44 protein-coding genes and 1 tRNA gene (1 of these 45 running past the window's edge) are annotated in these 51484 nt (G+C 31.9%); 25 read left to right on the top strand and 20 right to left on the bottom strand.

Annotated elements, in window-relative coordinates; all coding sequences use genetic code 11:
- Positions 1-175 precede the first annotated feature (175 nt).
- Positions 176-2623, top strand: coding sequence for a helix-turn-helix domain-containing protein (locus GN138_RS14225; protein WP_157364668.1), 2448 nt, complete (start codon positions 176-178; stop codon positions 2621-2623).
- 53 nt (positions 2624-2676) lie between these two features.
- Here GN138_RS14225 and GN138_RS14220 read toward each other — a convergent pair whose 3' ends face one another.
- Positions 2677-3819 carry an acyl-CoA dehydrogenase gene (locus GN138_RS14220; protein WP_157364667.1) on the bottom strand — a complete coding sequence of 381 codons (1143 nt, stop codon included), beginning with the start codon at positions 3817-3819 and terminating at the stop codon, positions 2677-2679.
- A 52-nt stretch (positions 3820-3871) separates the two neighbouring features.
- Here GN138_RS14220 and GN138_RS14215 point away from each other — a divergent pair, with 52 nt between their 5' ends.
- From GN138_RS14215 to GN138_RS14175, 9 genes are all read left to right on the top strand, one after another.
- Positions 3872-4981 carry an anhydro-N-acetylmuramic acid kinase gene (locus GN138_RS14215; RefSeq protein ID WP_231743087.1) on the top strand — a complete coding sequence of 370 codons (1110 nt, stop codon included), beginning with the start codon at positions 3872-3874 and terminating at the stop codon, positions 4979-4981.
- Between the two features lie 60 nt (positions 4982-5041).
- Entirely contained in the window at positions 5042-6268 is a 1227-nt protein-coding gene (locus GN138_RS14210; RefSeq protein WP_317162763.1) for a Glu/Leu/Phe/Val dehydrogenase dimerization domain-containing protein, read from the top strand.
- Between the two features lie 14 nt (positions 6269-6282).
- Positions 6283-7674, top strand: a complete 1392-nt coding sequence (gene nhaD, locus GN138_RS14205; RefSeq protein WP_157364665.1) for a sodium:proton antiporter NhaD — start codon at positions 6283-6285, stop codon at positions 7672-7674.
- A 78-nt stretch (positions 7675-7752) separates the two neighbouring features.
- Positions 7753-8448: a MotA/TolQ/ExbB proton channel family protein gene (locus GN138_RS14200; protein ID WP_157364664.1), complete on the top strand. Its 696-nt coding sequence runs from the start codon at positions 7753-7755 to the stop codon at positions 8446-8448.
- Between the two features lie 3 nt (positions 8449-8451).
- A complete protein-coding gene (locus GN138_RS14195; RefSeq protein ID WP_157364663.1) occupies positions 8452-8841 on the top strand; it encodes an ExbD/TolR family protein in 390 nt (129 codons plus the stop codon).
- Between the two features lie 79 nt (positions 8842-8920).
- A complete protein-coding gene (locus tag GN138_RS14190; protein WP_317162761.1) occupies positions 8921-9808 on the top strand; it encodes an energy transducer TonB in 888 nt (295 codons plus the stop codon).
- 1 nt (position 9809) lies between these two features.
- Positions 9810-11027, top strand: a complete 1218-nt coding sequence (locus GN138_RS14185; protein WP_157364662.1) for a bifunctional folylpolyglutamate synthase/dihydrofolate synthase — start codon at positions 9810-9812, stop codon at positions 11025-11027.
- A 65-nt stretch (positions 11028-11092) separates the two neighbouring features.
- Positions 11093-11167, top strand: a tRNA-Val gene (locus tag GN138_RS14180).
- A gap of 75 nt (positions 11168-11242) precedes the next feature.
- Positions 11243-13621, top strand: a complete 2379-nt coding sequence (locus tag GN138_RS14175; RefSeq protein WP_157364661.1) for a TonB-dependent receptor domain-containing protein — start codon at positions 11243-11245, stop codon at positions 13619-13621.
- Positions 13622-13641: 20 nt separating this feature from the next.
- Here the strand turns inward: GN138_RS14175 and GN138_RS14170 are convergent, their stop codons facing one another.
- Positions 13642-14922: a UDP-N-acetylmuramoyl-tripeptide--D-alanyl-D-alanine ligase gene (locus tag GN138_RS14170; RefSeq protein WP_157364660.1), complete on the bottom strand. Its 1281-nt coding sequence runs from the start codon at positions 14920-14922 to the stop codon at positions 13642-13644.
- Positions 14923-15010: 88 nt separating this feature from the next.
- The gene (gene gldJ, locus GN138_RS14165; RefSeq protein ID WP_157364659.1) at positions 15011-16693 is read right to left on the bottom strand and encodes a gliding motility lipoprotein GldJ; all 1683 of its coding nucleotides are present in this window, start codon (positions 16691-16693) and stop codon (positions 15011-15013) included.
- A 320-nt stretch (positions 16694-17013) separates the two neighbouring features.
- Between gldJ and porU the strand changes: the two genes are divergently transcribed.
- From porU to GN138_RS14110, 11 genes are all read left to right on the top strand, one after another.
- Entirely contained in the window at positions 17014-20880 is a 3867-nt protein-coding gene (gene porU / locus GN138_RS14160; protein ID WP_157364658.1) for a type IX secretion system sortase PorU, read from the top strand.
- Between the two features lie 129 nt (positions 20881-21009).
- On the top strand, positions 21010-22272 hold the full coding sequence (porV, locus tag GN138_RS14155) for a type IX secretion system outer membrane channel protein PorV (RefSeq protein ID WP_157364657.1): 1263 nt from the start codon (positions 21010-21012) through the stop codon (positions 22270-22272).
- A 79-nt stretch (positions 22273-22351) separates the two neighbouring features.
- Positions 22352-22834 carry a cytidine deaminase gene (cdd, locus tag GN138_RS14150; protein WP_157364656.1) on the top strand — a complete coding sequence of 161 codons (483 nt, stop codon included), beginning with the start codon at positions 22352-22354 and terminating at the stop codon, positions 22832-22834.
- Positions 22835-22945: 111 nt separating this feature from the next.
- The gene (pdhA, locus tag GN138_RS14145) at positions 22946-23947 is read left to right on the top strand and encodes a pyruvate dehydrogenase (acetyl-transferring) E1 component subunit alpha (RefSeq protein WP_157364655.1); all 1002 of its coding nucleotides are present in this window, start codon (positions 22946-22948) and stop codon (positions 23945-23947) included.
- Between the two features lie 3 nt (positions 23948-23950).
- Positions 23951-25570 (top strand): pyruvate dehydrogenase complex dihydrolipoamide acetyltransferase, encoded by a 1620-nt coding sequence (locus GN138_RS14140; protein ID WP_157364654.1) that lies wholly within the window; start codon positions 23951-23953, stop codon positions 25568-25570.
- A gap of 102 nt (positions 25571-25672) precedes the next feature.
- Complete coding sequence (locus GN138_RS14135; RefSeq protein WP_157364653.1) at positions 25673-26650, top strand: M28 family metallopeptidase; 978 nt, start codon at positions 25673-25675, stop codon at positions 26648-26650.
- Positions 26643-27326 (top strand): SDR family NAD(P)-dependent oxidoreductase, encoded by a 684-nt coding sequence (locus GN138_RS14130; RefSeq protein WP_157364652.1) that lies wholly within the window; start codon positions 26643-26645, stop codon positions 27324-27326. The genes GN138_RS14135 and GN138_RS14130 overlap by 8 nt, the downstream gene beginning before the upstream one ends.
- Positions 27327-27974 carry an HAD family hydrolase gene (locus GN138_RS14125; RefSeq protein ID WP_157364651.1) on the top strand — a complete coding sequence of 216 codons (648 nt, stop codon included), beginning with the start codon at positions 27327-27329 and terminating at the stop codon, positions 27972-27974.
- A gap of 22 nt (positions 27975-27996) precedes the next feature.
- Positions 27997-28593 carry a SprT-like domain-containing protein gene (locus GN138_RS14120; protein WP_157364650.1) on the top strand — a complete coding sequence of 199 codons (597 nt, stop codon included), beginning with the start codon at positions 27997-27999 and terminating at the stop codon, positions 28591-28593.
- A 12-nt stretch (positions 28594-28605) separates the two neighbouring features.
- On the top strand, positions 28606-29694 hold the full coding sequence (locus GN138_RS14115) for a mannose-1-phosphate guanylyltransferase (protein ID WP_197429357.1): 1089 nt from the start codon (positions 28606-28608) through the stop codon (positions 29692-29694).
- A gap of 6 nt (positions 29695-29700) precedes the next feature.
- The gene (locus GN138_RS14110; RefSeq protein ID WP_157364649.1) at positions 29701-31188 is read left to right on the top strand and encodes a DUF389 domain-containing protein; all 1488 of its coding nucleotides are present in this window, start codon (positions 29701-29703) and stop codon (positions 31186-31188) included.
- A 1-nt stretch (position 31189) separates the two neighbouring features.
- Here the strand turns inward: GN138_RS14110 and GN138_RS14105 are convergent, their stop codons facing one another.
- On the bottom strand, positions 31190-31957 hold the full coding sequence (locus tag GN138_RS14105) for an ABC transporter ATP-binding protein (protein ID WP_157364648.1): 768 nt from the start codon (positions 31955-31957) through the stop codon (positions 31190-31192).
- A 2-nt stretch (positions 31958-31959) separates the two neighbouring features.
- Positions 31960-32709 carry an MlaE family ABC transporter permease gene (locus GN138_RS14100; protein WP_157364647.1) on the bottom strand — a complete coding sequence of 250 codons (750 nt, stop codon included), beginning with the start codon at positions 32707-32709 and terminating at the stop codon, positions 31960-31962.
- A 189-nt stretch (positions 32710-32898) separates the two neighbouring features.
- On the opposite strand from GN138_RS14100, the gene pafA reads away from it, so the two are divergent.
- The gene (gene pafA / locus GN138_RS14095) at positions 32899-34581 is read left to right on the top strand and encodes an alkaline phosphatase PafA (RefSeq protein ID WP_157364646.1); all 1683 of its coding nucleotides are present in this window, start codon (positions 32899-32901) and stop codon (positions 34579-34581) included.
- Positions 34582-34590: 9 nt separating this feature from the next.
- Positions 34591-35397 carry a DNA/RNA non-specific endonuclease gene (locus GN138_RS14090; protein ID WP_157364645.1) on the top strand — a complete coding sequence of 269 codons (807 nt, stop codon included), beginning with the start codon at positions 34591-34593 and terminating at the stop codon, positions 35395-35397.
- Positions 35398-35556: 159 nt separating this feature from the next.
- On the opposite strand, the gene GN138_RS14085 is transcribed toward GN138_RS14090, so the two are convergent.
- The 4 genes from GN138_RS14085 to gcvP all read right to left on the bottom strand — a co-directional run bounded on the left by GN138_RS14085 (position 35557) and on the right by gcvP (position 41048).
- Complete coding sequence (locus tag GN138_RS14085; RefSeq protein WP_157364644.1) at positions 35557-36402, bottom strand: glycosyltransferase; 846 nt, start codon at positions 36400-36402, stop codon at positions 35557-35559.
- A gap of 23 nt (positions 36403-36425) precedes the next feature.
- Positions 36426-36947 carry a methyltransferase domain-containing protein gene (locus GN138_RS14080; RefSeq protein ID WP_157364643.1) on the bottom strand — a complete coding sequence of 174 codons (522 nt, stop codon included), beginning with the start codon at positions 36945-36947 and terminating at the stop codon, positions 36426-36428.
- 32 nt (positions 36948-36979) lie between these two features.
- Complete coding sequence (locus tag GN138_RS14075) at positions 36980-38038, bottom strand: 3-oxoacyl-ACP synthase III family protein (RefSeq protein WP_157364642.1); 1059 nt, start codon at positions 38036-38038, stop codon at positions 36980-36982.
- A gap of 160 nt (positions 38039-38198) precedes the next feature.
- Entirely contained in the window at positions 38199-41048 is a 2850-nt protein-coding gene (gene gcvP, locus GN138_RS14070; protein WP_157364669.1) for an aminomethyl-transferring glycine dehydrogenase, read from the bottom strand.
- 121 nt (positions 41049-41169) lie between these two features.
- On the opposite strand from gcvP, the gene GN138_RS14065 reads away from it, so the two are divergent.
- Positions 41170-42006, top strand: coding sequence for a UbiA prenyltransferase family protein (locus GN138_RS14065; RefSeq protein WP_157364641.1), 837 nt, complete (start codon positions 41170-41172; stop codon positions 42004-42006).
- On the opposite strand, the gene GN138_RS14060 is transcribed toward GN138_RS14065, so the two are convergent.
- The 11 genes from GN138_RS14060 to GN138_RS14010 all read right to left on the bottom strand — a co-directional run bounded on the left by GN138_RS14060 (position 41980) and on the right by GN138_RS14010 (position 50617).
- The gene (locus tag GN138_RS14060) at positions 41980-42246 is read right to left on the bottom strand and encodes a hypothetical protein (RefSeq protein ID WP_157364640.1); all 267 of its coding nucleotides are present in this window, start codon (positions 42244-42246) and stop codon (positions 41980-41982) included. The genes GN138_RS14065 and GN138_RS14060 overlap by 27 nt on opposite strands.
- A gap of 41 nt (positions 42247-42287) precedes the next feature.
- A complete protein-coding gene (locus GN138_RS14055) occupies positions 42288-42842 on the bottom strand; it encodes a sigma-70 family RNA polymerase sigma factor (protein WP_157364639.1) in 555 nt (184 codons plus the stop codon).
- Positions 42843-42899: 57 nt separating this feature from the next.
- Entirely contained in the window at positions 42900-43793 is an 894-nt protein-coding gene (locus GN138_RS14050; RefSeq protein ID WP_157364638.1) for a TIGR01777 family oxidoreductase, read from the bottom strand.
- A 2-nt stretch (positions 43794-43795) separates the two neighbouring features.
- A complete protein-coding gene (locus GN138_RS14045) occupies positions 43796-44182 on the bottom strand; it encodes a hypothetical protein (RefSeq protein WP_157364637.1) in 387 nt (128 codons plus the stop codon).
- A gap of 3 nt (positions 44183-44185) precedes the next feature.
- Positions 44186-44539 (bottom strand): hypothetical protein, encoded by a 354-nt coding sequence (locus GN138_RS14040; protein WP_157364636.1) that lies wholly within the window; start codon positions 44537-44539, stop codon positions 44186-44188.
- A gap of 2 nt (positions 44540-44541) precedes the next feature.
- Positions 44542-45363 carry a DCC1-like thiol-disulfide oxidoreductase family protein gene (locus tag GN138_RS14035; RefSeq protein WP_157364635.1) on the bottom strand — a complete coding sequence of 274 codons (822 nt, stop codon included), beginning with the start codon at positions 45361-45363 and terminating at the stop codon, positions 44542-44544.
- Between the two features lie 62 nt (positions 45364-45425).
- Complete coding sequence (locus GN138_RS14030) at positions 45426-45929, bottom strand: GbsR/MarR family transcriptional regulator (protein WP_157364634.1); 504 nt, start codon at positions 45927-45929, stop codon at positions 45426-45428.
- Positions 45930-45976: 47 nt separating this feature from the next.
- Complete coding sequence (locus tag GN138_RS14025) at positions 45977-46759, bottom strand: hypothetical protein (RefSeq protein WP_157364633.1); 783 nt, start codon at positions 46757-46759, stop codon at positions 45977-45979.
- A 27-nt stretch (positions 46760-46786) separates the two neighbouring features.
- Positions 46787-48817, bottom strand: a complete 2031-nt coding sequence (locus GN138_RS14020) for a M3 family metallopeptidase (protein ID WP_157364632.1) — start codon at positions 48815-48817, stop codon at positions 46787-46789.
- Between the two features lie 163 nt (positions 48818-48980).
- Positions 48981-49460, bottom strand: a complete 480-nt coding sequence (gene purE / locus GN138_RS14015) for a 5-(carboxyamino)imidazole ribonucleotide mutase (protein WP_157364631.1) — start codon at positions 49458-49460, stop codon at positions 48981-48983.
- A gap of 2 nt (positions 49461-49462) precedes the next feature.
- Positions 49463-50617 (bottom strand): 5-(carboxyamino)imidazole ribonucleotide synthase, encoded by a 1155-nt coding sequence (locus GN138_RS14010; protein ID WP_157364630.1) that lies wholly within the window; start codon positions 50615-50617, stop codon positions 49463-49465.
- Positions 50618-50781: 164 nt separating this feature from the next.
- Between GN138_RS14010 and GN138_RS14005 the strand changes: the two genes are divergently transcribed.
- Positions 50782-51484 carry the 5' portion of an adenylate kinase gene (locus tag GN138_RS14005; protein ID WP_157364629.1) on the top strand. Its footprint extends 407 nt past the window's final position, so 703 of the gene's 1110 nt are visible here — the first part of the coding sequence; the start codon lies at positions 50782-50784; the stop codon falls past the right edge of the window.

The following is a 51484-nucleotide window of genomic DNA, read 5'->3' as shown; positions in this document are numbered from 1 at the left end:
GCCGATGGTACTGCTTGACTGTGGAAGAGTAGGTCGCCGCCTTTTTTATCGATTTATTCGATTTAAATTAAACCCTTACTAGACAACTAGTAAGGGTTTTTTCGTTTTTATACCGTTTTTGGTGAATATAGTTATTTAAACGATAGTTTTAGTATATTCATAGTTTATTTTAATTATGGATAAGGTAGTAAATAAAGAAATTGATTTAGCTTGGAATTTTGTTACAAAAACAAATAGGAATATCTTTTTAACTGGTAAAGCTGGCACTGGAAAAACCACCTTTCTTCATAAATTAAAACTTCTAACTAATAAAAGAATGGTTATTGTGGCTCCGACTGGTGTTGCTGCTATTAATGCTAAAGGTGTAACTATACATTCCTTTTTTCAGTTACCATTTGGTCCTATTTTACCTAATGAAAGCTTGTCTAATACTTCCAATAGATTTAATAGGAAATTTAGTAAAACTAAAATTGATATTATAAAATCTTTAGATTTACTTGTTATTGATGAGATTAGTATGGTTAGGGCTGATTTATTAGATGGTATTGATAAAACGTTAAGACGTTTTAAAAATAGGAATGAAGTTTTTGGAGGAGCTCAAATATTAATGATAGGAGATTTAAGCCAACTCTCACCCGTTATTAAGGATTACGAATGGCAAGTTTTAAAAACATTTTATAAAAATGCTTATTTTTTTAGTAGTATATCTTATCAGCAAAGTTCCCCAATTACAATTGAATTAAAACATATTTATAGGCAAGATAATCCTATATTTATAAATATCTTAAACGAAATTAGAAATAATAAGTTAAGTGATAATTCGGTAAAGGAACTAAACAAAAGATATATACCTGATTTTATTCCGAATAAACATGATAGGTATATTTCGCTCACAACACACAATAATAAGGCTACACAAAATAATTTACAAGAACTTGAAAAACTTATCGGTAATGAGTATAGCTATAAGGCAATAGTAGAGGGTAAATTCTATGAAAATTCCTATCCTAACAAAGAAGAATTGATTCTTAAGAAAGGCGCTCAAGTTATGTTTATAAAGAACGATAGTTCGCCAGAGAAACGCTATTTTAATGGTAAAATAGGAACGGTAATTTCATTAACAATTGATGAAGTAGTAGTTAATTGTCCTGGGGATGATTTTAATATTATTACTAAAGCTGAAACTTGGGAGAATATTAAATATAATGTAGATTCCGAAACTAAGGCTATTTCAGAAGAAAAAATAGGTAGTTTTTCCCAAATTCCCTTGAGGTTAGCTTGGTCAATAACAATTCATAAAAGTCAGGGTTTAACTTTTGATAAAGCAATAATAGATGCGAAAGGAGCTTTTGCTCATGGACAAACTTATGTTGCTCTAAGTCGTTGTAAATCTTTAGAAGGACTTGTTTTAACTAATAGAATAGAATCTAATCAAATAATTAGTGATCAAAATGTTATTTCTTTTAACGAAAAGGCAGAAGAAAATCAACCAAATGAGTCTATTCTATTAGAATCTGAACGCAACTATCAACTGACATTAATATCTGAAATTTTTAATTATTATAAATTTCTATTTCCTATTAATCGTTTGTTAGATATCTATTATAAAAATAGAAGTAGTATTAAAGGCAATATTGAGGAGCCATTAATTACTATTAAAGATACTGTAACGAATTTATTAAAAGTAAGTAATAGTTTTAATAACCAACTAAGTTGCTTGTCTGATTCACAGCTATTACCAGAAGTTAACTCTCATATACAAGAAAGGTTTAATAAGGCATTGATTTATTTCCGTGATAAAACAAAAAATATATTTGTAGAATCATTTAAAAGAATATCAGTAACTACAGATAATAAAGCAATCGAAAAGGATTTAGACAAACATTTAGATGCATTAGAAGATAACTTTACCAGTAAAGCATTATTTTTTGAAGGATTAAAAGATGGATTTACTACAGAGAAATTCTTAAAACTTAGGGTTCAGGCCGTTTTTTTAGGAAAAGAAAAACCTACAAGGAAAAGAAAAACAGTAGTAGATGGTACTACTAATGTTGAGCTATTTGAATTATTAAGAGAATTAAGAAATGAAATTGCAAATAGAGAAGATTTAGTTCACTTTCAAGTTTTTACCCAAAAGTCTTTGTATGCTATGTGTGAAATTCTACCAATAAATAAGAAAGAATTACAACAAATCCATGGCATGGGTAAAACAAGAATTCAAAAATATGGCACCGAAATATTAAATGTGATTATTTCGTATTGTGAGGAAAATAATATTGATACTAAATCTAAAGAGAACATTTTAGATATAATTAAACCTAAAAAGAAAGTTGGCAATACCAAATTAGAGTCTTTAAAATATTTTCAAGAAGAAAAAACCATTAAAGAAATTGCTACAATTCGTGACTTAACGGAGAATACTATATTAGGTCATTTGTCTAGTTTTATTTCTTCTGGAGAAGTTAAAGTAACTGATTTAATAGATGCTAAACATTATAAAGAACTTAAAGAGCTAATACCAACTAAAATTTTTGAAAATCTTACCGATTTAAAACAGCAATTAGATGATAAATATTCTTATAGTGAATTGCGCTTAGTTATAAATGAACTTTCTGAAAACTAAAAAGCTTCAAAAGTTAATTTGAAGCTTTTACATTATTATTAATTTAAAGTAAACTATTCTTTAATTAATCCTCTAGAAATTACAATTTTTTGAATTTCTGAAGTACCTTCATATATCTGAGTAATTTTAGCATCACGCATTAATCGCTCCACATGGTATTCTTTTACAAAACCATTACCACCATGTATTTGCACAGCCTCTACGGTTTGTTCCATAGCAACTTTACTAGCATATAATTTTGCCATTGCACTAGATTTATCGTAATTATTACCTTGGTCTTTATCCCAAGCAGCTTTCAACACTAACATTCTAGCCGCTTCAATTTCTGTATACATATCAGCTAATTTAAATGCAATAGCCTGATGATTACATATTTCTGTACCAAATGCTTTTCGCTCTTTAGAATATTTAAGAGCCAGTTCATAAGCGCCTGATGCAATACCTAATGCTTGTGCAGCTATACCAATTCGTCCACCAGAAAGTGTTTTCATAGCAAATCTAAAACCAGAACCATCATCACCAATTCTATTTTCTTTAGGTACTTTAACATCGTTAAATTGAAGTGTATGTGTATCACTTCCTCTAATTCCTAATTTATCTTCTTTTGGTCCTATATCAAATCCTGGTGTCCCTTTTTCAACTATAAAGGCATTTATGCCATGAGAACCTTTATGTTTATCGGTCTGTGCAATTACTAAGTAGAAATCGGCGCGTCCACCATTTGTAATCCAATTTTTCGTTCCGTTAATTAAATAGTAATCACCTTTATCAATTGCTGTAGTTCTTTGTGAAGTAGCGTCGCTACCTGCTTCTGGTTCACTTAAGCAAAATGCACCAATACTTTCTCCAGTTGCTAATTTTGTAAGATACTTTTGTTTTTGTGCTTCGCTTCCAAAAGCTTCAAGCCCGTAACAGACTAAAGAATTATTAACAGAGACCATTACTGAAGCAGAGGCATCTATTTTAGATAATTCCTCCATAATAAGCACGTAAGAAATAGTATCCATACCACTACCTCCATATTTTGGGTCTACCATAATACCTAAAAATCCTAATTCGCCCATTTTTCTTACTAACGAATCTGGAAATTTCTGAGCATTATCACGTTCAATTACACCAGGAAGTAATTCTGTTTGTGCAAAATCTCTCGCTGCATCACGTATCATTAAATGCTCTTCTGTTAAACTAAAGTTCATATTTATAAATTGTTGATTTAATAAAAAATTCAAGCAAATATAATTTTTTCTTATGGTATTTTCAATAGGTAATATTATTTTTACTAATATGATAAAATCTAATTACAATATTATTGCATTAATGTCTGGCACCTCATTAGATGGGATTGATATTATTAAGGTGAATTTTTCATTAATCGATAAATGGATGTTTAATATTAGTGATGCCAAAACCGTAAAATATCCAAAAGAATGGAAAATTAGACTGAGCCAATTAGTAGCACTGAATTCGGATGAGTTAAAAGAAATTGATTTGGAGTATTCTTCATATTTAGCTTTGGTTATTTCTAATTTTATAGATGAGCATAATTTGCAGGCAATTGATTTTATTGCTTCTCATGGCCATACGGCTTTACACCAACCAGAAAGAGGTTTAACCTACCAAATTGGAAATAATCAAATTTTAGCAGATCAATTAAATCAAAAAGTTATTTGTGATTTTAGAGTTCAAGATGTAAAATTTGGTGGACAAGGAGCGCCTTTGGTACCTATAGGTGATCAACTTTTATTTAGTGAATTTGAATATTGTTTAAACTTAGGAGGTTTTGCCAATGTTTCTTACAGATTGAATGATGTAAGAATAGCGTTTGACATTTGTCCTGTAAACATTGTTTTAAATTATTATGTTTCTAAAATTAATTTAGAATATGATGATAAAGGGGAACTTGCTTCAAATGGAAAAATAAATGAGTCATTATTAGCAGAACTTAATCAACTTCAATTTTACATTGAAGAACCTCCAAAATCCTTAGGTTTAGAATGGGTTGATATAAATGTTATTCCATTAATAGACTCTTTTAAGCTTCAAATTAAAGATGTTTTAAGAACCTTTATAGAACATATAGCTATTCAAATTTCAAAAATTTTAAATCTAAAAAATTCAAAAGTTTTGGTCACAGGAGGTGGTGTTTACAATGAATTTCTAATGCATAGAATAAAATATTATTCACATTCAAAAATTATAATACCAGATAATGAAATCGTAGAATTTAAAGAAGCATTAATTTTTGGGTTATTAGGTGTCTTAAAAGAGCGAAATGAAGTGAATTGTTTGAGGAGTGTAACAGGCGCAAATAGAGATCATTCTTCAGGAAAAATTTTAATGCCTAAAAATCAACTTTAATTAACATTAAGAGGTTTTAGTTTTTTATATTTGTTACAAGAAATTAAACTCAAAAAATTGATCAAAGAATTACTTCATACCTACGAAAATAAAAGCCCCGAAATTGTATTCCATTGGAATGATTCTGAAACAGACGCAGAAGGCTGGACAGTTATAAATTCTCTTAGAGGAGGAGCAGCGGGAGGAGGAACCAGAATGCGTAAAGGTTTAGATAGAAATGAAGTACTATCCCTTGCTAAAACCATGGAGGTTAAGTTTACCGTATCTGGACCTTCTATTGGTGGTGCAAAGTCTGGTATTAATTTTGATCCACAAGACCCAAGAAAAAAAGGAGTTTTAGAACGTTGGTATGCTGCAGTTTCACCTTTACTTAAAAGTTATTATGGTACAGGTGGAGATTTAAATGTAGATGAAATCCACGAGGTAATTCCTATTACAGAAGAAAGTGGGGTTTGGCATCCGCAAGAAGGTGTTTTTGAAGGTCACTTTAAACCTACCATTGCAGATAAAATTAATAGAATTGGTCAATTAAGACAAGGTGTAATTAAGGTTATAGAAAACCCAGAGTATTCTCCAGATGTTAGCAAAAAATATACAGTTGCAGATATGATTACGGGTTATGGTGTTGCTGTAGCTGCAAAACATTTTTACGATATCAATGATAGTTCAATTAAAGGAAAAAGGGTAGTTGTACAAGGTTTTGGTAACGTTGGTGCTGCTGCAGCTTTCTATTTTGCTCAAATGGGAGCAAAAGTTGTTGGCATTATAGATAGAGTTGGTGGTTTAATAAATAAAGATGGATTTTCGTTTAAGCAAATCACGGATTTATATCTTAATAAAAATGGTAATACACTTATTGCAGATTCATTAATTCCTTTTGAAGAGATTAATGAAAAAATATGGTCATTGCAAACAGAAATTTTTGCGCCTTGTGCAGCTTCTAGGTTAGTAACTCAGAATCAAATAGATCAAATGATTTCTACAGGTTTAGAAGTAATTACTTGTGGTGCTAATGTGCCATTTGCAGATAAAGAAATATTTTTTGGTTCAATTATGGAAGATACGGATCAAAAGGTAAGTTTAATTCCAGACTTTATATCAAATTGTGGAATGGCAAGGGTCTTTGCATACTTTATGGAACGTAAAGTACAAATGACAGATGAAGCCATTTTTAACGATACATCAGAAGTTATAAAAAAAGCATTACAAACAGTACATAATAATAATCCCAAAAAAACAGGCATAAGCGAAACAGCTTTTGAAATTGCCCTTAGACAACTAATTTAATAAAATCCCTTATAATGGAAACAGTAATAATTCTTGTATTTGTATTAGGCTATTTGGCCATAACGTTAGAGCATAATATTAAAATCGATAAATTAATTCCGGCATTAGTAATGATGGCTATTAGTTGGGCGTTAATTTCTTTAGGTATTGATGATTTTGGTCAGTGGTTTAATTCTGCTCAACATAGTTTAATGGAAAACTTTGGTTTACTTCCGCATGAAGAAAAAATGCATTTAATGGAAGAAACCTTACTACACCATTTAGGTAAGACCGCTGAAATTCTTGTTTTTCTTTTAGGTGCAATGACCATAGTAGAAATCATTGATTATTTCGATGGGTTCTCTACAATAAAAAATGCTGTAAAGTTCAATAGTAGAAAAAAACTATTATGGATGTTTGCTATCTTAGCCTTTATCCTCTCTGCTATTATAGACAACCTTACTGCTACTATTGTATTAATCTCTATTCTTCAAAAAATTGTTAAAGAAAGAGATGTTAGAATTTGGTATGCAGGTCTAATTATTATTGCTGCCAATGCAGGTGGTGCATGGTCACCTATTGGTGATGTTACAACAACAATGTTATGGATTGGTAACAAAGTTTCTACAGGTAAATTATTATCATATTTATTTATTCCATCTTTATTATGTATGGTTGTACCAACTTTAATTGCATCGTTTTTAAAACCGTTTAAGGGTGATTTAGAATTACAAGAATCTGATGGAAAAACAAAAAGTAAGTTTAGTTCTACAATGTTATTTCTAGGATTAGGTGCTATTATTTTTGTGCCAATTTTTAAAGTAGTAACACATTTACCACCATATGTAGGTATGATGCTTTCTTTAGGTGTGGTAGCAATTTTTGCAGAAGTATATAGTAATTCTAAGTTTGCTATATCAGGGGTTGGCTCAGATGAACATGATTCTCACGCTAGTCATAGTCCTGTTCACTATTCATTATCAAAAATAGAATTGCCAAGTATCTTATTTTTCTTGGGTATTTTAATGGCAGTTGCCGCATTAGAATCTCTAGGAATTTTGTTTGGCTTTGCAGGATCTTTACAAGAAAGCATGCCAATGTTAGGAACAGAATTACATCATGAAGGGGTTTCTGATCTAGTAGTATTATTATTAGGTATTGGTTCTGCTGTAATAGATAATGTACCTCTGGTTGCTGCTAGTTTAGGTATGTTCTCAGAACCTATAGATAACGAACTTTGGCACTTTATTGCTTACTCTGCAGGTACAGGTGGAAGTATGTTAATTATTGGTTCTGCTGCAGGAGTTGTAGCAATGGGAATGGAAAAAATAGATTTCTTCTGGTATTTAAAGAAAATATCTTGGTTAGCATTTGTTGGTTTTATTGCTGGTGCTGCTGCTTTTATGGTAACAAGAGCAATTTTTTAACATAGAAAACACACAATTATACTTAAGTTAAAAACTTAACGTTATTAAAACAACAACTTAAAAATTAAATAATTTAGTATGATATCATTAAGTGCTATTCAAGATGAAATAGATGTTTTAGCTGAAGGCGAACCAGTTGAAAAAACGTTGTCTATAATAGAATTGATTTCAAGTGGAGGAACTTCAGGAATAGTCATTATTCTTATTTTATTTGTACTCCTTATTCTAGCCATATACATTTATTTTGAACGTATTTTTGCGATTAAAGCAGCTTCTAAGGTCGATTCTAATTTTATGAATCAAATAAAAGACCATGTAAGTAATGGTAAAATTGACTCAGCACAAATGTTATGTGCGCAACAAAACTCCCCAGTTTCTAGATTAATTAATAAAGGAATTACAAGAATTGGTAAACCTTTAGATGATATTAATACAGCAATTGAAAATGCAGGCCGTTTAGAAATTTATAATCTAGAAAAGAATGTAAATGTTTTAGCAACCATTTCTGGTGTGGCACCAATGATTGGTTTCTTAGGAACTGTAGTTGGTATGATTATCTCAATTTTTGAACTTGCAAATGCAGGAGGAACTATACAAATGGATGTTTTAGCAAGTGGTTTATATACAGCAATGACAACAACCGTTGGTGGTTTAATTGTAGGTATTGTAGCTTATGTAGCATTTAACCACGTTGTTGGTAAGACTAATAAAGTAGTATACCAAATGGAAGCTAATTCTATTGAATTTTTAGATCACTTAAACGAACCTATCTAATTTATGAATATTAGAGGACGAAATAAAATAACACCAGAATTCAATTTTGCGTCAATGACGGATATTGTATTCTTGTTATTAATCTTTTTTATGATAGCGTCTACATTGGTAAGTACTAATGCTATTGATATTGTTTTACCTAAAGCAAGTGGTAAAACAGAAAATAAAAAATCAACAGCAGTAAGTATCAAAAAGGATTTGACCTATTATATAGACCAGAAACGTGTAAGTGAAGCGATGTTAGAAACACAGTTATTAGCCATATTTGCTAATCAAGATGCACCTACAATTGTTTTACGTGCAGAAAAATCCGTACCAGTAGAAAATGTAGTAAAGGTGATGGATATAGCCAATAGAAACAAATTTAAAGTAATATTAGCTGTGCAGCCGTAAATAACGGCATCGTTATTGAGAATAAATTATTATCTAATAGGTTAAACTACTTAATAGGTATAACGAATTTAATTATAAAGTGAAATTTTTAGAGACTAAACACGAACGTAATTCAGCAAGAATCACCTTACTCATTACTGTGATTCTGTTATTGTTATTATTTGTGGTTGGTCCTGATTATATGGATCCGCCAGAAGAATATGGTGTTGCAGTTAATTTTGGAACTACGGACTTTGGCAGTGGTAATAAAGCATTAAGTGAACCAAGAAAATCAGTTGAAGATGAAGTGGTAGAAGAGGAAGTTGTAGAAGAGGTAGTACCACAAGAATCTGAAACAACACCAACTGAAGCAGCAACAAAAGCTGAAGAAGTGATGACCCAAGAAAACGCCGAAGAAATAGCAATAAAAAAGCAAAAAGAAGCAGAAGCAAAAGCTAAAGCAGCTGCCGAAGCAAAAGCTAAAGCGGAAGCAGAGCGTGTAGAAAAAGAAAAACGCGAAGCTGCAGAAAAGAAACGACAAGAAGAGGCCGAGAAAAAACGTAAACTAGACAATCTTATTGGTGGCGTAAAAAACGCAGATGGAGATACTGATGGAGGAGAAGGTCCAGATAATCAAGGTGGAAATAAAGGCCAGTTAGATGGTGATCCATATGCAACAAGTTATTTTGGCGGTTCTGGACCAGGAAAAGGTGGAGTTGGTTATGGTTTAGGAGGAAGAGGCAGACCTTCTAAACAAATCTATAAGCAAGAATGCAATGAATACGGATTGGTTGTGGTTAAAATTGAAGTGAATAGACAAGGGAAGGTTATTAATGCGGTTCCAGGTATTAAAGGGTCAACAAATACTCATCCATGTTTATTAGGGCCTGCTAAAAAAATTGCCATGTCTCATAAGTGGCCAGCAGATTCAAATGCACCAACCACACAAGTGGGTTTTGTAAGTATTAATTTTGATGTAGGTCAATAATATGAACTATCAAGATACAGTGAATTGGATGTTTCAACAGCTTCCAATGTATCAGAATAAAGGGAACTCAGCCTTTAAAAAAGACTTATCTAATACCTTAAATTTAGCAGAACATTTACAGCATCCAGAAAATGGATTTAAATCCATACATGTTGGCGGCACAAATGGAAAAGGGTCAACAAGCCATATGATGGCATCTGTTTTACAAGAAGCAGGCTATAAAGTGGGTTTGTATACATCACCACATTTAAAAGATTTTAGAGAACGAATTAGAATAAACGGTACTGTTATTAGTAAACATGCCGTAATCGGTTTTATTAAGAGAAATAAGTGCTTTTTAGAAGCAAATAGCTTGTCCTTTTTTGAAATGACTGTTGGAATGGCTTTCGAATATTTTGCAAAACAGAAAGTTGATATTGCTGTTATTGAAGTCGGTTTAGGTGGCCGATTAGATTCTACTAATATTATTACGCCAGAATTAGCTGTAATAACAAATATTGGAATTGATCATACACAGTTTTTAGGAGATACATTAGAAAAAATAGCAGGCGAGAAAGCTGGTATTATAAAGAATAATATCCCTGTTGTTATTGGAGAAACACATCCTGATACTAAAATGGTATTTCAGAATAAAGCAAATGAAACAGCCTCTCATATCTACTTCGCCGACCAAGAGGTTAAAAACATATTAGAAAGTGACTTAAAAGGATCCTATCAAATTCATAATATTAAAACGGTTTTACAATCCGTAAAAATTTTGAAGGAAAGTGGTTATAATATCTCAAATGAAGCTTTAGAAATAGGACTTTTAAATGTTGTTAAAAATACTGGTTTACAAGGTAGGTGGCAAATACTAGGAGCAGACCCAAAGATTATTTGCGATACAGCTCATAATAAAGAAGGACTCACTTATGTGTTTGAGCAAATTAAGCAGGAAGATTATAATCAACTACATATTGTATTTGGAGTAGTAAATGACAAAGATTTAGACAGTATTATACCATTATTACCTAAAGAAGCCAACTATTATTTTTGCAAGCCAAATGTGCAAAGAGGACTTAATGCTGAAATTTTACAATCTTTTTTCAAAAAAAATAAATTATTTGGCGAAGCATTTAAAAGTGTAAATGCAGCTTTAACTAGCGCAAAATCAAACGCTAAGAAAAGTGATTTTATTTACGTTGGAGGAAGTACTTTTGTGGTTGCAGAAATAATTTAAATTTTTTTTTAAAAAATGTTTTGAGATATTAAAAACTAGATTATCTTTGCAGTCCTTAATAATAAGGGCGCGTAGCTCAGTTGGTTCAGAGCACTTGGTTTACACCCAAGGGGTCAGGGGTTCGAATCCCTTCGCGCCCACTTAATTTCAATCCCGATTTACTTTTGTAAGTCGGGATTTTTTGTTTTTTTTTAGGTGTTAAATACCAAAATACTATGAAAACTTTTTATATAAATTTAAGTATTGTATTAATACAAGTTATATCGGGTTTTGCAATTGCCCAAGACAATGATATTAATATTAGTGGTGTAGTATTAGAAGAGGCAACCAGTCAGCCTATTCCATATGCAACTGTTGCGTTGTACCGTAAAAATTCAAAAGAAATTATTACCGGAACATCTACTGATTATGAAGGCAAATTTAATTTAATGACAACAGCTTCTAATTTTTATATTGAAATCAGTTTTATGGGTTTTAAAACAAAATCAATTACTCAGTTAAATTCATCTCATTCTAAAATAAATTTAGGAGTAATTAAACTAGCTGAAGACAGTGAATCTTTAGAAGAAGTTGTTGTTAGAGCAGATGTCTCTAAAACCGTATTTAAATTAGATAAACGCGTATTCAACATAGGAAAAGATATAAGTAGTACAGGCGCAAGTGCGTTAGAGGTATTAAATAGTGTGCCTTCAGTTACGGTTAATATAGAAGGAGAAATTAGTTTAAGAGGTAGCTCTGGTGTACAAATACTTATTAATGGGAAACCGTCAGTATTGGCAGACGAATCTAGTAACGCTTTAGGTACACTTACTGCAGATATGATTGAAAGTATTGAAGTGATAACCAATCCTTCTGCAAAGTACGAAGCTTCTGGTACAGCAGGAATTTTAAATATTATTTTGAAGAAAGAAGAAAAAAAGGGTTGGAATGGTTCCGTTTCTTTAAATACAGGAACTCCAGATAATCATAGTGTTGGCTTAAGTCTTAATCGTAGAACAGAGAAGTTTAATCTTTTTACACAAATAGGTGTAGGTTATCGTTCTTTACCAAGAGATAGTGAAGCTATAAATACAAATTTAGCAGATAATGAAGTTATTTATAGTGTTGGTACGTCTTACAGAGATGAAACATTTTATAATTTTACTTTAGGTACAGATTATCATATAAACGACCTAAATGTCTTAACCTTATCTGGTAATTTTGCATATGAGGTTGAAGATCAGCCATCAGAAACTAATTTTAGATACTATGATTCAAATAACGTATTAGTATCTAACTGGGTAAGAAAAGAAATTACAGAAGCGACTAATCCTAAATATCAATACGATTTTAATTACAAAAAGCAGTTTAAAAATAATTCAGAACACGCCTTACAATTAAGTGCGTTAGGTCGCTTTTTTGGTAAAGACCAATCTTCAGAATTTATTAACTCTACCATTTCGGGTACAGATGCTAACAGTAATCAGCAAACTAAAACCGATTTTAAACAAGCCGATTACACATTTAAAGCAGATTATACAAATCCATTATCTGATTCTTATACCATTGAAGCAGGTGCACAATATGTTATTAATGACGTTGGAAATGATTACCAAGTTAGTGATTTAGAAGGTACAGATTACGTAGTTAATGAGGATCTTACCAATAATTTTGAATACAATCAAAAAGTACTAGGTATTTATTTTACTGGTGCATACGAACTTGAGAAATGGGGAATAAAAGCTGGACTACGGTTAGAAAACACAGATTTAAGTACATTGTTAACTAATACCAATGTGTCTAATTCGCAAAATTTTACAAATTATTTTCCGTCATTTCATACCTCTTATAAATTAAGCGACAATATGTCTTTGCAAGCCGGTTATTCAAGACGGGTTTTTAGACCAAGACTTTGGGATTTAAACCCTTTTTTTAATATTAGAAATAACTTTAATATAACTGTTGGTAATCCAGATTTACAGCCAGAATTTACAGATTCTTATGAAATTACAAGTATTTATAAAATAGGAAAAGCTTCCTTTAGTTCTAGTATTTACCATAAATACACAACAGAAGTTATTGAGCGAGTTTCAACGTTTAACGATAACGTTACAACAACAACAACAGAAAATATTGGTACTAATGCATCTATTGGTTTTGAAACGAATGGAAAATATAGCCCAACGAATTGGTTAACGCTTACAGGAGATTTTAACTTTAATTATTTTGATCGTGTAGGAAATTTTGAAACAGAATCTTTTGATTTTTCAGGTAATCAATGGTCTTCTCGTTTAGGAACCAAAGTAGGGTTGCCTGCGGATATCGATGTAGAATTAACAGGAAGATATCAATCTGGATATAATACTATTCAAGGAGATGTCTCTGGTTATGCATTTTTAGATTTTGGCTTACGTAAAAAAATATTGAAAGGAAAAGCGGTTGTTAATATCGGTGTAAGAGATGTTTTTGAATCTCGTATTTCTGAAAGTTTTGTATCTCAACCAACGTTTGAAACTTATAGCCATAGTCAACGAGGTCGTTTTATCACTTTAGGTGTGAGTTACGGTTTTGGTAAAGGTGAAGCAATGACCTATTCTGGTGGAAGACGTCGCTAATAAAGGCTAGTAGGTTAATGTTAGAACAAGTTTAAAATGCGCTCTAATGCCATTCCACGTGACCCTTTAATTAAAACTGTTGCGTTTTCTAATTGTAAGGTTTCAAAATCAGGTTTTATATCTTCAAATTTTTTGAACTTCTTAATTTTAGATGAGGTTGTAGTTTTTTGAAAGTTTTTTCCAATTAAAAAGATATTGTTTTCAAAATTAAGTTCAATAAAATCTACTATGACTTGGTGTTCTTTTTCTGCTTCAGCGCCTAATTCAAACATGTCTCCAAGAAATAATAACTTAGATGTAGTATTTAATTGCTTTAAGTTTTTAAGTGCTGCTAACATGCTTGTAGGATTTGCATTATAAGCATCGAGAATAATTTGAGTGGTTCCTTTTTTTATTATTTCAGAACGATTATTTTTGGGTTGATAATTTTCAATGGAGGTTTTAATTTGCTTTGTAGGAACTTTAAAATATTGACCAATTGCTATGGCAACAGCTATATTTCCGAAATTATAACTACCTATGAGTTGGCTTTCGATTTTTTTATCTTTATAAGTTAGGGTTACAAATGGATTAGCATCGTTAAAAGAAACAGTACAATCATTTTTAGAATTAGAACCAAATGTAATTACGTTAGTGTAGTTATCTATTTGCTTTATTTGCTCGTAGTCTTCGGTATTAATAAAGGCAGTTTTATCATTTTGTTTTATAAAATCGTAGAGTTCAGCTTTACCTTTAATTACACCTTGTACGCTACCAAAGCCTTCTAAATGTGCTTTACCAAAATTTGTAATTAAACCATAATCTGGTTTTGCTATGTTACAAAGAAATTCAATTTCTTTTTGATGATTAGCACCCATTTCTACAATACCATAATCTAAATCTTTGGTAAAACTTAATAAAGTAAGGGGAACACCAATATGGTTATTTAAGTTTCCAATTGTTGCTTTTACTTTGTAAGTAGTACTTAATACAACATTTATAAGTTCTTTTGTTGTGGTTTTTCCGTTGCTACCTGTGAGTGCTATTATAGGAATGTTAATATGCTCTCTGTGCAATGTAGCTAAAGCTTGTAATGTTGTTAATACATCTTCTACTAAAATACACTGATCATTAACTATTGCATTTACATCGTCTATTACACAATATTTTGCACCACCGTCTAGAGCTGTGCTAACAAATTTATTCCCGTCAAAATTATCTCCCTTAAGGGCAAAATAGATACAATCTGGTTTTAGTTTTCTGGTATCTGTGCATACTGATGTGCATGCATTGAATTTTGAATATATTTCGGTTATAGTCATGTTTTATAATTGCTGTTTAGGTAGGTTTAAAAATAAAAAAAGTCCTGACAAATTTGCCAGGACTTTTCTAAATATTATTTAACGTTTTTTAATTACGTCTTTTTCCACCATTTTGGCTTTTAGAACCAACTCTAGATACTGCACATCTAAAGCCAATGTAATCTGTTGCCATATCTTGTGGGAAGTAGCGACGTTGAGCTGGGTCAATCCAGTACGCTCTATCTCTCCAAGAACCACCTTTGTAGACTCTTACTTCGTCATTTATTAAAGATGTTCTATTACTAGACTTATCGTATTCTCTTATTAATTTTCCTTCTGCTGAGTCAAGTTCAACTCTGTGCTTAGGTGAGTTATACATTTTTCTAGTATCATTATTTTTGGATCCTTCTGTTTCATCAAAACTTTCTCTGTAATAACGAGAAGAACGTTTATCACCATCTCTAAAGTTTCTGTTATCACTTTGGCTAAAGTTAGCTCTTAAGTATGTTTCATCTTCATCAATTGGAACTCTTGCAATTTCACCTGGTAAATCTCTTGCAACAATCTTACCGTTAGGTAATGTGTCATATACAATTTCATCAACAGTTACAATTTTTACAGAACCATCTTCGTTAATTGCGTTTTTAGTATAAACGTTACCTCTATAGTAGTTAAAATCATTAAATTCATCATCTACAATAGGTCTGTAAACGTCAGCTACCCATTCTGCAACATTACCAGCCATATCATATAAACCGTAATCGTTTGGAGAATATGTTTTTACTTCTGCAGTAATATCGGCACCATCATCAGACCAACCAGCAATTCCACCGTAGTCACCTTTACCTTGCTTAAAGTTAGCCATTTGATCACCACGATTTACACGCTTACCAGATCTAGTATATTGACCATCCCAAGGATATTTTTTACGACCTCTATAAACATTATAGCTACGTAATTCGCTCATACCTAAAGCAGCATATTCCCATTCAGCTTCTGTAGGAAGTCTATATTTTACAGGGATTAAGCCTGTTTCTCTACTTGCGTAAACATTAATAGGGTTACCTTCTGCATCTGTTTGTTGGTTACGTTTTCCGCCTTCTAATACTTCAGTGTTACCACCATATGTTTGAGAAGGAGCGTTGATATATGTATCAGTACTAAATGTACTTTCTGCATTTACATCTGTAAGATGCGCATCTCTTTTAATATATCCTGCTTCTTGTAAAGCCATTTCAGCTACACGGTCTGTTCTCCAGTTTGCATATTCAACAGCTTGTATCCAGCTAACACCAACTACAGGGTAGTTTGCATAACCAGGATGACGTAAATAATTTTCAGTCATCATTTCGTTGTATCCTAAACGATTTCTCCATACTAAGGTATCCGGAAGTGCGCCTTTGTATATTAAAGCATAGTTTGGATCATCTGGAGGGTAAACATTCTTCAAATAATCTAAGTAGAATGTGTAGTTAAGGTTTGTTACTTCAGTTTCATCCATATAGAATGACTGAACGTGTTGTTGATTTGGAGCGTTGTTCCAATCATGCATTGGGTCGTCTTGTACTTTACCCATTGTAAAGGTACCACCTTCAATAAATGAAGTTCCTGGAGGCGTTTCTTGCTCCTTGAATTGCGTGTTGTATTGAAAACCACCTTTTTTGTCGTTTATCTTCCATCCAGTAGCACTGTCTGTGTTACCATCATTAGAAGAACGATTACAGCTAACTATTGTAGCAAAAAGCGCCAATACAATTAATAATTTTAATTTTGAGACATTTTTCATATCCATAGGTTTAAGTAAGCTCGTTTAATTTTAGAGTCGCAATATAGTAATTAAAGGCAAACTAACAACTTTTTTTTGTATCAAATTGCAAAAAAATGTGCATTTCGTCCTTTTTTTTATACATCACAACGGATTTTTAGCCTTTTATCGATCTATTTTACCCATTAATAACGAGGGCGCAAATGAATTATTGTTGTATTTTTGAAATAAAAAATTGGAAGTCATAATATCAGGCTTTGTTAGTCGTTATTTTATTAAAATTTTACTTTTTAGACTTTTAAACTGATTTTTTTAACTTTTATGGAACCTAAAATGAGTCCAAATCAATGAAAAATTTCTATTCTATAATTCTTATTTTGTTTTCTTCGTTTGTTATTGCGCAACAAAAGCAATTCAATATTAATTGGGAAAGCACTGTAGTTTTAGAAACTCCAACTGCAAAAATTGAAATTCCGGCCTTTGATGTTAATCATTTACATTATAATGATGATAAAGGATTAATGTTTTATACGGAATGGGAACAGAGTGGTTCTTATATAGATGAAAACTCTATTCAGATAACTAATGTAGTTTATTCAACAATTACAGCTTCAGAATTAAAGGATTTAAATACAAATTTAATTCCATCATCAATATACTATAAGTTATATAATACTATTGCAAGAGGTAGACGTTCTTGTTATTTTGAAATGAGTCCTATAATAAAGGATGGTAGTAATTATAAAAAAATTGAATCGTTTACCTTAATATATAGTAATGTAAATTCGCGCTATACTAATAATGCAAAGACTACCAATGAAATTACTAATTCTGTATTAAGTACAGGTGATTGGTACCGCTTTTATATAGAAGAGACTGGAGTTTATAGACTGTCTAAAAGTTTTTTAAGTGGTTTAGGTATTAATACAAATTCAGTAGATCCAAGAAATATTAAAATTTATGGAAATGGTGGACGCATGTTACCATATTCTAATTCTGAAAATTATCCATTTGATGTTGTAGAAAATGCTGTGAAGTTTGTTGGCGAAGATGATGGAAATTTTGATAATGGTGATTATATACTTTTTTATGGAGAAGGTCCAAAAACATATAATGCAGAAAGTGATACCAATTTAAACTTATACACAGACAAAACATATTACTATGTTAATGTAGGTTCTGGTTCTGGTAAACGTATACAATCTATGCCTAATATTGATGAAGCGGCAGATATTGAAATTAATACATTTCAAGATTATCAGTTTTATGAAGTTGATCAAACCAATTTAGGAAGCATTGGTAGACGATGGTTTGGTGATGAGTTTGATATTGAAAACCAACGAACATATGAATTTAATTTTCCTAATTTAGTTACCACTGAGCCTATAAGTTTAAGTGTTTCTGCGGGTTCTATTTCTGAGGTTTCTACATCAATGACAATATCTTTAAACGGAAATCAGGTTACAACTTTAAGTTTTGGTACTATCGTTTCTGGGTCTATTTTGGCGAATGGTGCTTCCTATAATAATACCGCAACAGCATCATCGGATGATATTACAATAACCTTAGACTATAATAATAATGGTAACCCATCATCAAATGCATATTTAGATTATATAAATATAGAAGCTACACGAAACTTAATATATGAAGGTAGCCAAATGGTGTTTTCAAACAGCGATGTTATAACAACACCAGGTGTTGCACAATATAATGTATCTAATACAAATAGTTTAAGTGAGATTTGGGATATTACGGATCGGTTTAATGTTTCAAATATCGTAAATTCTGATAATTCTGGTAATCTTAGTTTTAAATCTTATGCTGGCGAAGAGCGTTCTTATATAGCATTTTCTTATTCAAGTGCTCTAAGCCCCTCTCAAGACTCTAGGACAACCGTAGCAAATCAGAATTTAAAAGGAACCATATTTAATAATGATCAAGGCGTATTTGAAGATATAGATTATATCATACTTGCACCATCTCAGTTTTTAACACAAGCAGAACGATTGGCGCAAATAAATAGAGAACAATACAATCTTAATGTTAAGGTGGTAGATATTGAATTAATTTATAACGAATTTAGTACAGGTAGCCAAGATATTGCGGCTCTTAGAAATTTTGTAAAATATGTTTATGATAATGCCAGCACAGATAGTAATAGAGTAAAATACCTTTGTTTATTCGGTGATGGCTCCTATGATTACAAAGACAGAATAAGTAATAACACTAATTTAGTACCATCATGGTATACAATGAATAGTTTTAGTTTAACTAATTCATTTGTGTCTGATGATTTTTATGCAATGATGGATGAAAATGAAGGCACATTAGCCTTAAGTGATAGAATGGATATTGCAGTTGGTAGAATTGTTGCAGAAGATGTACAACGAGCCACAGAAATGGTAGATAAAGTAAAAGCATATTATCAGCCAGAAGCGTATGGAAGTTGGAGAAATAACATTGTACTTATATCGGATGATGTAGATGAAGATTGGGAAGCAGATTTACAACTATCTACAGATAATTTGGCAACAACATTAGAAGCAGAAAAACCTTTTTTTAATGTTACTAAAATTCACTCAGATGCTTATGAACAAGAAACATCATCTGCAGGTGATCGCTACCCAGATGTTAATGAGGCTATTAAAGATGCTATAGAAGTTGGAGCGTTGGTTGTAAATTATTTTGGGCATGGAGGTGAAGATGGCATTGCTAAAGAGCGTATTTTTGATAAGTTTGAATCGCAAGAAGTCAGTAACGTTTGTAAATACAATTTATTTATAACCGTAACCTGTGAGTACACAAAGTTTGATGATCCATCTAGAGAAACAGCGGGAGAATATATGTTTTGGAATACAGATGGTGGTTCTATTAGTTTAATTACCACAACCCGTCAAATTTTTGTCAATGTAGGTAAAGACTTTAATGAAGTATTAGATGATTACTTATTTGCTTTTGGTTCTAACGATTACCCATCAATAGCAGAAGCATTGAGACTCACAAAAACTGATAATAGCATTGTTGGTCAATCTCAAAAACGACTAGTTTTTTATATTGGTGATCCAGCAATGAAATTAGCTGTTCCGCAACCAGATATTAAATTAACAAAAATAAATGATGTAGAAATTACACAAGCTATTGATACGCTGCAAGCTTTGGCATATTCTAAATTATCTGGCGAAGTTGTAGATGAAAGTGGAAACCTTTTAACTCATTACAATGGTACCTTAACAACTACTGTTTACGATAAGTCTATAGAACGACAGACTTTAGGCAATGATGGAATAAGAGATTCTAACAATGATTTAATTGTTATGGATTTTACAACGCTTGGTGAAGTGATTTTTAGAGGTCAAGCAAGCGTTGTAAATGGTGAGTTTGAAATTGATTTTATTGTACCCAGAGATATAGGTATACCAGTTGGAAACGGTAAAGTAAGTTTTTATGCACATGATACAAACCAGACTGAAGATCAAGCAGGTGCTAATTTTGATATTACAATTGGTGGTATTAACGAAGATGCAGAAGAGGATAATATTGGCCCTGTAATAGAATTATATATGAATGATGAAAACTTTGTCTCTGGAGGTATTACCAATGAGTCGCCAAACTTTTTAGTAAAACTTCAAGATGATAATGGTATTAATACAGCTAGTGGTATTGGTCATGATATTACAGCCATTATAGATGGCGATGAAACTAATCCAATAGTATTAAATAATTACTATCAAGCTAATATAGATGATTATACAAATGGAACTTTAACATATCCATTTAGAGATTTAGAACCAGGTTTACATACATTAACTTTGAAAGCTTGGGATGTATACAATAATTCTTCAACAGAAGAAATTCAATTCACTGTTTATGACAAGGATGAAGAACTTGTAATAAATAATGTATTAAACTACCCAAACCCATTTGTAAATTATACGGAGTTTTGGTTTAATCATAATAGTCCTGATATTTTAGATGTATCAGTTCAAATATTTACGGTTTCTGGCAAATTGGTAAGAACGCTAAATGGACAAACAGGTGAAGAAGGATGTTGTAATAATGGTTCCTCTTCCTTATCTAGAAGTATCGTTTGGGACGGAAGAGATGATTTTGGAGATAAAATAGGAAAAGGCGTATATGTTTATAAACTAAAAGTGAAATCTAACCGTTTAAATAAGCAAGTTGAAAAAATTCAAAAATTGGTGATACTTTAACTATTAGATAATATTTTTCTGCTGCAAGCGTTAGTTACGTGGTTATATAAAAACAAAATCAAAATAAAAATTTATATTTGCTAACGAATTAATACGATTTAAAACTTATTGATTCCTGAAAAAATAAACATGAAAAAATATATATTTACTCTTTTGGCCTTGGCCTCTTTAGGCTATACGATAGCACAAGATACAACACAAATTATCGAAAGCACATCAGATACTAGAGTTATAACTACAGGTATGCCATTTTTGCTTATTGCACCAGATGCGAGGTCTGCTTCAATGGGAGACATGGGAGTCGCAACTTCTATGGATGGTTATTCTCAACAGTACAATCCCGCTAAATATGTTTTTTCAGAAGCAAAACAAGGGGTGAGTTTAAGTTATACACCATATTTAAGTAAGTTAGTAAATGACATATCTATCAGTTATTTAACTTATTACAATAGGTTGAGCGATGTAAGTGCTTTTTCTGTAGGTCTTAAATATTTTTCATTAGGCGAAATAGTTTTAACAGATAGTGCTGATGATCCAGGTCGTACAGTTAAACCTAATGAGTTTGCAATAGATGGGGCTTATACATTAAGATTAAGTGATCAATTTGCAATGGCGGTTGCTATGCGATACATGAGGTCTGATCTTAGAATTAGTGGAGCAGCTAATTCTAATGCTGATCCAGCTAGTACCTTCGGTGCAGATATTACTGGTTACTATCAAAGTGAAGAAGAAGCTTATAATGATTTTAACGGTCGATGGAGAGCAGGTTTTGCTATTCAAAATTTAGGGCCGAGATTTAAATATGACGATGGAGGGCAAGAAGTGTTTCAACCAACAAACTTAAGATTAGGAGCTGGTTTCGATTTTATTTTTGATCAATACAATAAATTAGCTGTAACAGCAGAGGTCACAAAATATTTAGTACCTACACCACCAATTTATGGAGATAAAATAGTATTTACAGATGTTAATGGAGATGGCGTTTTTGATGAGGATGATGGTGATTTTCAAACTGATGATCAGTTAGCAGCTTCAGAAGAAGATATTATAGTTTCTGGGCAAAATAATGATGTTAGTTTTTTAACGGGTGTTTTTCAATCTTTTGGTGATGCACCAGGAGGGTTTAGTGAAGAGTTAAGAGAGTTTACTTGGGCATTGGGAGCAGAATATACGTATCAAGATAATTTTTCGTTAAGAACAGGGTATTTTAATGAAGCTGATGATAAAGGTGCTCGTAAGTTTTTTGCATTAGGAGCAGGTTTTAAATACACTACAATTAATGTAGATTTATCGTATTTATTCTCAGCATCAAAAGTGCAAAGTCCATTAGAAAATACATTACGTTTCTCATTAACTTTTAATTTTGGAGATGGAGAATACAATGAATATTAAAAATTATAATTAATTTAATTTCAAAGAACTATTGTCTAATAAGCAATAGTTTTTTTGTCTGTATACAAATGGTAACTATATGAAGGAAGTAAAAATAGAAACGACATTAAGTGTTTATGAAGATTTTACGGAGCTTCCTAATGAAATTCAAAATTTAATGAATTCTGCTATAGAAGCCAGAGATAATGCCTATGCACCATATTCTAAATTTAATGTTGGAGCAGCTATTTTACTAGATAACGGTGAGGTGGTTATTGGTAGTAATCAAGAAAATGCTTGCTATCCTTCTGGTTTATGTGCAGAGCGTACAGCTATCTATTATACAGGCGCAAAATATCCACAAGCCAAGATTTTAAAAATGGCAATTACCGCATCATCTCAAAATCAAATTACAGATCAACCAATTCCGCCATGTGGTGCTTGTAGGCAAGCTATCGCTGAGTATGAAATTAAACAAGATTCATCTATTGAAATTTACTTCATGGGAGCAAAAGGTAAGGTGGTGAAGTCACAATCCTTAGCAAACTTATTACCACTTCTTTTTGAAAGCTCAGTTTTATAGACATTTCGTTGAAAAAATTTCAGTAATTTCTGTTTTTTTTACGATATAGTGTTTCTTCATTATTTTCTAAAGTGTTATTTTTGTTATTCTATTTTAAGAACTTATCAAGAAATGCAAAAAATAACTAAAGAGGTTTACCTTAAATGGTACGAGGACATGTTGTTCTGGCGAAAGTTTGAAGACAAACTAGCCGCAGTTTATATTCAACAAAAAGTTAGAGGATTCCTTCATTTGTATAATGGGCAAGAAGCTGTTTTAGCAGGTGCTTTACATGCTATGGATTTAACTAAAGATAAGATGATTACGGCATACCGTAATCACGTACAACCAATAGGTATGGGAGTAGATCCTAAACGTGTTATGGCAGAATTATTTGGTAAGGCTACAGGTACTTCTCAAGGACTTGGTGGTTCAATGCATATCTTTTCTAAAGAACATCGTTTTTATGGAGGTCACGGAATTGTTGGTGGTCAAATTCCATTAGGAGCTGGTATTGCATTTGGAGATAAGTATCACGGCGTAGATGGTGTAACCATCTGTTGTTTTGGAGATGGTGCTGCAAGACAAGGCTCTTTACACGAAACATTTAACCTAGCAATGTTATGGAATTTACCAGTAGTTTTTGTGTGTGAAAACAACGGTTACGCTATGGGAACTTCCGTAGAGCGTACTGCAAACCATACAGATGTATGGAAACTTGGTTTAGGTTACGATATGCCTTCTGGTCCAGTAGATGGAATGAACCCTATAAAAGTTGCTGAAGCTTTTGATGAAGCTATTACTAGAGCAAGAAATGGAGGAGGGCCATCATTCTTAGAAGTTAAAACATACCGTTATAGAGGTCATTCAATGTCTGATGCGCAACACTACAGAACAAAAGAAGAAGTTGAAGAATACAAGAAAATAGACCCTATTACACAAGTAAAAGATATTATACTTGAGAAGAAATATGCAACAGAAGAAGATTTAAAAGCTATAGATAAGGATGTGAAAAAACGAGTTGCAGAATGTGAGAAATTTGCAGATGAGTCACCATATCCTGAAATTAGCGTGATGTATGATGCAGTTTATGAACAAGAAGATTATCCATTTATAGACCACAAAATAAAATAAGCTATGGCAGAAATAATTAATATGCCGCGTTTAAGCGATACCATGGAAGAAGGAACTGTTGCCTCTTGGTTAAAAAAGGTTGGTGACAAAGTTGAAGAAGGTGATATTTTAGCAGAAATAGAAACCGATAAAGCTACAATGGAGTTTGAGTCTTTTAACGAAGGTACATTACTACATATAGGTATACAAGAAGGTGAAACTGCAAAAGTAGATACACTTTTAGCCATTATAGGAGATGAAGGAGAAGACATCTCTAGCTATTTAAATGGTAGTACTGAGGAGGCTGCGTCTGATGAAACACCAGAAACTACTGAAGAATCAAAAGATCTTTCAGATGTAGATTTTGATGCTAAACAAGAATTGCCAGAAGGGGTTATAGTAGTTACTATGCCACGTTTAAGTGATACCATGGAAGAAGGTACTGTTGCTACTTGGTTAAAACAAGTTGGTGATGAGGTAGAAGAAGGTGATATTTTAGCTGAGATTGAAACAGATAAAGCTACTATGGAATTTGAATCCTTCCAATCTGGTACTTTATTACATATTGGTTTAAATGAAGGTGAGTCTGCAAAAGTAGATTCATTGTTAGCAATAATTGGCCCAAAAGGAACTGATGTCTCTAATGTAGCTAAAAACTTTACAGTTGCAGGTAGTGAAACAAAAGAAGAAGCACCTAAAGTTGAAGCAAAGAAAGAAGCTCCAAAAGCGGCACCTAAAAAAGTTGAAACCAAGAAAGAAACACCTAAGGCATCTCCTGCCAAAACAACATCAGGACGTGTTTTTGCCTCGCCATTGGCTAAGAAAATGGCAGAAGAAAAAGGAATCAATTTATCTCAAGTTACTGGTACTGGTGAAAACGGAAGGATTGTAAAGAAAGATATCGAAAACTTTACGCCTGCAGCACAATCTGCATCCGTTGGTAAATTTGTACCAACTGGTCAAGAAGATTTTGATGAAGTTCCAAATTCTAACATGCGTAAAGCCATTGCTAAAAATTTAGCTAAATCAAAATTTACAGCACCACATTATTACTTAAATGTTGAGTTTGATATGGAGAATGCTATTGCCTTTAGAAAGCAATATAACTCTGTTCCAGATACAAAAATTTCGTATAATGATATTGTAGTTAAAGCATGTGCTTTAGCATTAAAACAACACCCACAAGTTAATTCTCAGTGGTTTGATGATAGAATGCAATTAAATAACCATGTACATATAGGTGTTGCAGTTGCTGTGCCAGATGGTTTATTAGTACCAGTAGTTAAATTTGCTAATGAGCAAAGCTTAACTCAAATTGGTGCTGCAGTTAGAGAATTTGCAGGTAAAGCAAGAAATAAAAAACTAGCTTTAGATGAAATGGAAGGCAGTACATTTACAATCTCTAACTTAGGTATGTTTGGTATAGATAGCTTTACGTCAATTATCAACCAACCTAATTCGGCAATTTTATCCGTTGGTAATATTGTAGAAAAGCCTGTGGTTAAAGAAGGACAAATTGTGGTAGGTAACACTATGAAATTATGTTTGGCATGCGATCACAGAACAGTAGATGGTGCAACAGGTGCTCAATTCCTTCAAACACTCAAGGGATATATTGAAAACCCTGTAACGATGTTAGTATAATAAATTGATACTCTGAACGAGTTTCAGAATCTGAATAATATAATCCTGATTTGATAATTCATCGAATCAGGATTTTTTTATCTTTAAACTCAAATATATGTAATGAAAAAAATACTGTCAATTTTAATTTTCACTTTAATTTGTTCTTGTGCTTTTCAAACAAAAGGAGCTGATGGGCAACCCGGTAAAAACGGTGAACCTGAAAAACCAAAAATTAAAAAAGAAGACATTAAGGCAAGTATGAATTATTTAGCTTCAGATGCATTAAATGGACGAGCAACAGGAAGTGACGGCATTGAAAAAGCAGCTGTATTTATAGAAAATTATTTAAAAACAAATAACATTAAACCGTATTTTAAAACCTATAGAGATTCATTTAAATTAAATGATTTAGACGGTTATAATATAGTAGGAATGGTAGAAGGTAGTGACCCAAAATTAAAAGAAGAATTTATTATTCTTGGAGGTCATTACGATCATATAGGTAAAGGAAAAATTGTAGAGGGAGATTCTATTGCTAATGGTGCCAATGATGACGCGTCAGGTACTATTGCTGCTATGGAGTTTGGTAAATATTTTGCCAAAACAAAAACTAATAAAAGAAGTATTTTAATAACACTGTACGACGCAGAAGAAATGGGCCTAAAAGGTTCTGAGCACTTAGCAGAACGTTTTAAAGTAAAAGGAATCAATGCGTATACCATGATTAATTTTGAAATGATTGGTGTGCCAAGAGCAGAAAATGAAGTGATGGCTTATATGAGTGGTTTTGAACGTTCTAATTTTGCTAAAACTTTAAATGCTTATGCTGGCGAGGAAGTTGTTGGTTTTTTTTCTAAAGCCAAAGAGTTTAATTTATTTATGAGGTCTGATAATTATCCTGTTTATAAGGAATTAAATATTCCTGCACATGCTATTTCAACTTTCGATTTTTCTAACTTTGATTATTATCATCATGTAGATGATGAAGCCGATAAAATGGATTATGAACATATGGTGAATTTTATAGAAAAAATGATTCCTGCGTTAGAAGGAATGATGAATGCACCAACCAAAGAAGTCGTATTAAAAGATGAGTAAAAACATAATTATTACAGGTACAAGTAGAGGAATAGGTTTTGAATTGGTTCACCTTTTTGCCAATCAAGGTCATAATGTTTTGGCATTATCTCGTAATGCAAAACCAGTAAGCAATCTTCATTTTGATAACATATCATCATTTCCTTTTGACTTGTGTAACCAAGACGATTATAAAAAAGTATCCGATTTTATAAATGAAGAATGGAAACAAGTAGATATTTTAATTAATAATGCAGGTGCTATAGTTAACAAGCCATTTGCAGAAACGACATTTCAAGATTTTAGAAAAGTGTATCAAACCAATGTTTTTGGGGTTTCAGAATTAACAAGAACTGTATTGCCTTTTCTTAAAAAGGATGGGCATGTGGTAACCATTAGTTCTATGGGAGGCATTCAAGGTAGTATGAAATTCCCTGGTTTATCTGCATACAGTTCTAGTAAAGGCGCAGTAATTACTTTAGTAGAATTATTGGCCGAAGAATTTAAAGAAACAGGTCCGCAGTTTAATGTCTTGGCATTAGGCGCTGTGCAAACCGAAATGTTAGAAGAAGCATTTCCTGGTTACAAAGCACCAACTACAGCTAAGGAAATGGCAGAATATATTCAGAATTTTGCCTTAACAGGAAACAAGTATTACAACGGTAAAGTGTTGCAAGTTTCAAATTCTACACCATAGATGTCTAAGTATAAATGTGTAATTTTTGATTGCGATGGTGTGCTTGTAGATAGTGAACCGTTAAGTAATCAGGTGATGGTTGATATGGCAAATGAATTAGGTGCTGATATTGACCTAGCTTATGCATTTCATCATTTTAAAGGAAATTCGTTTTATAAATGTGAAAATCATATTTCAGAATTAATTGAAGCGAAATTACCTACCAATTTTGAGGCAGAATATAGAAGACGTTCTTTTGAAAAGTTTAAAACAGACATTTCACCTGTTGAAGGTGTTTTAGACGTAGTTAAAAATCTTGATATACCGTTTTGTGTAGCTTCAAGCGGACCAGAAAATAAAATTCAACTTAATCTTGAATTAACTGGTTTATGGTCTTATTTTAAAGCTAACGTATTTAGTTGTTATAGTGTTAATAAATGGAAACCAGACCCAGCTGTTTTTTTATGGGCTGCAGAAACTATGGGATTTCAACCAGATCAATGTGTTGTTGTTGAAGATAGTAGTATTGGCGTTGACGCTGCAATAAATGGAGGTTTTGATGTGTTTGGATATACGGCTCATGATTTTAATGAACAGTTAAAAAATAAAGCAACCAAAACCTTCAATACTATGGCAGATTTAATGACATTAATAACTAATTCAAAATAAATTTAGATAGATTAATTATAAAATGCACGCACAGTTTTTAGACTTTGTTCCAGCTTCGGCTAAACCATTACTTATAGAATTATTAGATAATGATAATTTAACCGTAAAAGTGAAACGAGAACGAAAAACAAGACATGGTGATTATAGAATGTTGCCTAATGGTAAACATCAAATTACAGTAAATTCTAACTTAAATAGTTATAGATTTTTAATTACCTTAATTCATGAAATTGCACATTTTGAAGCGTATAGTAAATACGGAAGACAGATAAAGCCACATGGTAAGGAATGGAAGCATACATTTCAGCATTTAATGTTACCGTTTATTAGACCCGAAGTTTTTCCGTTAGAATTGTTACCTTTATTGGCAAATCATTTTAAAAACCCAAAGGCGTCTAGCGATACAGATACACAACTGGCCTATGCCTTAAAGCAATTTAACGAAGATGATAATAAGACGTATGTATTTGAGTTACCTTTGAATCAGACTTTTAAACTTTATAATGGTAGAGTTTTTAGAAGAGGTAATAAACGAAGAAAACGTATTGAATGTGTTGAGGTTAGCTCAGGTAAATTATATTTGTTTAACCCAAATGCAGAAGTAGAAGTATTAGATTAAAAACATAAATTGATGGATAGCAAAAACAAAAATTATTACGCCATTTTAATGGCAGGAGGAGTTGGGTCAAGATTTTGGCCCGTAAGTACTCAAGATTTTCCTAAACAATTTCATGATATGTTAGGAACAGGAGATACTTTAATCCAGAAAACATTTAATCGCTTAGCGAAATTAATTCCTGAAGAAAATATCTTCATTCTAACTAATGAGCGTTATAATGATTTAGTTTTTGAGCAATTACCAAATATCACAAAACGTCAAGTAGTGTTAGAACCTGCCATGCGAAATACAGCACCTTGTATTTTATATGCGTCTTTAAAAATTCAGAAAGAAAACGAAGATGCCGTAATGATAGTGGCACCAAGTGATCATTGGATTGAGGATGAACAGGCTTTTTCAAATAATGTAAAAACGGCTTTTGATTATTGTGCAACTAATTCTGCATTGATGACGTTAGGCATTACACCAACATTTCCAAACACAGGTTATGGCTATATAGAATATGATAAAACTGCTACAACAGAAATAAAATCTGTAAATCAATTTAGAGAAAAACCAGATTATGAAACAGCAAAAACGTTTATAGAACAAGGGAATTTTTTATGGAATGCAGGCATTTTTATGTGGAGTGCTAAAACAGTAGTTGCTGCATTTAAAAACAACCAACCACAATTATTCGACTTATTTGAAAAAGGATATAGTGTTTACAACACGGAATTTGAAGATGATTTTATAAAAGAGAATTACCAAAAAGCAGAAAATATATCTGTAGATTATGCACTTATGGAAAAAAGTGATAATGTTTACGTAATACCTGCAACTTTCGACTGGAATGATCTTGGTACTTGGGGAAGTTTATACGATAAATTAGATAAAGACGAAAACACAAATGCAGTTGTTAATGCTAAAGCTTTAACCGAAGATTCTAGTGGTAATATGATTAGAACCAAGGGCAATAAAGTAGTTGTGGTAGATGGATTAAAAGATTACATCATTGTTGACAAAGACGAAGTTTTACTTATCTTTCCAAAAGCTAAAGAGCAAGATATTAAAAAAGTACTTCAAAATGTAAAAGCTAATTTTGGAGAAGAATATGGTTAGAAAGCTATGAGTGACGAAAATAAATTTAATTTCTCTGAAGATGAAAATTCAAAAGAGACAAATGAATTAAACAAGGAAAATACCGTAGAAGAAAAAAAAGATGCGGTTAAAAAGGATGCACAAGGTTTGTTTACCAGTGTAAAAACCTTTCTTAAAGAGTTATTAGATTTTAGGGAGGATACAGATCGAGATGCAACTATTGCCGCTATAAAAGCAGATATACCTTTTAAAGGTGCCACAGCATGGATATTGGTCTGTTCAATTTTTGTAGCTTCAATTGGGTTAAATGCCAATTCAACAGCTGTAGTTATTGGAGCCATGTTAATCTCACCTCTAATGGGACCCATTCTTGGTGTTGGATTATCCATTTCTATTAATGATATAGATACATTAAAAAGATCATTAATAAACTTGGCAATTATGATTGTATTAAGTTTATTAACAGCTTTTTTATTTTTTAGATTTTTTCCTCTTAGCGAAGATACTTCTGAGCTTTTAGGTAGAGTAAAACCAGATATACGAGATGTTTTAATTGCTTTTTTTGGTGGATTAGCATTAATCATTGCAAGAACCAAAAAAGGAACTATTGCTTCTGTAATTTTTGGTGTAGCCATAGCTACAGCTTTAATGCCTCCTCTGTGTACAGCAGGTTATGGTTTGGCTAAAGCTAATTTAGAGTATTTTGGACAAGCGATGTATCTTTTTACTATAAATACCATTTTTATAGCTTTAGCTACATTTTTGGTTTTAAAAGTATTGCGTTTTCCAATGCTTAAATATGCCAATTCAAAAAAACGTAAACGTATAGCTAGGCTTGCGTCATTAATTGCAATTGTAGTAATGATTCCGGCTTCTTTTACGTTTTTTGATGTGTATAAAGAAAGTACATTTAATAGAGATGCAAATATATTTATAGAAGACGAACTTGGTGCTTTGCCACATGCAAATTATATAAAGAATAATGCTTATCCAGAATATAGTAGAGATAGTATTTCTACCATTACCCTTAGTACTTTTGGATTAGATGAAATTCCAGAATCAACATTAAGTGTTTTGCAAAATAGAATGTCTAATTATGGGTCATTAAAAGATGCAAAATTAATTGTGAACCAAAATAAACTTAAGAATTTAGATAATATAAGGTATATGGAAGAGTTACGTACCAGAGATTCTTTAGATTTAATGAGCCAACAACAAAAAATAATATTTTTAGAAAGTAAATTGAAACATCTATCTAAATTAGAAGAAGATCAAATACCATTTGAAGCGTTAATTAGAGAATTAAAAATTAATTATGAAAGATTAGAAAGTATCTCGTATGCTAATCAAATAACTTCAAACATGACAACTATTGATACATTAAAAGTTTTTAATGTAAAATGGATAGACTCTGCATCAACAAAAGAAACTATTGAGAACGATAGTAAGAAACTAAGATTATATTTAAAAGAAAGGTTAGATTTAGATACGTTGCAAGTAGTACTTAGAAACTAAATTAGTTATTTTCTTCTAAGTACATTCTGCGAACTTTTCTAAATAAATTAGATGAATAGACGAAGTTGGTAACAGCTTCGTTTTCTGTTCTAAAAATAGTTTCACTAGAGCCTTCCCATTCTAATAAACCATCTTTTAGAAATACAATTTTTTCACCTATTTCCATAACAGAATTCATATCATGTGTATTAATAACGGTTGTGATATTAAATTCGGCTGTAATTTCTTGTATTAAATTATCTATAACAATGGCAGTTTTAGGATCTAAACCAGAGTTAGGCTCATCACAGAATAAAAATTTAGGTCTGTTTACAATGGCCCTAGCAATAGCTACACGTTTCTGCATGCCTCCAGAAGCTTCACTTGGCATTTTGTTATGAGCGTTTTCTAGATTAACGCGTTGCAATACTACGTTAACACGGTCTTCCATTTCGCTTTTATTCTGTTTGGTAAACATGCGTAGAGGGAACATTACATTTTCTGCAATAGTCATAGAATCAAAAAGAGCACTTCCTTGAAAAACCATTCCCATCTCTGAGCGTAAGTTGATTTTCTCAGTTTTAGATAAATCACTAAAGTTTTTACCCTCGTACGCAATAGAACCTTGTTCGTATTCAAACAAACCTAGTAAACATTTTAAGAATACGGTTTTTCCTGAGCCACTTTGTCCTATAATAAGGTTGGTTTTACCTTTTTCAAAAGAAGTAGTAATCCCTTTTAAAATGTGAGCGTCTCCAAATGACTTATGCAAATCTTTAACTTGTATCATAATTAGCCGAGTAACAAACTAGTTAGTAAAAAGTTGACCAAAATAATCATTACACTGGTCCAAACAAATGAGGTTGTACTAGCTTTTCCTACTTCTAAAGCACCTCCTTTCATAAAATAACCATAATATGAAGGAATTGTAGCTAATAGAAATGCAAAAACAAAAGTTTTTATAAATGCATAGACAAAATGAAACGGAATGAAATCTAGCTGAACCCCTTCAATATAATTCTCCATTGTACCGTAACCGCCATATACACATGCCAATAGGCCTCCTAAAATGCCTAAAAACATTGCTATAGATATAACAAAAGGGTAAAGTATTAAAGCTATAAACTTAGGAAACACCAAGTAATTTATAGCATTAATACCCATTACTTCTAAGGCATCAATTTGTTCTGTAACACGCATTGTACCAATACTAGAGGTTATAAAAGAACCTACTTTTCCAGCCATTATTATGGAAATAAAGGTAGGCGCAAATTCTAAAATAATAGATTGTCTTGTGGCAAAACCAACTAAGTACTTTGGCATTATAGGACTCGTCATATTCAGAGAGGTTTGTATAGCAACAACACCTCCTACAAAAAATGAAATAAAGGCCACAATGCCTATAGACCCAATTATAAGGTCATCAATATCTTTTAAGATTAATGGTTTCATCACTGACCATTTAGTAGGTCTGCGAAAAATATCCTTAATCATTATAAAGTAAGTACCTATATTCCCTAGATAAGTTAATGGAGTTTTCATTAATGCTAAAGTATAAAAAATGATTCTTAAAAGCGCATATTCAGATTTTTTTCACGAATAAAAAAGATTAATTATTAACTTATTTAAAACTAAAAATAGTTACAAATTAATACCATGAAATTAACATAAATTAAAATTAAGATAACATAAAAGTTGTAATTTTGGTATCCATTTTAAAGTCTTATTCAAATGAAAAATATCTTCTCTTTTTTCGCTATTTTAACCTTGTTTTCCTCATGTGGTTCTCAAAATAATGTTGTTGATGAAAAACTGGAAACAATTGTTGTTTCACCGCCAATTTCAGATACAGATGCAAGGCCAAAACTTGTTGTAGGCATTGTAGTAGATCAAATGCGCTATGATTACTTAACGCGTTTTAATGCCAAGTTTGGAGAAGGAGGGTTTAAAAGAATGATTAAAGAAGGTTTTAATTGTAAAAACAACCATTTTAATTACGTGCCAACGTATACTGGTCCTGGTCATGCTTCAATTTATACAGGTACTACACCAAAATATCATGGTATTATTGGAAACAATTTTTATGATAAGGAAATAAAAGAAATGGTGTATTGTGCGCAAGACGACAATGTAAATTCAGTTGGAACCGCTAATAAAGCGGGTAAAATGTCACCAAACAGAATGCAGACAACCACTTTTGGTGATGAAAATAGATTATTTACACAGATGCAAGGAAAAACAATTGGTGTTGCATTAAAAGATAGAGGTGCAATTTTACCGGCAGGACACACGGCAAATGCAGCATATTGGTTTCATGGGCAAGATGAAGGCGCTTGGATAACAAGTACATTTTATATGAATACATTGCCTAAATGGGTAACAGATTTTAATGCGTCAACTAGAGCGGAATCTTATTTAAAAGAATGGAACACATTGTATGATATTTCTACGTATACCGAAAGTGGATCTGATGAAAATAATTTTGAAGGTGGTTTTAAAGGCAAAGAAACAGCAACATTTCCATACGATTTAAAAGCACTAAGTAAAGAAAATAGAGGTTATGATATTTTAAAAGCAACCCCTTACGGAAACAGTTTAACCACTGATTTTGCAATTGCGGCAATTAAAGGTGAGCAATTAGGTAAAGATGATATCACAGATGTTTTAGCAGTTAGTTATTCATCAACGGATTATGTTGGGCATAATTTTGGTGTTAATTCTAAAGAAATTGAAGATACTTATATTCGTTTAGATAAAGATTTAGAACGTTTGTTTAACTATTTAGATGAAACAGTAGGTAAAGGAGAATATACCGTGTTTTTAACGGCCGATCATGGAGCGGTTGATGTACCATCTTATTTACAATCTGTAAATGTACCAGCTGGTTATGTAGATTATAAGGACAGAAAGGAAAAATTTAATACGTTTTTAAATACTACATACGGAACTAAAGACCTTGTAGAAAACATTAGTAATGACCAAATATTTTTGGATAGAGCTAAAGTAAAGAGTTTAGGATTAAACTTAATTGATGTGCAAAATGCTATTGCCATGGAGCAGTTAACCTATAAAAATGTATCTAAAGTGTATACCGCAACAGCAATGAGTGCTACAAGTTTTACAACAGGGATAGAGGCGTTGTTACAAAATGGATTTAACCAAAAGCGCTCTGGAGATGTTATTTTGGTAAATGATACTGCTTTTATTGCTTACGGAAGAACTGGTTCTACACATGGAAGTGGATTAAATTACGATACACATGTGCCTTTATTATTCTTTGGCAAAGGCATTAAGCATGGTGAAACTCTAAATAAAACTATGATTCCAGATATTGCGCCAACTATTTCTGCCATGTTAGGTGTTAGTTTTCCTAATGGAGCTACGGGAGAACCCTTAAGTTTTATTTTAGAATAATTTGTTGATTTGAAAAGAAAGCCAATATTCACAATAATTGCCATAATCATTGCTATTGCAATATATAGTTATGATTTCTATCTTGACTCTAAATTAGTGAAAGGGAAAGTAGCCGAAGGTAAAGTAATAAAAGAAAATACAAACGAATATTATTTGCCTACAAGCACAACAAATCAAATAGTACATCACCAAAATTATTCATTGTCTTATAGTGAAGAGCATGAGCAAGCCGAGTGGGTGGCTTATGAGTTAAAAGCCTCACATTTAAGTACTACAAATCATAAACGACCTTATTTTGAAATAGATAATGCTGTAAAAACTGGAGCAGCACATTGGCGAAACTATAAAAAATCAGGTTACGATAAAGGGCATCTATGTCCTGCAGGAGATAGACGGTTTACTAAGGCGGCACATGACGAAACGTTTTTAACAAGTAACATAACTCCACAAGAGCACAAATTTAATGCAGGTGTTTGGAATAGATTGGAGCAGAAAGTAAGGTATTGGGCTAAAATAAATAATGGCGTTTTTGTTGTGACAGGAGGTGTTTTATCTGGCAAAATGAAAACAATTGGATCCGAAGATGTTTCGGTACCTAATCAATTTTATAAAGTAATTTTAGATAATACAAATGGTAAAATCAAAATGCTAGCATTTTTAATGGATCATGAAGATTCAAATTTACCATTATATAAATTTGTAGTCCCTGTTGATAAAGTTGAAGCTCTTTCAGGAATTGATTTCTTTCCTGAATTAGAAGATAGTATTGAAGATAAACTTGAAGCCTCTAGCAGTTATAAAAATTGGAGTTTTTAAATTTTTTTTGTCATTTCGAACTCAGTGAGAAATCACATTATCATTATAAATTAATAGATTCTTTTTTTTATACATTCGGAATATAGTTTTTAGACGATTTCGTAGAGTTCTATGAGATTTCTCTTCGTTCCTTATTCGGAAAGACATTTTTTTCATTTTTTAGAATTTAGACTTAATTCCCTTCCAGCGTAAATCTCTTATGTATTTTCCTTCGTTTTTAGAAACTAAATAGTCAACGTTCTTAGATTTAGCTTTAAAATAGCCGGACATATAATCTCTAAATAATTTTAAATTTCTCTTTTTATAAGCCAACTTTAAAGCAGAGATTAAAGTAATCCAAAAGCCATAGCGCATTTTGTACATAGCTTCGCCTTGAAGATATTTTGATGCTTTATTGTAAGATTGTCCTGTTGGTTTAAGATGTTTAACATGCAATGTTTGGTCTGTTAAAATTTCCCAACCATGGTATTTTGCTAAAAGCTCGTCAACCGTGTCCCAACCCATAGATGCTTTTAATTGCCCAATTTGATTAAAACACTCTTTTCTATAGGTTTTAAGCGCACCTCTAATGTGGTCTTTATTGGTAAGATTTTCTAAAACCCATTCGTTGTTTTTTTCGATATAACAAAAACCAGAAGCCATACCTAACTTTGGGTTGAACTTAAAATGATTCGAAATTTTTTCAAGATAATCAACCGGGAAAATAAGGTCGGCATCAAATTTACACATCACATCATAATTAGTGTCTAAGGTGGCTAAACCTTTATAAAATGCTTGAATTATTTTTGAACCTGGTAGATGTTTATTAGATGAGGTAGAATTTATTACTTTAATCCATTTGTGTTTTGAAGCGTAATCTTCGGCTATGTTTTGTGTATGATCTGTAGAATTATCATTAACTATAACTACCGCTTTGGGTAATATGGTTTGACGCGTTAAAGAGGCTAAAGTTTTACCAATATAATCTTCTTCGTTATGGGCAGGAATAATGATGTAAAAGTTCAAAATTTGAAATCTTTTTTTCAAAGTTAAGCTCTTTCCGCGTAAACAATATAATAACGAGGCGTAAAACGTCTTAAAATTGGTCTAATACCAATTTTTTTTACAGGATTAGTCCATTGTTGTCTGTCTTTAATAATCCAGCCTGTTTTTTCTAAAAGCCAGTCTAGTTGCCAGTCTTCAAACTCATGGTAATGTCTGTCTCTCATGTCAGTTTTACTTCTATACGCAGAGGCAAACCATAATTTTAAAGGTACACTAATAATTAGTTTATTTGCTTTTATAGATTTTAAAACTTCGTATGGTGATAAAAGGTGTTCAAAAATTTCGAGAGCAGTAACTACATCTGCATTAGATTTTTTAATAGTAGTAGTGTCTTCATCTAAGTCTTCACCAAGTGTGTTTTCAACTGAAAATCCTTCAGAAATCATAATCTCTGAAAATGGATTTTTTACTCCCAAATCTAAAATAGATTCAGACGTGCTAATGTGCTTTTGTAAAAACTGAAGTGTAAGATTAAAACGTTTATTTGGATATGTTTTTTCGTACATAGATTTACTTAAGTAAAAGAATGTTGCTTAAATTAAACCTGGTACATTATAGCGTTAATATTCATGCCAGCACCAACACTTGCAAACATAATAACATCGCCTTTATTTATTTCTTGTCCTTCTAATTGGCCGTTTAAAATCATATCATACAAGGTTGGTACAGTTGCTACGCTAGAATTTCCTAAAAGGTTTATAGACATTGGCATAATACCTTTTGGCATTTTCATTTTATGTAGTCTATAGAAGCGTTGTACTATAGCTTCATCCATTTTTTCGTTAGCCTGATGAATTAATATCTTTTTAATATCAGAAATGTCTTTGCCACTTTTATTTAAACACATTTTTAATGCTTTAGGAACATTGGTAAGCGCAAATTCATAAATTTTACGACCATACATTTTTATGTAACGTCGTTGGTCTGAAATTTCAGGATTATAAGTTTCTCCAAAATGAATATAATGGGCTTCATCTAATGCAAAGGTGGCTGTTTCGTGCGCTAAAATTCCACCCTCTTCTTTGGTGTCTTCAACAATTACAGCACCAGCACCATCACTATATATCATAGAATCTCTATCGTGCGGATCAATAACTCTAGATAAAGTTTCTGCACCAATAACAAGGCAGCGTTTAGCTAGGCCAGAAGATATAAATGCTTTGGCTTGTATAACACCTTCTATCCATCCAGGACATCCAAATAGTATATCGTAAGCAACACATTTAGGATTCTCTATTTTTAGTAAATGCTTTACTCTAGAGGCAATACTTGGAATAGTATCACTTTGTTGTGTGTTGTATTTTATGTCGCCATAATTGTGTGCAACAATAATATAATCTATTGATTCTTTATCAATTTTTGCATTTTCTATTGCTTTTTGTGATGCAAAAAATGCAATATCAGAATTAACTAATTCTTTTTTAATATAACGTCGTTCTTCAATACCAGTTATGGCCTTAAATTTTTCTACAATAACTTCATTTGGACTGTTAATCTCTGAACCATCGGCATTTAGAAATTTATGATTATAAAAATCTTCGTTCTTTTCAATTTTACTAGGAATATAACTTCCCGTTCCTGTTATCTTAATCGCCATTTTTATCTCATTTCAGTACTACGAAGTTAATTAATATTAAACAGTTTTCTGTTATATACAGATTTAAAGCTATAATTTTTAAGAATATCGTAATTATTGTTTGTTATATTTTAAAATGCATAAAAAGGTGCGTGTTTTTATGCATTTCAAAATTCACTCATTAAGCATTTATATAATCTTCAATGGGTGCACAGCTACACATTAGATTTCTGTCTCCATAAGCATCATCTACACGTCTTACACTTGGCCAAAATTTGTTGTCTCTAACAAAGTCTAGCGGAAATGCTGCAGCCTCTCTTGAATATGGTAGTAACCACTCATCGGAAGTTAACATCTCTAACGTATGTGGTGCGTTTTTTAGTGTGTTATTAGGCTCTTCTTTAGATGAAGCGTCAATTTCTTTTTTAATAGAAATCATGGCATCACAAAAACGGTCCATTTCTGCTTTACTTTCACTTTCAGTTGGTTCTATCATCATGGTTCCTGCAACAGGAAAAGATACAGTTGGTGCATGAAATCCATAATCCATTAAACGTTTAGCGATGTCTGTAACTTCTATTCCTTTGGCTTTAAAATCACGGCAATCAATAATCATCTCGTGCGCAGCTCTACCGTTTTCACCAGAATATAATGTTGGGTAAGATCCTTCTAAACGTTCTTTAATATAATTGGCATTTAATATAGCGACTTCAGTGGCTTTCTTTAAACCTCTATAACCTAACATTTTTATATAGCCATAAGAAATAAGGCAGACTAAAGACGAACCAAAAGGTGCGCCAGAAATTGCTGAAATGGCTTGGTGTCCTCCTGTTTTTATAATTGGGTTTCCTGGTAGAAAAGGAACTAGTTGTTCTGCAACACAGATTGGGCCAACACCTGGTCCACCACCTCCATGAGGTATTGCAAATGTCTTGTGTAAGTTAAGATGACAAACATCTGCGCCAATGTTTCCTGGGTTAGTTAAGCCCACTTGCGCATTCATATTAGCACCATCCATATAAACTTGTCCACCGTTGTCATGTATAATTTGTGTAATTTCCTTAATCGCAGATTCGTAAACACCATGGGTAGAAGGGTACGTAACCATTAAGGCTGAAAGATTATCTTTATGTAATTCAGCTTTTTCTCTTAAATCTTCTACATCTATATTTCCGTTTTCAGAAGCTTTAGTTACTACGACCTTCATACCAGCCATAACTGCACTTGCCGGATTTGTGCCGTGAGCAGATGATGGTATTAAACATATATTTCTATGGTGATCTCCACGAGATTCATGATAAGCTTTTATAACCATTAAACCTGCAAATTCTCCTTGAGCACCAGAGTTTGGCTGTAATGACGTTGCTGCAAACCCTGTTATTTCAGATAGCTGATGTTCTAATTCATTTAGCATTAATTTATAACCTATTGGTTGGTCTGCAGGTACAAATGGATGCATGTTTCCCCAACTGCTCCAACTTAATGGTAACATTTCTGATGCTGCATTCAATTTCATGGTACAAGAACCTAGCGAAATCATTGAGTGGTTTAATGCCAAATCTTTACGTTCTAAACGTTTTACATAACGCATTAATTCGGTTTCAGAATGATAGGTGTTAAAAACATCAACCGTTAAAAAGTCTGATTGACGTTTTAAGTGGTCTGGAATAGTTTTAATATGAGAAAGTGATTCAATCTTGTCTGTAGTTTGTCTTGTTACGGTTTCAAAAATTGAAATAATTTCATTTAAGTCTGAAATGTTTGTGGTTTCGTTTAATGAAATTGTGACCGTGTTGGTATCTGGATAATGAAAATTAATTTCGCTTTTTTCAGCTTCGTATTTTACTTTAACCGCATCTGCTTTTATCTGAAGCGTATCAAAATAATGTGTATTTACTTGTTCTAAACCTAATTTCTCTAAAGCAGTTGCAAGGGTAGAAGTAGCATTTTTAACTTTATCTGCAATAAAAGTTAAGCCATCTGGTCCGTGATATACCGCGTACATGCCTGCCATAACAGCAAGTAATACTTGCGCTGTACAAATATTAGAAGTGGCTTTATCTCTTTTAATGTGTTGCTCACGTGTTTGTAATGCCATACGTAAAGCTCTGTTTCCATTAGCATCTTTTGTTACACCGATAATTCTACCAGGTACATCACGTTTATAAGCTTCTTTAGTTGCGAAATAAGCCGCATGTGGTCCGCCATAACCCATTGGAATACCAAAACGTTGCGTTGTACCAACAACAACATCTGCTCCAAATTTACCAGGCGCTTCAAGTTTTACTAAACTTAAAATATCAGCAGCAACGGCTACTTTTATATTTTCGGCATTTGCTTTTTCTATAAAGGATTTAATATCTGTAATCTGACCATTTTTTCCAGGATATTGTAATAAGGCACCAAAATATTCATTTGATAAATTGTATTCTGCTTCGTTACCAATAACTAATTCAATACCAATAGGATTTGCTCTTGTTTCGAGTAATGCAATAGTCTGTGGTAAAACTAAATCAGAAACAAAGAATTTGTTAATGTTGGCTTTCTTTTGGCTGCGTTCTCTTACAGCAAATAATAAAGACATGGCTTCTGCTGCAGCAGTACTTTCGTCTAAAAGTGATGCGTTTGCAATTTCCATTCCGGTTAAATCAATAACCATGGTTTGAAAATTTAATAAAGCTTCTAATCTTCCTTGTGCAATTTCAGCTTGATAAGGTGTGTAAGCTGTATACCAACCTGGATTTTCTAAAATGTTACGTTGAATAACAGCGGGTAGATTGGTTGGATGATATCCTAAACCAATGTAAGATTTATAAACTTTATTAAGTTGAGATAATTTATATATATGGTTTAAATATTCTTGCTCGCTCATTGCAACGTCAAGATTTAGGTCGTTTTCTAAGCGAATGTTTTTAGGAATAGTTTCTGAAACTAATTGCTCTATACTATCTACACCAATAGTGTTTAGCATTGCTTTTTGTTCCTTAGAATTAGGGCCTATATGTCTTAGTGCAAAAGAAGTTGTATCCATTATAAAATAAATAGTTTTTGTGTTTTGCAAAAGTAAAGATTTAAGCGCATTTTTATAAATGGGAAGGTTAAAGTTTTTAACCGAAAACAGAGTTTATTAACACATTATGTACTTTTGTTTTATGCAAACTGTTAAACGCATTTTTCATTTTTATATAAATGGTAGTATCCATGTTGCGTTAGCGGCAATGGCATTAACTTGGGTTACTTTTATTGAGCTTAGTTTATCCTTAAATTTGCGGCTTCTAGGATTTGTTTTTTTTGGTACAATTACGGGTTATAATTTTGTGAAATATTTTGGTTTAGCAAAATTTCATCATCGTAGTTTAGCTGTTTGGCTCAAGATTATTCAAGTGTTTTCATTATTTGCTTTTTTAGCAACTGGCTATTTTGCATTTTATCTTAATATAGAAGCACTTATTTTAATAGGAGTCTTAGGGGTAATTACGTTTTATTACGCGATACCTGTTATGATACCGAAGCGGTATTTATTTGATAATCAAAAAAATTTACGTCAAATAGGAGGTATAAAAGTCTATGTTATAGCTTTAGTATGGACCTTTACTTCGGTTATATTACCTGTACTAAATTATGATGTCGTTATTAATGCAGATATTGTGATTTTAGTAATTCAGCGTTTTTATTTTGTATTGGTATTAATGTTGCCTTTTGAGATACGAGACCTTGTTTATGATAGTCTGAAATTAGCTACTATACCTCAGAAAATAGGTGTAAATAAAACCAAAGCAATCGGCGTGATACTTTTAGTTTTCTTTGTGTTATTAGAAAATTTTAAGGATGAGTTAACTTATAAAACTTTATTATCTACAAATATTATAGCTTTAGTAACTCTGGTATTTTTACTGTTTTCAAACAAAAAACAATCTAAATATTATAGTGCATTTTGGGTAGAGAGTTTACCTATTTTTTGGTTAGTTGTTTTGTTGTTGCTTAGCTAACTCTTCTTTAAATTGATTTTCAATTTTATTTCGTTCTTCAGCATTTAAGCATTTTACTTCAGCTTTATTAATGCTTTCAGTTAGTTTCTCGTTTTGTTTAGAATATTTTTGTGTTATACGGCAATATGCTAATCTAATAGTTAATTTAATATGTTCCCACGTTGATGCTTCTCCATATTGTGCTTTATCACATATGTGTTTTGCTTCTTCACAGCTAATAAATAAAAAACTTTGTTTCATTTTTATATTATCCTTTAATAATAAAAGGTTCTTTAATTTTTTTAAAACCAATTTTCTTCCATACAATCTGCTAAAGCAGTTCTAGCTCTATGGATTATTACCCACAGATTAGACGCGGTAATATCTAATTCATTACAAATAGTTTCAGTATCGTATCCTAAAATGGTCTTCATTTTAAATACATCTGCTTGTTTTTCAGGTAATTTGCCTAAACAATCATAAATAGCATCACCTAATTCAGAATTTTCTATTGAATCCTCAGCGGTTTTATCAAAAGGGTCTGCAACGCGTTCTTCTAACCAATCACCTTCATCATCATCACTATTAATGTAACCCATTCTAACTTCGGCTTTACCTTTGTTAGAATTAATTTTACGATAATAGTCTATAATTTTTCGTTTCAAAATTGAAATCAGCCATGTACGCTCACTTGCTTCTCCTTTAAAATTTGCCATAGATTTAAGTCCAGCTAAAAATGTTTCTGAAATTAAATCTTGTGCGATTTCTCTATCATTTACACGTGTAATAGTGTAATTGAAGAGATAATCTGAATATAGTTTTACCCAATTATTTGGGTCTATTGTGTGATTAGGCATTAGTTGTTATCATTGCTGTGTCAAAAATAAGTTAAAAAAATGAGAAATGAATTATCATTATAATAAGGTGTTTAAAGCACTTTCTATAGTTGTATATTTATAAGTAAATTCATTTTTTGTTAAATTTTCTGGTATTACATTTCTACTCTTTAATACAAGTTCTGGTTCGGTATCAATTAATTTTGCACCTAATTTAATAAGCCATTTAGGTTGAGGTAGTCCAAACGGAACTTTTAGAACTTTTCTAATGGATGACATTAATTGCGCATTTGTTATTGGCTGAGGAGATACAATATTAAATACGCCATTAAGTTCTTTTTTTATTATAAATTCTATAGCTCTGGCGAAATCAGTTTCGTGTATCCAACTGACTTTTTGTTTACCATGCCATTGTTTTCCGCCCAAACCAAGTTTGCTCAATGTTTTTAGAGGGATTAATGCACCTCCATTTTTACCTAAAACAATTGCAGTTCTTAGTAGTACCTTTTTGGTGTTTGGTATTTTAATATTATTAAATTCAGCTTCCCAAGATTTAGCAATATTCATTGAAAAATCGTTACCAATATCACCATGTTCTTCCGTCATTTGTTTACGGTAAGAATCTTTATATATAGTTGATGTAGACATGTTAAGCCAAACTTTTGGTGGCTTTTTACTTTGTTTAACAGCTATACCCAAAATATTGGTAGAATTTATGCGAGAATCGTGAATTAGTTTTTTATTTTTTTCTGTGTATCTACAATCTACTGATTTACCAGTGAGGTTTATTAAAACGTCTGTGCCTTCAAGATGATTTGCCCATTGGTCTATATCTTTTGCATTCCAGTAAATATGATTTGGTTTGGTGACATTTCGGGTTAAGATTTTAACTTCGTAATTTTTTTGAGTAAAATGAGTTTCAAGCACTCTTCCTAAAAACCCAGTTCCACCTGCTATAATAATTGTTTTCATAATTAAGACATCTTAGTGTTTCTAAATACTTGTTTAGATTTTCTTCTCCCTCTAAAAAATAAATATAGATTTAAAAACAGCATTAAACCTAAGTAAATGGTGAAGCCACCAATTTTTTTACTTAAGATTTCCATTAAGGTTTGGTAACTCATTTCAAATCTAGAACTGGCATATATTTTCATTATAAACAAAGCGAAACCTATGTTGATAAGATAAAATCCAATTTCGAATAGTTTGTTGGTTGCCATAGCAATGTCTTCTTTACCTTTAAAAATGTCTATCATAAAAAGTCTTCCGTTTTTAAACAGCATTTTAGAAATGTAAATAGTAAGTACTATAACGATTGGTAAATAAATGATGTAGCCGATAATGATTTTTGAATTTTCCATAATTTATTGATTTAATAGTTTTTGTTTGTTTATGAATTTTAAAATAAAAATGTTGTTATAGTGCATTAATGCGAGTATTATGATGATTCTTCCTAAGGTTAAACTCAGCGAATTAATGATTTCTATTGTGCTTTCTAAATGTTCCCAATACGAAATGGTTAAAATAGCATAACCAATATTTAGCAAGTAATAACCTATTAATAATAACTTGTTTATGCTAGAGACTAATGGTTGGTTTTGTTGAAATATATCTAGAAGAAATACTTCGCCATTTTTATAAAATAACCAGCCTACTTTTAACATAATGAAACAAATAATAGGCAAATAGATGAGGTATGTAATGGTGTTGTAACTCATAGTTATAAACTTAAAATTGCAAGTAATATCAGTACACGATAAAGTATCCAGGTTGCAGATAGATATGTTGGTAATTCTAAAATTTTAACTCGTCTCACATGTTCGTATAACATGAATAAAACGGTTAGCCCAAACCAAGTTAGTATAACGACTTCAGGTATTATAAGTAAGGAATTTAGAATTAAAACAGGAATTAAAATTAAGCTTCCCATTAAAGAAACTGTTATGAGGTTACCAACGTAATTGAGTTGTTTTTGAAACTTTAATTTTGAAATAAATAAGGCTTGAAATCCAATTTGTCCTAAAGCAATGAAACCTTCTCTATAAATGTTAGATTCGGGAATAATATGTAATAATTTACCGAATTTGAAGAGAACAATACTGGTTATCAGTGTTGCAAACAAAATGTAAATGTATCTGTATTTGTAGTTGAAATCTGGCACGCATTTTAGTGTTTGCGTTAAGTCTTCTTTACTCGGAATTATGACTTTTCTATTATAAGATATAAAAGAATACAACTTTTTTAATCCGAATTTAATAGGTTTTAAATTTCCTATTTTTTCTACCCATGGCATTGAATTACCAATCACTTTAAGTAAACTATCAATACCATATATTACGGTTTTGTTTTTATTATCTATGAGTGCAATTTCATTGGCAGCACGTTTTAGGTCTATAAAGTTTTGTTCTTCGTTAGTTAAATCTTTGTAAGCTTTTCTGCCATTTGTATCTAACATTTTAGTTTTTATAAAACTACTGGTATACACATTGCATAACGGACAATCTTTATCGTAAAGTAGGGTTTGGTTTTGTAGTGTTTTCATAATTATTATTTATTTTAAACTTTCAGAAAAAATTGAAAGTTTGATTTAAAAAAATAGATTAACTATTTCATCAGTTTAAAAACCGACTTTGTTAACCAATTTTGTTTTTGATTCACCATTTTATTCATTAATGTATCTAGATCTAACGTGAGTTGATGTAAGGCTTTTGTTTGTTTAATGAGTTCTTTTGATTTTTCTGTACCATCATTTTTAATGGAAGAGACATCTTCCAAAACTTTAATCACAGGTCTAATTTCTCGTCTGCTTCGTTCTTTGGCTACGATTCGTGCCAATTCTTGTACGTCTTTTTCAGTAGTAAAAAATTCCTTGCGTTCACCAGAAACTAATACTTTGGTTACAATTCCCCAATCCATAAGTTGTCTTAAATTCATGCTGGTATTACCACGAGAAATTTTAAGTTCTTCCATGATGTCTTCCATGGACAAAGGTTTTGTTGCAATAAAAAGAAGCGCTTGTATCTGTGCCATGGCTTTGTTTATGCCCCAAAGTGACCCTAAACTTCCCCAAGTACTGATAAATTTTTCTTTTGCTTCTAAATATTCCATACAGCAAATATATAAAAATTTTTAAACTTTCAGTAATTATTGAAAGTTTATTTTATTTGAAAATGAATATGGTCATCATGCCTAACAGCTTGGCAACCATGAAATCTAATTTTAGATTGGTTACTTAAGCCTAATGAATTTTTAAGGTGAGGTTCTATAAATACTTTTTGAGAATTAGAAATATTGAGTAGTTGCTTAATAAGAAGAGCTGAGTTCTGTTGGTCTAGTTCTAATTCATTGATGGTTCCAAATGTGATGTATTTTGTAAAATCATACTGCCAATATCCTTTGTTAATACACTGTTGACAGGTGTAATTTTGGTCATCATTAGCATAAACACCATAACCAGAAACGGATGGTTTTTTATTAGTGGTTTCTCCTTCCTTATTTAGATATATAAAAGATATGTCAATCTTCTTACCATCGTTATGACTTAAGTGTGGTAACAAAGGAAAGCCATTTATAAAAGGGAAATTTGCATCTAAATAAGTGATAGTTATGTTTGATACTTTTAATACATCAGCAGTATTTTCTAATTCTATTTTTAATTCAGGATTAACATAATTTCTAAACGCTAAAGGGTAGAACCAATTTCTCGGTTTTAAGTTTTTATTGAAAGTTGGTAATTTTTCTCTACCAAAATAAGAAGCAATTGGCGGAACTATAATAAGATTGCAAACTATATAGAGTAGAGGAAAAACTAATCGCTTTTTCTTTTTAGTTTTCCGTGATATAAAAACTGCACTTATCCAGATGAGTCCACCAATTTGGGTAAGTGCAGTTAATAATGAGATGATTATAATATGTGCTAATAGTTTTAGAATTCTCATAATCAAAGAACGCTAAAACCGTTTAGTTTATTTCAATAAACCAGCACGTCTTAACAACGCTTCAGGTTTTGGTTCTTGACCTCTAAATTTCTTGTATAAAGTCATTGGGTTTTCTGTTCCGCCTTGTGAGAGTACATAAGTTTTAAACTTATCGGCGACTTTTTTGTTGAAGATGCCTTCTTCTTTAAAATACTCAAAAGCATCAGCATCTAAAACTTCTGCCCATTTGTAACTGTAGTAACCAGAAGAATATCCACCTTGAAAAATATGCGAGAAGGATGTACTCATACAATTCTCTGGGACATCTGGATATAAGCTTGTGTCTCCAAAAGCTTCAACCTCATGCGCTTTTACATCTGTTATACCTGAAGGGTCAATGCCATGCCAAGACATATCTAATAAGCCAAAACTAATTTGACGTAAGGTTTGCATACCTTCATTAAAGGTTGATGATGCTTTAATTTTATTGATTAATTCCATAGGAATTACTTCACCTGTTTCATAATGCGTAGCAAATAACTCTAAAGCTTCTTTTTGATAACACCAGTTCTCTAGAATCTGACTAGGTAATTCTACAAAATCCCAAAATACACTTGTGCCAGATAAACTAGGATATGTGGTGTTGGCAAGCATGCCGTGCAGTCCATGACCGAACTCATGAAACAACGTCGTCACTTCATTAAATGTTAGTAAAGAAGGTTTGCTTTTTGTTGGTTTGGTAAAATTACAAACGTTAGAAATGTGAGGTCTTTCGTTTACACCATTTTTAATCATTTGCGGCTTGTAGGATGTCATCCAAGCACCATTTCTTTTGCCTGCTCTGGGGAAAAAATCAGCATAGAAAATAGACACTAATTCGCCTTCTGCATCTGTAACTTTATAGGTTAAAACATCTTCGTGGTATTTATCTATGGTATCAATTTCTTCAAACTGTAAACCAAATAGTTTTTCAGCAACTATAAAAGCACCATTTATTACGTTCTCTAATTTAAAATACGGTTTTAATTGCTCATCATCTAAGTCGAATAATTTTTGTTTTAACTTTTCTGAGTAATAACCAGAATCCCATTTTTGTAATTGGTCAATACCATCTAAATCTTTAGCAAAATCCTCTAGTTTTTTAAATTCTTCTTTTGCTGCAGGTTTCGCTTTATCTAGTAATTCATTTAAAAACGACGTTACTTTTTCTGGTGTCTGTGCCATGCGTTCTTCTAAAACAAAATGTGCATGAGATTTATAACCTAAAAGTTGAGCACGTTCAAAACGAAGCTTTGCAATTTTAAGAACAATATCTTGATTGTCTAATTCATCATTTTGAAATCCTTTTCTTCCAAAGGCTTTAGATAATTTTTCACGTAATGCTCTATTGTCTGCATAAGTCATAAACGGAATATAACTTGGGTAATCTAATGTAATTAACCAACCGTCTTTGTCTTTGCTTTCTGCTAATTGTTTAGCGGCTTCTTTTGCGCCATCAGGTAAGCCAGCCAAATCATCTTCGTTAGTAAGATGCATTTCAAATTTATTAGTTTCCGCTAAAACATGCTCACCAAATTTTAATTTTAATTGACTTAATTCCTTGTCAATTGCTCTTAATTTTTCCTTTTTATCTTCAGGTAAATTAGCACCATTTCTAGAGAATCCTTTATATTTTTTATCGAGTAGTGTTTCTTGTTCTGTAGTTAACTCTAAAGTTGATTTAGAATCGTAAACCGCTTTTACACGTTTAAATAAGTCTTCGTTTAAAGTAATATCATTACTAAATTCTGAAAGTAAAGGCGATACCTCTTGTGCTATTTTCTGTATCTCTTCGTTAGTTTCAGCCGAATTCAAATTAAAGAAAATACTAGATAAACGGTCTAATTCTTCACCAGAATAGTCTAAGGCTTCAATGGTGTTTTTAAAAGTTGGTGCCTCAGTGTTATTTGTTATGGCATCTATCTCAGCTTTGGCATTTTTAATACCTTCTTTAAAAGCAGGTAAGTAATCTTCTGTTTTAATTTTAGAAAATGGTGCTGTGTTATATGGTGTATTGAATGGTTTATTAAGAATTGTCATGGTATTGTTTTTCTATTTAAATAATTGACAGCCTGATTTTTAACTAAATGTTAAGATGTTAATTACTGTCGTTAGCCTTATCTTTGCAACATCTTTAGGACAATAATTGTTTATCTAAGATTTGATTAATAGCAAAACAGCCTTAACGAAAGTTGAGGCTTTTTTATAAGTCTTTTGCAGAGTCGTAAACCTTTGCTTTTAAGCCTTCTTTATATTCTATTATTTTATTAAGTACGTTTTTATCAGCACTACCAATAATTTGTGCCGCTAAGATACCAGCATTTTTTGCTCCGTTTAATGCAACAGTGGCAACAGGTACACCTCCTGGCATTTGTAAAATTGAAAGTACAGAATCCCAACCATCTATAGAATTGCTACTCTTTACTGGTACTCCAATAATTGGCAAAGGCGATAAAGATGCTACCATACCTGGTAAATGTGCTGCACCACCTGCACCTGCAATGATAACTTTTATTCCTCTAGTGTGTGCGTTTTTACTGTAATCGAACAATTTTTCTGGTGTTCTATGGGCCGAAACTATATCAACTTCAATATCAATATCAAAGTCTTTTAAAATATCTATAGCGTCTTGCATAACTGGCAAGTCACTCTTGCTTCCCATTATAATTCCTACTTTACTCATTGTTATTCACTTATTACTTCAATTGTTTGTTTTACTTTTTCTGCAATTTTTCTAGCTACTGTTATATCTTTATTGACAATAGTAACATGGCCCATTTTGCGAAAAGGACGTGTTTCTTTTTTGCCATAAATATGAGGTGTTACACCATCTAAAGCCAATATGTTTTCTATGTTTTTGTAAACTACTTTACCTGTGTGGTTTTCTGCACCAACAAGATTTACCATAACACCAGCTACCTTGCTTTCTGTGTTTCCTAATGGTAAGCCAAATATACATCTAATGTGTTGCTCAAATTGAGAGGTGTAACTTCCCTCAATACTATAATGACCAGAATTATGAGGTCTTGGTGCTACTTCATTTACTAATATTTCATCTTCTCTTGTTTGAAACATTTCTACAGCTAACAAACCAACGTGATTAAAAGCTTTAGCAGTTTTTAAAGCAACTTGTTCTGCCTTTTTTGCAATATCATCTGGTATTCTTGCTGGGCAAATAACATACTCAACTTGGTTTGCTTCAGGATGAAACTCCATTTCAACCACAGGATATGTACTCATATCTCCTTTTTCATTTCTAGCAACTATAACAGCCAATTCGTTTTTAAACGGAATCAATTTTTCTGCGATACATTCTACATTAGGTAATTTTACTAAATCGCGTTCACTTCTTACAACTTGCACACCAGTGCCATCATAGCCAAAACGAGAACTTTTCCATACAAATGGGTAGCTTAATCCACCATTATCTACAGCTTCATCTATCTCTGAAGTATAAGCAAATCTCGAAAATTCTGCGGTTGGTATATCATGATCTCTGTAAAATAATTTTTGTGTGCCTTTGTTTTGGATATGACGTAATGTTTTAGAAGAAGGATAAACCTGCACACCTTCTTTTTCTAATGTTTCTAACGCATCAACATTTACATTTTCAATTTCAAAAGTTAATACATCTACTTGTTTACCAAAGTTAACGACTGTATCATAATCTAATAAATCACCAACGGTAAATTCATTACAAGCTAATTTAGATGGTGCTTCAGGACTTGGGTCTAACACACATGTGTAAATGTCAAATTTACGTGTATCATACAACATCATTTTACCCAGTTGCCCGCCACCAAGTATTCCAAGTTTAAAATTTGAAGAGAAATAATTCATCGGTTTAATTTGTTTCCAATAAATGGAATTTTTTTAGAGTTAAAAATTCTGATTTTCAATAGCAAAAATACGCTAAAAATGATATATACCTCGAAATTACTAAATCAAAAATCCTTTAAACAGCAATCAAATATGTATCTTTGCAATTCTAAAATATTTACGTTTTGATAAAGCTTCACGATTTATACTTTAAACCATTTATATCTGAACAAGAAATAGACACTGCTGTTCAAAATATGGTAGACAAAATTGCTAACGATTTAGGAGATGAAGTGCCTGTTTTTGTTGGTATTATGAATGGATCATTTATGTTAGTAAGTGATTTTGTAAAGAAATACCCCAAAGCATGTGAGGTAACTTTTATTAAATTAGCATCGTATGAAGGTGTTAAATCTACGGATGATATTCAACGTTTAATTGGTCTTACACAAGATTTAACGGGAAGAACAGTTGTTATTTTAGAAGATATTATTGATACCGGAAATACGTTGGACGAAGTACACCGTATTTTTAAAAATGAAAACGTAAAGCAATTACTTATTGCTACTTTATTTTATAAACCAGAAGCATATAACAAAGATTTTAAACTACATTACGTTGGTATGGAAATTCCTAATAAATTTATAGTAGGCTATGGTTTAGACTACGACGGATTAGGGAGAGATTTACCAAGCGTATATCAATTAAAAACAACACAACATATGACAAACATAGTACTATTTGGACCTCCAGGTGCAGGTAAAGGAACACAAGCAACATTCTTAAAAGAGAAATACGATTTAATTCATATTTCTACAGGTGATGTTTTTAGATATAACATTAAAAACGAAACCGCTTTAGGTATGTTAGCAAAGTCTTACATGGATA

Source organism: Winogradskyella endarachnes, assembly GCF_009741275.1.
Lineage (GTDB): Bacteria > Bacteroidota > Bacteroidia > Flavobacteriales > Flavobacteriaceae > Winogradskyella > Winogradskyella endarachnes.
The sequence above is the reverse complement of the archived record's forward strand: the minus strand, read 5'-3'. Positions and strand labels throughout refer to the sequence as shown.

What these genes read in the sequence shown, in the direction of transcription:
- GN138_RS14065 (WP_157364641.1), top strand. Translation starts at nt 41,170, where the DNA reads ATGCAAACTGTTAAACGCATTTTTCATTTTTATATAAATGGTAGTATC.
- GN138_RS14195 (WP_157364663.1), top strand. Translation starts at nt 8,452, where the DNA reads ATGAATATTAGAGGACGAAATAAAATAACACCAGAATTCAATTTTGCG.
- GN138_RS14080 (WP_157364643.1), bottom strand. Translation starts at nt 36,947, where the DNA reads ATGTACGAAAAAACATATCCAAATAAACGTTTTAATCTTACACTTCAG.
- porV (WP_157364657.1), top strand. Translation starts at nt 21,010, where the DNA reads ATGAAAAAATATATATTTACTCTTTTGGCCTTGGCCTCTTTAGGCTAT.
- porU (WP_157364658.1), top strand. Translation starts at nt 17,014, where the DNA reads ATGAAAAATTTCTATTCTATAATTCTTATTTTGTTTTCTTCGTTTGTT.
- GN138_RS14040 (WP_157364636.1), bottom strand. Translation starts at nt 44,539, where the DNA reads ATGAGTTACAACACCATTACATACCTCATCTATTTGCCTATTATTTGT.
- GN138_RS14220 (WP_157364667.1), bottom strand. Translation starts at nt 3,819, where the DNA reads ATGAACTTTAGTTTAACAGAAGAGCATTTAATGATACGTGATGCAGCG.
- GN138_RS14140 (WP_157364654.1), top strand. Translation starts at nt 23,951, where the DNA reads ATGGCAGAAATAATTAATATGCCGCGTTTAAGCGATACCATGGAAGAA.
- GN138_RS14115 (WP_197429357.1), top strand. Translation starts at nt 28,606, where the DNA reads ATGGATAGCAAAAACAAAAATTATTACGCCATTTTAATGGCAGGAGGA.
- GN138_RS14100 (WP_157364647.1), bottom strand. Translation starts at nt 32,709, where the DNA reads ATGAAAACTCCATTAACTTATCTAGGGAATATAGGTACTTACTTTATA.
- GN138_RS14035 (WP_157364635.1), bottom strand. Translation starts at nt 45,363, where the DNA reads ATGAAAACACTACAAAACCAAACCCTACTTTACGATAAAGATTGTCCG.
- gldJ (WP_157364659.1), bottom strand. Translation starts at nt 16,693, where the DNA reads ATGGATATGAAAAATGTCTCAAAATTAAAATTATTAATTGTATTGGCG.
- GN138_RS14130 (WP_157364652.1), top strand. Translation starts at nt 26,643, where the DNA reads ATGAGTAAAAACATAATTATTACAGGTACAAGTAGAGGAATAGGTTTT.
- gcvP (WP_157364669.1), bottom strand. Translation starts at nt 41,048, where the DNA reads ATGGATACAACTTCTTTTGCACTAAGACATATAGGCCCTAATTCTAAG.
- nhaD (WP_157364665.1), top strand. Translation starts at nt 6,283, where the DNA reads ATGGAAACAGTAATAATTCTTGTATTTGTATTAGGCTATTTGGCCATA.
- purE (WP_157364631.1), bottom strand. Translation starts at nt 49,460, where the DNA reads ATGAGTAAAGTAGGAATTATAATGGGAAGCAAGAGTGACTTGCCAGTT.
- GN138_RS14045 (WP_157364637.1), bottom strand. Translation starts at nt 44,182, where the DNA reads ATGGAAAATTCAAAAATCATTATCGGCTACATCATTTATTTACCAATC.
- GN138_RS14175 (WP_157364661.1), top strand. Translation starts at nt 11,243, where the DNA reads ATGAAAACTTTTTATATAAATTTAAGTATTGTATTAATACAAGTTATA.
- GN138_RS14110 (WP_157364649.1), top strand. Translation starts at nt 29,701, where the DNA reads ATGAGTGACGAAAATAAATTTAATTTCTCTGAAGATGAAAATTCAAAA.
- cdd (WP_157364656.1), top strand. Translation starts at nt 22,352, where the DNA reads ATGAAGGAAGTAAAAATAGAAACGACATTAAGTGTTTATGAAGATTTT.
- GN138_RS14120 (WP_157364650.1), top strand. Translation starts at nt 27,997, where the DNA reads ATGCACGCACAGTTTTTAGACTTTGTTCCAGCTTCGGCTAAACCATTA.
- GN138_RS14025 (WP_157364633.1), bottom strand. Translation starts at nt 46,759, where the DNA reads ATGAGAATTCTAAAACTATTAGCACATATTATAATCATCTCATTATTA.
- GN138_RS14215 (WP_231743087.1), top strand. Translation starts at nt 3,872, where the DNA reads ATGGTATTTTCAATAGGTAATATTATTTTTACTAATATGATAAAATCT.
- pdhA (WP_157364655.1), top strand. Translation starts at nt 22,946, where the DNA reads ATGCAAAAAATAACTAAAGAGGTTTACCTTAAATGGTACGAGGACATG.
- GN138_RS14055 (WP_157364639.1), bottom strand. Translation starts at nt 42,842, where the DNA reads ATGCCTAATCACACAATAGACCCAAATAATTGGGTAAAACTATATTCA.
- GN138_RS14125 (WP_157364651.1), top strand. Translation starts at nt 27,327, where the DNA reads ATGTCTAAGTATAAATGTGTAATTTTTGATTGCGATGGTGTGCTTGTA.
- GN138_RS14010 (WP_157364630.1), bottom strand. Translation starts at nt 50,617, where the DNA reads ATGAATTATTTCTCTTCAAATTTTAAACTTGGAATACTTGGTGGCGGG.
- GN138_RS14050 (WP_157364638.1), bottom strand. Translation starts at nt 43,793, where the DNA reads ATGAAAACAATTATTATAGCAGGTGGAACTGGGTTTTTAGGAAGAGTG.
- GN138_RS14075 (WP_157364642.1), bottom strand. Translation starts at nt 38,038, where the DNA reads ATGGCGATTAAGATAACAGGAACGGGAAGTTATATTCCTAGTAAAATT.
- GN138_RS14200 (WP_157364664.1), top strand. Translation starts at nt 7,753, where the DNA reads ATGATATCATTAAGTGCTATTCAAGATGAAATAGATGTTTTAGCTGAA.
- pafA (WP_157364646.1), top strand. Translation starts at nt 32,899, where the DNA reads ATGAAAAATATCTTCTCTTTTTTCGCTATTTTAACCTTGTTTTCCTCA.
- GN138_RS14170 (WP_157364660.1), bottom strand. Translation starts at nt 14,922, where the DNA reads ATGACTATAACCGAAATATATTCAAAATTCAATGCATGCACATCAGTA.
- GN138_RS14030 (WP_157364634.1), bottom strand. Translation starts at nt 45,929, where the DNA reads ATGGAATATTTAGAAGCAAAAGAAAAATTTATCAGTACTTGGGGAAGT.
- GN138_RS14135 (WP_157364653.1), top strand. Translation starts at nt 25,673, where the DNA reads ATGAAAAAAATACTGTCAATTTTAATTTTCACTTTAATTTGTTCTTGT.
- GN138_RS14105 (WP_157364648.1), bottom strand. Translation starts at nt 31,957, where the DNA reads ATGATACAAGTTAAAGATTTGCATAAGTCATTTGGAGACGCTCACATT.
- GN138_RS14225 (WP_157364668.1), top strand. Translation starts at nt 176, where the DNA reads ATGGATAAGGTAGTAAATAAAGAAATTGATTTAGCTTGGAATTTTGTT.
- GN138_RS14020 (WP_157364632.1), bottom strand. Translation starts at nt 48,817, where the DNA reads ATGACAATTCTTAATAAACCATTCAATACACCATATAACACAGCACCA.
- GN138_RS14185 (WP_157364662.1), top strand. Translation starts at nt 9,810, where the DNA reads ATGAACTATCAAGATACAGTGAATTGGATGTTTCAACAGCTTCCAATG.
- GN138_RS14060 (WP_157364640.1), bottom strand. Translation starts at nt 42,246, where the DNA reads ATGAAACAAAGTTTTTTATTTATTAGCTGTGAAGAAGCAAAACACATA.